The following is a 47,802-nucleotide window of genomic DNA, read 5'->3' as shown; positions in this document are numbered from 1 at the left end:
GGAACCGGGGCGCATACACTCGGAAGAGCGGTAGACATTCGATGTAACACGTCGAGGAATCGGTTCTTGGTCGTGAATGCTTTGTTGAAAGCTGGGTTCAAGCGAGTCGGGATAGCGAATACATTCGTTCACGCGGATGATTCCGAATTTCACGATCAAGAAGTTTTGTGGCTATATTAATTAAAAAGCACGGGAGAAATTTAGAAGTGTGTATGTGGTAGGATTCTCCCGTGCGAGGATCGGCGTTTGTTGAACCAAATAACTTGGTTTATGAGGCTACAAATTTACTCAATTAGTAGAAAAGTTGAAATGAAAAAAAAACTAATTATATGCTGTGTCGTTTGTTTGGCACTTGGGTTCTTTCTCGGGCGTTGGTCTACAGAAGTGAAAGAAATTATTCGTTACGTGGAGGGGAAAACAATCCGGGACACGATAACTCGATTTGTTCCGGATACGGTTTATCTAACCGGAGAATTAAAGTACAAGTATGTGTATGTTCCGGATACGATATATAGAGATGTACCCATCATCGAGCGAGAGGAAAGTATCGCAGAAACAATTCGGGACTGGAACCGGGTTAGAGAATACAATAAACTACTTTTCGACAACGAATCTGGCAAACTATCTATCGCACTCTCTGTGCAGTATAACGAATTGCAAAAACTATCCTATTCCTTTACCCCAATGCACAAGGAGAACACGATAATAAAGAAAAGAGTGTTTGAACCTTTTGTTTCGGCTTCTGTCTTGGATTTGCACACTTTTAGCGTCGGGGGTGGGTTCTTCTACCATGATATAGGTTTCAGGGCAGAATGGACATCAAATGGCTTAACTATCGGAGTCCTATATAAATTTTAGTTTTTAAATAAAATATATGCTAGTATTTTATTTATAAGTATTACACATATTTTATTATATGAGTACAAACGTATTTGTATTATATTGTTGTTATATAGAACTTTGATTGATTTATGTGTTAAATATACAACACGATGGATTTTTCTTTAAGTAAATATTAAGAAAAATAGGAACAAATGAGGAACAATTTGTTTGAATGTTTGTTTTTATTTTTGTCTAATTAAATTATTAAAATAGATATGAAAAAATTATTATTGTTGTTGGGAACGTTCTTGTTTTTTTTCTACGGGTGTGTGAATGAGCATGAGGAGATGCTTGTTGATGAAGTACAGCAGACTCTTGCGAGTGAATTATCTAGAGCTGGAGGAGACCAAGTCTATGATTTTTTAGGATATGGATATGATGCTACAGGAGAATATTTTACTGAAGGGTCAACAAGATTCCAAGTTATAGATGTAGTTTCTTTTCAGCAAGAGAATTCTGGACGTGTAGTTAGTAATACATCTAAGGTTGTCAAAGGAGAGGTTATTAGTGGAGAAAATGCAGAAGATTATACAAGAGAATTGTCTATTAGTACTAATGTAGGTATTGGAATAAGATTGTTTGGTGGGTCTGTGAAGAATTCTTTTAAACAAACAGTAGATTATTCCTCAAAATATGCAATAGCGAGTTATAATTGGATGATTCAGCATAAAAGAGTTGCATTGAATGCCGATGCGGAGTTTCTGCAAAATTATTTGACTAACGAATTTCGGGAAGATTTAGAAACTAAAGATGCTTCTTATATTATTTCGAGATATGGAACACATATCTTGACGAATATAATCCTTGGCGGAAGATTGGAAATAATGTATAGATCATCAATGGTAGATGAAAAAAGAAAATCTATTGCTTCTGCGGGGGTGACGGCTAGTTACGCAAAAATATTTAATGCGGGAACAGACATTGATTATAATATGGATTTAGCTTTAAAGAATTCGGAACAAAAGCTAACTTATCGAATGATAGGCGGGGAGCCTACAACAAGTTCTCCCGCAACTTTAGAGATAACTTCTGGTATTTATCCTCGAATTGATATATCCGAGTGGATAAACAGTTGTACGCCTCAACGAATGAATTTTATTGGTGCAGCACCTGGAAGTCTAATTCCTATATATGAATTAGTTAAAGATCAAGCCAAGAGAACAAAGCTGCAATTAGCATATAATAATTATATATCAAACAATACATTAGAAATGCCAAATCATGGAACTCCATTTTATCGATATTATCATAATGGTATTGGAGATCATTTTTATTGTAGGGCAGGATCTGGGTATAGTAGTCAAGGATATTCTTTTGAAAGAATAGAATGTTATATATATACTTATCAGGCAAATGGGACTGTTCCATTATATCGATATTATGATGGTAGAAATCACCATTACACAATTGATTGGCTAGGTACAGTTTGGGGAGGAAAGTATAAATTTGAGAGGATAGAATGTTATGTGTATCCAACACAAGTGGAAGGTACTGTACCCATCTTTCATTATTACAATGGGAAAGATCATTTTTACACAAGAGAATGGTCAGGGGAAAGTTGTCAAGGATATAATCACCAAAGAATTGAATTTTATGCATATCCTGGTGAGGCATATGGAATATATTTTGAATGATTTTGAAGTTGATGAAATATGATTGTTGAAATGCGTCTAAGGAAGTGTATAAAGGGTATTAGCAAGTTAGGGGCGGATTAGAAAATAGAAGAGTCGAGATTATTTATCCCGACTCTTGATTTTTATAAATTGTACGGATCCGGGAAATGATTCCGGATTTTATCAGATCTTTTTCCGTGGTGTTTTCTTATATAATGATATGTGCTTTCTATGTCAGAATGTCTTAGATGATCCATTAGGTCTTTGAATGTGATTCCTGCATCCAATAAGGCGCCCGCTCCGGTATGCTTAAAACTATATAGTTTGTATTCCCGACTTAATTTTAAATCATCACGAAATTTATTGAACCGGTTTCTCATAGTGTTTTTTCCTAACGATTCGAGACCGGGTATCCCATGGCGTCCAAATATATATAGGTCTTTATCAAAACTTTGTAATTGGTACATTTTTAATAAGTTGAATAATTGTTTCGGAATATCGATGACGTCTTGTCTGGAAGATTTGCTATCTAATATGTTGATCGTGATACTTCTTGCGGAAAAGTTTATGTACTTTATTTTCAAAAGACGTAATTCCGTTCCAGGACGTATTGCGCAATAATACTGAATCATACAGAACAAGTAGAGTTGTGGATCATTTTTTTGAATTGTGGAAAGTAATTTTTTCAAATCGTCTGCTTCGATTGGCCGAGGGGCATTGTCTACTTTTTTGCGCACGTTTGGAATGTCATGTACCGGATTTTTTAGAATGTAGTGTTTGGTGATCAAGAAATCAAAGAAGGCTTTTATTTTTATCTTGTAAGTATTTACCGTGACTTTATCTAAGTCTTGGTCGTTTATTATGTAGTTGAAAAAATCTAAAATGATGGTATTATTGAGCATAGTAATATCGTATTCACCATAATTTTTTTTCTCTAGCCATTGCGTGAATATACGCATTTTACTTTGGTAAGAAGAGTAGGTTTTATCCTTCAATTGGGGTTTCTTGAAAAGGAGAAATTCGGACGTTAGTTTGCGAACGCAATTATTGTTTTGTTTGATATATCCGAATCGTTCGGATTCATTTTTGTATTGTATTTGGTCTTCGTAGATGTTGTCCGGATCCGTCCATGGGGTCCAGCCGTTCTTTAATAACTCCGTGTATTCTTCTATTAACTTTTGGCCATGTTCACGCTTTTGTTCATAGGTGAGCAATTCTTTGAAGCCTCGCCGAATTTTTTGTCTTTCCATGCGACCGGTTTTAGGATTGCGCACGGAGAAGTAAACATACCATTCCTTTCCTTCGCTAAGCTTTGGTCTTTTTGCTATTATTTCTCGTTGTTTCATATTGCTTTGTTTTTAAATTCCCCAACTTAAAAATCAGAGTCTATGAATCAACTGTCCATCGTGTCCGCAATCTGTCCGTTGAAAATCGTGTAATTTACTTGAGTATAGTATTTTACGTGGATAGAGATTACAAAGAACTTTTTTAAAGAGAAAAATGTCCGTTGTAATCTCTTGATTTTCAATTCTTTTAAAGAACTTCGTGGAGCAGCGGGGAATCGAACCCCGGTCCAAACACGGAATCAATATGCTTTCTACATGCTTAGCTTTTTGTTGGTTTTCGAATATAGCCCGGAAAAAAGCACCCAAACTATACCTTAGCTTCTAAAGTTTCATCAGCGTCGCGAAGCAAGACGTTGACTAACCTCGTATTGCCTGCACCCCGGATGCTGGTTGGCACAAGGTGGGACCGCCAGCGGGATGTCCTGTCTCCACTACCTTGAGCGGAGATTAAGCCTCAATCTACTGTGATTCGATTAGGCAGCAAGAGCGTAATTTCTTTCGCCAATTAAAATTTTGCGTCCGGGATTAACGGGCCGGCTTCACTACGCCCGACATGCTTACATACCTATTCATCATGCTGTCAAATCCACGTCTGCCCCTTCGGTATGCAGGTACAAAGATAGGAAATAATTGAAAATTGAAAGTTGAAAATTGAAAATAATTTCTTTCCGACGATCACTAAATCATAAATCGTAAATCATGAATCATAAATTCCTTACTCCGTCAAGTGTTCCACGAGGATTTTGATACCGATGGCGATGAGGATGATGCCACCGAGAAGTTCGACGTTGATGCCTTTGATCTTGCCGAAACGATATCCGCAGATAACCCCAAGCAAAGAAAGGGTGAAGGTGACAAGGGCGATTATGAAAGCGGGGAAATAAATACTTGTTTTCAGGAATGCCATACTGACGCCGACAGCTAGCGCATCAATGCTGGTGGCAATGCCAAGGGTGATAAGAGTTTTGTTGGAAAAAGACGAGATGGTTGTTTCCTCTTCCTCGAATGATTCGTAAATCATTTTGCCTCCCAGAAAACCAAGCAATACAAAGGCAATCCAATGGTCGAAAGAGGTGATGTACGAGCTGAAGCTAACCCCGAGCAACCAACCGAGTAAGGTCATGCCTCCTTGAAATATTCCCATGGTGAAGGCAAGGCGTAATGATTGATTCATGCGAAACGGTTGCATAACGATCCCCCCGCTGATACTTACAGCGAGGCTATCCATTGCCAACCCTAAGGCGATCATTAATACGGAGATAATACCCATGCATGAAATTTTTGACAAAAGTATAAAAATGATGGCGAAATTAAGCGCAAAAAATGTAACTTTGTAGATAAGGAGAGTTTATTTATAATAAGAATAGATATGAATTTGCAGACGAAGGTTAATATTACGGCACCCGATTTTATGATAGATTACAGTTCCAAATTGATGATGTTGGGATCGTGTTTCGCGGAGAATATGGGAGGTAAGTTTTCATATTACAAATTTGATGTTGATGTGAATCCTTGCGGGATTGTTTATAATCCGCGATCGGTAGCTAACGTGCTCCGTTTGATCGTGGAGGGGAAGAAATTCGGGAAGGAAGATTTGATGCAGGTCGGGGATAAGTGGGTGAGTTTGTTCCACCACGGGGCTTTTTCTTCGACAGATCAAGAGGAGTGTCTGGATAAGATTAACCGTCGGTTGGCTCGTGCCACTGAAGAGATTCGCTCCGTGGATTTACTGGTGATCACGTGGGGAACGGCATGGGTATACCGACACACGGGAAAAGACGTGGTCGTATCGAATTGTCACAAGATCCCCTCGCAGGATTTCGAGCGTTATCGGTTGAACGTGGAAGAGATCGTGAAAGAGTACACGGAATTGATCGGGAGTTTGCAGAAGGTGAATCCCGGAATGCGGGTATTGTTTACCGTGAGTCCTATTCGGCACTGGAAAGATGGGGCGCATGGAAACCAGTTGAGTAAAGCAACCTTATTGTTGGCAATCGACCAATTGCGGGAAAAGCTGAATAACGTGTATTATTTCCCGGCTTACGAGATCGTGCTGGACGAGTTGAGGGACTACCGATTCTACGCGGATGATATGTTGCATATGTCCAGCCTCACGATTGACTATACTTGGGAGAGATTCCTGTATAGCTTTATCAGTCCGGAGGTGTTGGGACTGATGAACCGGATTGGAAGAATAAACAAGGCGGTAGCTCATCGACCTTTTGATCCGGCGTCAAATGATTATCAACGTTTGGTAAAGAATTTACTAACGGAAATTGTAGCGATTTCCCGTTCTTTCCCGTCAATTGATTTTAGTGAAGAAGAAAGAAAGCTGAAAGATTCGGTAAGCAAGTGATGATTATCCGTGTTTCATGGCACTTGGGTACGTGGATGGTAGCTGTGATTTAGAGAGAGGGCATTAGTTCTTGCGGTGTCAGCGGAATCGTGTCTTGTTCCACCACGGGATCGAGTTCTTTCAAATAGATCACGGTCTTCACGGGATAAGCCCCGGCATATTTCTTACGAATACGTTTTAATGCGGGGATAGTCTCGATGCGGGTACGGAAGTTGCCGACACGGATTTTAAAGTCGGGATCCGTGTATTGCAGATAGGCACGAATATCCGGAAATTCTTCCTCGAATCGTTGCGTGTAACTTTTCAACGTGTCGATGTTGGTATTATAAGAACTGACAGATAATATTTGGATACGATAGCCTTGGAAAGCCTGTTCCTTCCTGTTGACGGAAAGATTCAGTTTCATTAGCTGTTCGATTTTCGGGTCCCCGTGGAGCGTAACTTTCCCGCCCGTGATAGAGTCTGCTTGAGAGAGTTGTTTGAAAAAGTCTACATCCGGTTTCACCGCGGGTATAGTGTCTGTCTGTGCCCAAGTTTGATGGGTAATGAATAATATTAAAATAACAAGTATTGATTTCATGAATAAATGTCTATCGTGATACAACTAATTCGACTTCAATCGACAAAGATAGTATAAATTGTCTTTTTGTGGTAGAAAAATAGATAAATAACACTATTTTTGTAGCCGTGAATATGAAACATTCTACATGAATAAAATAGGAAAAGATGAATCAAGTAACAGATCAACAAATCATTGAAATATTGAGAAGAGAGGCCGTTCCGGCCTTGGGGTGTACCGAGCCAGTAGCCTGTGCTCTGGCTTGTGCAAAATGTAAAGAGGTATTGGGAGGCGTGCCCGAGCATTTGGATGTACTGGTTAGTGGCAATATTTATAAAAACGGCATGGGTGTCGGGATTCCCGGAACCGGAATGGTAGGTCTTCCTATCGCCGCTGCTTTGGGAGCGGTTTGCGGGAAGTCCGAGTACGGTCTGGAAGTATTGAAGGACGTGAACGTGGGGGATAACCTACAACGTGCCAAGGATTTGTTAAGTCATGTTACGGTTTCTCTGAAAATGGATGCCCCGGATAAATTGTACGCCGAGGCATTGGCATCCAAGGGAAATGATAAGGTGAAAGTGATTATCGCTCACACGCACACGAATATCATCCTAGTGGAAAAGAACGGCGAGGAACTTTTCAAGAGAGAATTTAAGTTAGATACGACAAAGAAAGAAGATAAAGGTCCGGAATTAAGCGTGAAACGTATTTGGGATTTCGTGCACGAGGTAGACGTGAAAGATATCGAGTTTGTTTTGCAAGGAGCCGAGATGAACAAGGCCATTTCTGCCGAGGGGTTACAATCCGAGTACGGTTTGCAAATTGGCAAGACGCTGAAAGAGAATATAGACAAAGGATTATTGGAGGACGATTTGTTGAACCGCACATTGATTCGCGCGACGGCAGCGTCGGATGCCCGTATGGATGGGTGCCCGAAACCGGTTATGACAAATTCCGGTAGCGGTAATCAGGGGATCACGGTGTATTTGCCCGTGGTGGTGGCTGCCGAAAAGTTCGGGGCTTCACGCGAGCAGTTGGCTCGCGCCTTGGCATTGAGCAACCTGATCGCGGTGCATATCCACCATTACATGGGACATCTTTCTGCTCTTTGCGGGATTTTGATTGCCGGTACGGGAGCTGCTTCGGCTATCACTTACTTGATGGGCGGTACTTACGAGAATATGGTCAACACGATCAAAACGATGTGTTCCAACTTGACCGGAATGATGTGTGACGGAGCTAAACAGGGATGTGCCTTGAAAGTTTATTCCGGGGTATCTGCTGCCGTACAGGCGGCTCTGTTATCCATGAACGGTATAAAAACAAATAATGACGGGATAGTAGAAGAGGATATCGAGCGAACCATTCGTAACGTGGGATTGATTGGAACCAAGGGAATGGAGGAGACGGATAAGACGATCCTGAACATCATGTGCAACAAGGAAACAAAATAGTTTTTGAATTTGAACCCGTACGTGAATATACACACGCATCATGTCGGTGAAGGAATCAATGTCTTGGATATTGGAGAGGGAAAAGCGTGGATTGAAGACGAGAAAAGACGGGTGATAGAAGAGGGGCAGGAAGTTTTTTACTCGGTAGGTGTTCATCCGATGAGGCTTGGGGAAATTGGAGAGGATGCTTTGACGTGTGTAAATGACATGCTTTGCACGGGGAGAGTTATCGCGATCGGAGAGTGCGGTTTGGACCGTCGCTCTCCGGTTTGTATAGAGGAACAGGAACGGGTGTTGGAAAGACAGGTTGAATTGGGCGAAAAGTTTCGGAAACCTCTGATTATTCATTGTGTAAAGGCGTATTCCGAGTTGATAGCTATTCGGAAAAAGATGAAATCTTCAATCCCGTGGATTATTCACGGGTATAATAATAACGAACAGATATTGCGACAATTGTTGGAACACGGGTTTTATATTTCCGCGGGGACGGCACTTTTAAATGACCGCTCCAACGCTTTTCATTTGCTACGACATGTTCCTTTGAACAGGTTGTTTTTGGAGAATGATGACAAGACGGTGGGGATTGATGTTATTTACAGCGCGGCATCCGGTATACTGGGACTTACCGCGGAGGAATTGAAGAGGGTGACGAGGGAAAATTTAAAGAATGTTTTTGCGATATAATTATGGATTGGCTGAGTAGAACGGAATTGCTCTTGGGGCAGGAGCGGTTGGGACAGTTGAAAAACGCACACGTGTTGGTTGCCGGGTTGGGTGGTGTAGGGGCGTATGCTGCCGAGCAATTGTGTCGGGCAGGGATAGGCGAGTTGACGATTATTGACGGTGATCGTGTAGACGTGACGAATAAAAATCGGCAGTTGCCGGCATTGGACAGTAATATCGGGAAGGCGAAAGCGGAAATCATGGCTGCCCGATTCCGGGATATCAATCCGGATATCCGGCTTCACGTGATCAATGATTTTATCAAAGACGAGCGAATGATCGAGATATTGGAGATGGCGAAGTATGATTACGTGGTAGATGCGATAGACACGTTAGCTCCCAAGATTTTCCTGATTTACCATAGTCTGCAAAAGGGATATCGTATTGTGAGTTCCATGGGTGCCGGGGGAAAAATGGACCCGACGCAGGTATGTATTGCCGATATTTCCAAATCTTATAATTGTAATCTTGCCCGTATGCTTCGCAAAAGGCTTCATAAACTGGGTGTCTACAAGGGGGTGAAGGTCGTGTTCTCGCCCGAGGAAGTTGCTCCGGAAGCTATTGTGTTGAGCGAGAGTGAGAATAAGAAATCGAACGTGGGAACGATTTCTTACATGCCGCCCGTGTTCGGGTGTTTTTGTGCTTCGGTGGTTATCCGTGATTTGGCGGAGCCTGTTTCTAGTGAAGACCTAAAGAAGAACTAGTGAAGTCCTAGGGAGATCATTCCCCGGTGGCGGTGTTTATGTGCTTTTAGCGCATACTTTCTATATCTGAGATTATAGGATCTTCACAGGATAACCGGAGCAAGAACGGAGGAAGGGTATGATTACCCTAGGACTTCGGTATTATTATAGTGGGTCTTGGGTATTAAGCCGCATAGAGGTGTGTCTGTGAATGGCGATGAAATAATCAAAATTAATAAAAATAACAATTTACTTGTAATTGATGTAATTAATGTATACGTTTGTAAGGGATGAATGCTGACTTTAAATGATGATAATAGACTGCAATCTATTTTTCAAGAACGATTTTATGGGAGGCGTGCGTTTTTAAAATGTGTTACTAAAAATTTTAACTATGAACTATCGAACTATTGGCTTGATCGCTCGTTACGAGGCGAAGGCCATCACGAGGGAATGGAGTTTCAAGGTTGTCACGGTATTGAGTGTATTGATTGTGGCCTTTCTTCACGTTATCACGCAAAGTAGTATCAAAGAACCGGAATGGATAGCGATATCCTTGCCTTCCGCGATTCCTTTTGCCAATGCTTATCTGGTAAATATCCTGCAAATCATTATCGCTATTTTCTGGGCGGGTAATTTTCTGCGGGAAGACAAATACGTGGATGCTAATTCATCTGTTTCGGCACGACCGTTTTCTAACATGGAGTTATTGCTCGGGAAAACGTTGGGTTTTATACTTGTTATTTTGTGTCTGGATATTTTGTTGGGGATCATCGCCTTGTCTATTCATTTATTGGCAAGTGATTCTCCTTTTGTTTTTTCTCCTTATGTATTTTACTTTTTAACCATAACTTGTCCGATTTTATTTTTTATCACGGGATTCACGATATGCGTGAAAGGAATAGCGCGTAATTTTGCACTGGCTTGCGTCCTGTTGCTTGCTTTTCTTTATTTTGGCGTATTTTTCGGTAAAGGAGTGCTTTACGGTGCTTTCGATATTTTAGCCTTGGGGATGCCCAATGCTTTCTCGGATGTCACGGGATTTGCCGATTCGAGTTGTTTTCTGTTGCAGCGGTTCTCGTTTCTCGCTTGGGGATGCGGGTTAATTATTCTGGGAATAACTTTTATCTGTCGAATATCCAATAGTGCCAAGGCTAATTTCGCTACCGGGAAGTTCGGAATATTATTACTTGTGGTGGGGTTCGTTGTTTCGGGCTTTTATGTGGGTAAATATGTTCAAAGGGATAAAGAACGTGAGGTTGTTCGGGATGTATTCGTGAAATACCAGAATTTACCCAAGGTTAATGTCTTGGAGCATGATATAAATTTCAAACAAGAGGGATATGCTTACCTTGCCTCCAGTAAATTGAAAGTGTATAACCCGTACGAGCGGAAAATAGACTCTGTCGTGTTGTACTTGAATCCGGGGCTGGAGGTGTTGAAACTCGCTTCGGGTAAAGAGAATTTATCTTATCGGCGGGAGAGGCAAGTGATTGTTCTCGCGATGTCGATGCAGCCGGGAGAAACGAAAGAAATCGGGGTGGATTACCGGGGTGGTATCTCTCCAGCCGTCTGTTATGCGGAGGTGGTGAATATCGATTCTCTTGCGGCACGTTCACGTGGTTACTACATGTATAACATGGGACGTGATTATTATTATCTCCGCCCGGATTACACGTTGTTGACCCCGGAATGTTTATGGTACCCGACGAGTAAACCCACGGTGAACGTGAATGCACCTTACTTCACGGAGCGGGAATTTACTCGTTTCAAGTTGACCGTGAGTGGAGAGGATAAACGAGTACCGGTAGCCCCGGGAGAAGAGAGCAGGGAAGGTGATAATATTTGTTTTACCGGTAAATTCGGGGTGTCCGGGTTGACTCTTTGTATCGGTGATTATGTGCGAAAGGGGATTCAGTATGAAGACGTGTTCTATGAAGTTTTTCTGTTGCCGGGACACGAGTATCTTCTTTTTAAGGAGTTAGACATGGCAACACTTTTTGAACAGTGGAGTTTAGTATTTATGTTTGAAAAGAATAAAGCGTATGTATATGATAAATTGAATCTTGTCGAAACTCCGGTTCATTTTTGCGCGTATAGTAGGGATTGGAAGAGTAATAGCGAATATGTACATTCGGGAATCGTGTACCGTCCGGAAAGGGAGCCTTTATTCCGGTTGCCATTTAAACCCATGCATGACGAGAGAGAGGGTTTTAACCCCTCCGAGGAGTTTTGGAGGATGTATAGGCTTTTCTTGGATAATAATGTAATGGTGGATGTTCCGTCCGGCAATATGTTTTTGGGGCGATTCGTGAAACGTGCTCCAAGGGATTTCGTGAAAAATGTAAATGACATTTCTTCTTTGTTACAAAAAGACCATTATAGTGTACTTTCTACCGAGTTCGCGGGAATTGATCTTTTGTTCCACGAAATGCAGAAGGGATTGGGAGAGAAATTTGATAATTTTGCTGATAACTTTGCAGTCAGGTGTTTCAATGATTATAGTCTTGAAGAAATATTACGGGAGTCAAGTCGGGATATAAAATTGAATCTTGCGATACATCTTAAAGGTTATAATTTTTTAAAGACTCTTTTGTGTTCTGTTCCTTACGAGGAATTTGAAAGTTTTAATACCGATTTTATAGAAAATCACGCCTTTCAATGCTTTAGTTACGAGGAGTATTGCGAGGAGGTGAAACAACGATTTGGCATTGATTTTCTTGAGTTGACCCGGCAATTGTATTGCGAGAGAGGTTTACCCGCTTTTTATTTTAGAGATGTGCGGTTAGATGCGGTGGAAACATCGAAAGGTGAAGAGGGGCATGTGTTTAGTGTTAAAGTATGGAATAAGGGGGAACTGGATGGAATAGTTTCGATAAGTAGTTACAGGGGAAAATCACGGGATTATATTGTTCCGGCAAATGCTTGCAAAGAGATTAAATATTATAATGAATTCGGGGTGAGTGAAGGGGTTAGGATAAGTACGAACTTCGCGATGAACAATCCTTCGTTATTTTCTTTTGAAGATTTTCCTCAAGGAAGTAGGATAAGTGAGCCGATTGAAGGAATTTTTGACGCGGATACGATTGTTTTTGCTCCGGAAGCGGGAGTGTATATCGTGGATAATACAGATCCGGGGTGCCGTGTTGTCGAGGATAGGCGTGTCCTTGATAAAGTGTATGCTAAGAGTGAATCTAGTTACAAGGGTACTCGTTGGCGTGAGGCGGCTATGGGTGACTCGTACGGGGAACCGGTGAAAAGTTATTTAACGAAAAGATCAGGGGATGGTGTTTCTGCGGTTGAGTGGGAAGTGAATTTACCCGAGTCAGAGAAGTATGAATTGTTTGTTTATAATGATAATAGTGTGGATGCCGGTCTTGTAAAAAGTGGATGGCTAACGGCTCCCCGGGTGCAAACGTATCGGTTTGCTCATGCCGAAGGGGAGGAAACGATAGAATTATTACCGTTGGAAGAGGCGAATGGATGGGTTTCGATGGGGGTATATCAATTTAATGCAGGTATGGCAAAGATTAACTTGTCCGGACAGGGAGCGGATCCCAATCAATCTATCGTGGCAGATGCCGTGAAGTGGGTTAAAGTAAAATAATACTAATACTATATAACTATGAAAATAAGAATTGAACATCTTGGGAAAATATATGCCGGTGGTAAAGAGGCTTTACGTGATTTGAATTTAGAAATAGAATCCGGTATGTTTGGTTTGCTGGGACCGAACGGGGCGGGTAAAACGACTTTGATGCGCATAATGACGTTATTGCAGAATCCGACTTCCGGCACGATATTTTTTGATGATTATGATTTATCGAAAGACAGGAAAGCGATTCGTTCTATGCTGGGGTATTTGCCACAGGATTTTCGTACTTTTCAAAAGTTTCGGGCTTGGGAGTTTTTAGATTATAGTGCGGGACTTGCCGGTATTGAAAAAAAGAAACGGGGGGAGCTTGTTGACGAAATGTTGAGGAAAGTGGGACTTTACGAGGAACGTGACCGTTGGGCAAATCGCTTGTCCGGGGGTATGAAACGTCGGCTAGGCATAGCGCAAGCGATTATCGGGAATCCCAAGATTATCATTGTCGATGAACCTACAACCGGACTCGACCCGGAAGAGCGTATCCGTTTCCGGAATATTCTGTCGGATATAAGTGATAAAGATGCGACGATTATATTATCGACACATATCGTGGGGGATATTTCCAGTAGTTGCAAGAATGTTGCTTTGTTAAATCACGGGCAATTAAAGTTCATGGGTACCCCGGGGGAGATGCTCGGACAGGCGAGAGGGAAAGTTTGGGAACTGTTCGTCATGCAAGACGAGTATGAAGCGATAAAAGGGAAATATCCCGTGATCATGACGGTTCCCGAAGACGGGGGACTGAGAATCCAAATTGTGGCAGAAGAAGTTGCAGAATATGCAGACGTGAAGTCAATAGAACCGAATCTGGAACACGCTTACGTTTATTATATGGATTTCGTGTTGAAAGACAAGATGGATATGCAGGCTAAGCGTTTGTAAGTAAAAAACGAGATTCATTCCGAATCTCGTTTTTTTTGGGTAAAATCACGCCCGTAATTTCTGGGCAGTAAATTTGTCGAGTTTGCTCTCGGCGTATTCTTTGGTGACCGTGATGGAGTCGCAGTGTTGCGAGGGAATCTCGAACATCAAGTCGGTCATGATGGCTTCGCAAATGGAACGTAGTCCGCGGGCTCCCAGTTTAAATTCAATAGCCTTGTCAACAATGTATTCGAAGACATCTTCGTTGAAGTTCAACGTGATATTGTCGAGTTCGAATAGTTTGATGTATTGGCGGATGATCGCGTTTTTGGGTTCCGTGAGGATGTTCCGCAGGGCTTGGCGATCCAGTGGCTCCAAGTAAGTCAATACCGGAAGACGCCCGATGATCTCGGGAATCAACCCGAAAGACTTCAAGTCTTGCGGGGCGATGTATTGCAACATGTTGTCACGGTCGAGAAGGAAAGTTTCTTTGCTTGCCGTGAATCCTACCACTTGGGTGTTCATACGTTGGGCAATCTTTTTCTCGACACCGTCGAATGCTCCGCCACAGATGAAGAGGATATTCTTGGTGTTTACCGGGATCATCTTCTGGTCAGGGTGTTTGCGTCCGCCTTGCGGGGGTACGTTCACGATAGAACCTTCCAGTAGTTTCAATAAACCTTGTTGCACGCCTTCGCCGCTGACATCACGGGTGATGGACGGGTTGTCGCCTTTGCGGGCGATCTTGTCGATCTCGTCAATAAAGACGATACCTTTTTCTGCCGCATCCACGTCGTAGTCGGCTGCTTGCAATAAGCGTGTCAGGACGGATTCGATGTCCTCGCCCACGTATCCCGCTTCCGTCAGCACGGTGGCGTCCACGATAGTGAAAGGCACGTGCAGCATTTTGGCAATCGTGCGTGCCAGCAAGGTTTTCCCCGTTCCCGTGCGACCGACCATGATGATGTTGGACTTCTCGATCTCCACGTCGTCGTTACCGGGCTTTTGTGTCAATCGTTTATAATGGTTGTAAACAGCCACGGCAAGGTGTTTTTTCGCCTCGTCCTGACCAATCACGTATTGATCCATGAATTGTTTGATCTCTATCGGTTTCTTGACCTCGATATGATCCATGTCTAAAGGGGTGGAATGGCCTCTTTGTTCCTCTTGCACGATGTCGTACGCCTGTTGGGCACACATCTCGCAAATGAAACCGTCCATCCCGGCAATCAGAAGATCCACTTCGTCACGTGATCTTCCGCAAAACGAACATTTATCTTGCATTATTTATGATTCCGAGTTAAAACAGTGTCAATCATTCCGTATTCTTTCGCTTCCACAGCAGTCATCCAATAGTCGCGGTCTGAGTCTTTTTCCACTTTTTTCAGCGGGTTACCGGAATGATCGGCGATGATTTGGTAAAGTTCTTTTTTCAATTTCATGATTTCCCGTGCCGTGATCTCGATATCGGATGCCTGACCTTGGGCACCGCCCATCGGTTGGTGTATCATGATGCGGGAGTGTTGCAGCGCGGAACGTTTTCCTTTGGTGCCTGCCGTCATCAGCACGGCACCCATGGATGCGGCCATACCGGTACAGATGGTTGCCACGTCACATTTGATGTATTGCATCGTGTCATAGATTCCGAGTCCGTCGTACACGCTACCGCCCGGGGTGTTGAAATAGATCTGCACGTCTTTGGTTGGATCGGCTGATTCCAAAAATAACAATTGCGCCATAACGATATTTGCCACGGTGTCGTCAATCGGTACCCCGAGGAATATAATACGGTCCATCATTAATCTTGAAAAAACGTCCATGCTTGCCACGTTCAATTGGCGCTCCTCGATGATCGTCGGGGATATATAGCTGGCAGTAGCTGATTCGATACGATGTAGATTCAGGCTACTGATTCCTTTATGCTTCATGGCATATTTCTTGAATTCGTCTTGTGAAAACATAAGTCCTGTTTTTTTAGTTATTCGGCTGCTAAGTTACGAAAAAAGGGTGAGAAAAGATACACTTCGTTGGTTTTATCGCCAAACAATCTCTATCACGTGGTCAATGTCCGCGGGGATTTCTTCCAGTTGGAGCAAGATGCCTTCTTTCGTTTTCTTGTATTTTACCGGGGTTTTATCTTTGAAACGTGCAATGCTTTTGACTTTTTTACCCGTGATGGGAAGTAGGAGTTCGGTTTTGTCCAGATTAAGGATGTGAACATATAATTTATTATCTTTTTGCGTGGTTACTCCCCACGGTTGATGGGGGACAATACCTGCCCGGGTGCCGTAGAGTGTTTCGCCGTAAGTTTTCATCCATTCCCCGATTTCTTTCAAACGCGTGACCGAGCCTTCGGGAAAATCTCCGCCGGGGCGGGGGCCCACGTTCAGGAGAAGGTTGGCGTTGTTGCCGGAGGCACCGACCAGCGTGTGAATAAGTTGTTTGGTCGATTTGAAGTTCCGGTCATTGATGTTGTATCCCCACGTGTTGTTCATGGTTTCGCAGCTTTCCAACGGGAGGGTGCTGATTTCGGCATCGGCGGAGTAACCTGCCTTGTTTTGCCCGGGAAGGTCACGCTCGAACATCTGGAAGTCTTCGCCCTCGAAGGGTGCTTTGTGGTGATTGTTACCGATGAGGCACCCCGGTTGCAGGCGGTGGACTAACGTGTATTGTCTTTCCAGTTGCCAGTCTGCGTCCGGTTTGTCCCACCAGCCGTCGAACCAGATACCCCCGATAGAACCGTAGTTCGTGAGCAGTTCGGTGAGTTGGGCATCCATGAATTTCAAGTAGTCTTCCCATGTTCCGGAAGGCGTGCGCCCGGTGTTGCGCCCGGTACGTCCCCACGGGTAGTAGTCGGGACGGTGCCAGTCGATATGCGAGTAATACAGGAATAGTTTCAGCCCGTGCTTTTGGCAGGCTTCGGCGAGTTCCTTGATGACGTCCCGTTTGAACGGGGTTGCTTTCACCACGTTGTAGTCCGATTGTTTGGTGTCGAACATGGAAAAGCCGTCATGGTGCCGTGACGTGAAACAGATGTATTTCATCCCGGCGTCTTTGGCAGTGCGTACCCATTCGTCGGCGTTGAATTTGGAAGGGTAGAAGCCGTCCGCCAGTTTTTGGTATTCTTCTTCATTTAGGTTTTTGTTGGTAAGCACCCATTCCCCGTCCGCCAGCATGCTGTATATTCCCCAGTGGATGAACATACCGAATTTAGCGTCCCGGAACCATTGTCTGTTTTCCAAGTTTTCTTTCGATGGGGTATACTTCTCTTGCGCGAGGCTGAATGATGATATTCCACCTAATAATAAAAGCGTGATAATGAATATTTTTCTCATGATATGGTTTTGATTAAATTTTTCACGAAAATAGTAAATGTGTGTTTATTATCAAATATTCGGGGGTAGGATAGAATTATTTTAAAATAAATACATGAAAAAGCTTGCATATCCGAATAATAGAGATACCTTTGTTCCGAATTGAGTTGATTCCTTTGTTTTAAATCACTTTCCTAACATGTATTTGTATCGTTAAGTAGACTTTTATTCAATGCACACCTCAATCACTATTAATTAATTATTAAAATTGTACTTGATGAACATTTACATTTCAAATTTAAGCTATGGCGTTGATGACGCTGATTTAAGCACATTGTTTGCAGAATACGGAGAGATTGTATCTGCTAAAGTTATTATGGACAGAGAGTCAGGAAGATCAAGAGGCTTCGGTTTCGTTGAATTGGCTGACGATACTTTGGGACAAAAAGCGATCGACGAATTGAACGGTGCTGAATATGACGGTAAAGTGATTAACGTTAATGTGGCTAAACCGAGAGAAGAAAGATCAAACGGTGGTAACCGCGGAGGTTATAACAGAGGTGGCGGTAATCGCGGAGGTTATAATTCAAACAGAAGATATTAATATATCGATATGGTACAGAAGAGAGGCTTGGTTTTCAAGCCTCTTTTTTTGTTTTAGGTATAACCGCTTTTCTTTGATGCTCCTCTAGGGCTTCGCTATGGTTTGTCTTGACTATCTACATAGCATGAACATAGCATAAACACAGCATGAACGTAGCATGAACACTGGTGGGCGTTTTTGCTGTGACTCAGCACCGAATGGGCTTGGATTATAGTAGGGGGCATCCATCGTGATACAATGGACTTTCGATAGGTCTGCACCAAATGTGGGAGTATTTTTATATATTAATGCGATTCTGTCTGCAAAAACCTTTATATTTGTCCGTATGAATGGCGAGATTGGCGTAATAGAGAAAGTTTTTGCCGCGATTAAGAGTGGTGATCAACGGGCATTTGAACAAATGTTTCGGATGTTTTATATTCCCTTGTGTGACTATGCTGTTATGATTCTAGGAGAACAAGCTGAAGCGGAGGATGTGGTACAGGATCTTTTCATGCATATTTGGAAGAGTAGAGCGAAAATGGAAGTTCAGGAATCGGTGAAATCTTATCTTTTTACATCCGTGCGTTTCCGTGCGTTGAACGTGTTGAAGCATAAAATAGTGGAGCGGAAACACGGGGCATTGTTGACGGAGTTTATTGAAAACTTGCAATGTTCCGATTATTCGGAGGAAGAGGTACAACGTATCGAGCAAATCAAGGAGGTTTTGCAAACTTTACCCTCTCAGTGTCGGGTTGTCTTCACGATGAGTTGTCTTGACGGGAAAAAGTACAAAGAGATCGCGGAAGAATTAGGTATATCGGTTAATACCGTAAAGTCGCATATTATGAAGGCTTACCGGGATATTCGTGCTCGTGTGGGTGGAGAAAGTTCTCCTTTGTTGCTTTTTATCGCTTTACAAATCAATTGATAAATAAGTTTTTGTTTTTTTTCTGAAAAAAGTTCGTTTTTGACTCACCTTTTTTTGAATGATGGTTGTCGTATGTGAAACAAGATAGAGTTATGAACGATTTTTTTATTCATAAATGGGAACAGCTTATTTCCTTGTGGCGGGGAGATGGAGAAGATAATATTGAGGTGAGTGGTGATAATGGGGAAACGGAGAGAATGTTGCGGGAGCAATTCGAGGTCAGGCAAGCGATACGTGGCTTGGAACACTGGAGTTTTGACGTGGAACAAGGATGGCGAAAGGTACGCCCGCGCTCCCTGCGTTTGCGATTAGTGCGGCTCTCAAAATACGCGGCAATGTTGGTCGTTATTTTTTCTTTAACTTATTATTTTGTGCGTCCGGGGGATGAAAAAAAGAAGAGCGAGATGGCACAATCCGACAGGATAGAGCCGGGAAAATTGCAGGCGGAGTTACAGTTGGCAACGGGGGAACGTTTGGTGCTGGATGTACATCAGGTTCTTCATAAGCAAGAAAATAACGGGATTGAGATCGTGAATGACACGGCAAACGGGAAGGTATATTATCGAACTGTCGGTGCTGCCGTCGGCGATAGTATGAAGTTTAATACTTTGGTTGTCCCTAAGGGGGGAGAGTATTCTATGGAATTGCCTGATGGGACGGTCGTGTGGATTAATTCCGAATCTTCTTTAAGGTTCCCGGAAACTTTTGCTCGGGAATGCCGGGAGGTGTATTTGAAGGGAGAGGCCTATTTCGAGGTGAAAAAAGATAAAGACAAGCCTTTTCACGTGTATACGGAATCGGGAGATGTTCGGGTGTTGGGTACAAGTTTTAACGTGAGTGCTTATCCGGGTAACAAGTCATGGCAGACGACATTGGTCGAGGGGGCAGTGATGATTGTCCGGGGGCAGGAAAAGGTCTTGATGAAACCAAACGAACAATATGAGATTGACGAGAGAACGGGAGTGGGGGTGTTGAAGCGGGTTAGCCCGGAACTTTACACTTCGTGGCGGGATGGAAAATTTTATTTCAAGGCATATACTTTCGAAGAGTTGGTCGAACGATTGGAACGATGGTATGATTTCAAAATGTTTTACATGAATGAGAATATTAAATCACGTCGTTTCTCGGGTGTGGTGAATAAACATCAGCCGTTGCAAGAGATGTTAAAGTTTCTTGAGATGACTTCGGATGTGCGTTTTAGCGTGAAAGGGAACGTGGTGACGGCAAGTTTGGATATAAATAAGGAGAACTGATACGGGTAAAAAAGAACGAGAGATTGCGGCTCCCGTTCAGTCTTTAACCCGTGAGGATTAAATAAATAATAATGTAATTACAAATCTATGAAAAAAAATGATGATGTCGGTTTATTCTATTGGAAAAGTAGGATAAAAAAAATGTTATTGCCTATGAAGCTGATTTGTTTTTGGATTTTAGTCGGGTTGTTGCAAGTGCAGGCAACGACTTACGGACAAGCGGAAAGTGTGTCGTTCGAGAAGAAGCAATTGACGATAGATCAAGTGTTCAACACGATAATGACACAGTTGAAGTACGATATTTTTTACAGTGACGACGAGATCGACGTGACGAGGGTGGTGGAGATTCCGGCGTTAAGCGTGAACGTGGAGGAGGTTTTGCGGGTAGTGCTTGGAGAACGTTTCACGTATCGGTTTATTGGTAAAACGATCGTGATTTCTCCCAAAGCAGCGACGCCACAGGTCAAGGAAAGTGTTCGTGTCAAAGGATGGGTGTATGACGAGAAAAAGGAGGCTATGCCGGGAGTGACGGTGAAGGTTGCCGGAATACCTTTGGGGACTTCGACGAATGAGAAAGGATGGTTCGCGATCGATTTGCCGATGCAAGAGGGAAAGCTGGAATTTTCTTTCGTGGGGTATAAGACGAAGCAGATAGATTTCACGGCAAAAACGGACACGTTGCGAATCGTGATGGAGGAAGAGCAGCAACAAGTGGATGAGGTGATTGTAAACGGGTATTTTACCCAAAACAAAAATTCCTATACCGGGTCGGTAACTTCGGTAAAAGGAGAAGAGTTGTTGAAGGTGTCTTCCACGAATATTCTTAAGGCATTGGCTTTTACTGTTCCGGGTTTGCATTTGGTAGAAAATAACGAGCAGGGATCGAATCCCAATGCTATTCCTGAAATCATTATCCGGGGAACAACGGCTTTGGCGGTGAACGGGGAGTACGGGTTGAATACTCCGTTGATTATTCTCGACGGGGTAGAGATTTCGTTGGAGAATTTGTACGATTTGGATATGCAGGATATTGATAATGTCGATGTTTTGAAAGATGCTTCTGCCAAAGCGATATACGGGGATAAGGCAGCTAACGGTGTGATCGTTATTACCCGTAAACGGGTGACAGATTCGAAATTGCGGGTTCGGTATAATTTCATGCCGGATGTGCAGTTTCCGGACGTGTCTTCGTTCGATTTGTGTAACGGTTTGGAGAAGTTGGAACTTGAACGGTTGTGTGGAATATATGATTCCCCGAATGGAGAGTATGACGAGTTGTACTGGCAGCGCAGGAATGCGGTGGAACGGGGTGTACTTACCGATTGGAAATCTATTCCCTTGCGTAATAGTTGGTCGTTCGATCATTCCGTTAATATTTCCGGTCGGGGAAGTGGAGTGGATTATAATGTATCTCTTCGTTACGGGGATACCCGAGGTGTCATGAAAGGGGACTTCCGGCAACGCTACGGGATAGGTATTAATCTGGCTTATTATTATAAAGATTTTCTAACGGTTTCTTATCGTTTGGATATTAGTAAGACGGATACCAAGGATTCTCCTTACGGTACTTTTTCAGATTGGGTAATACGTAATCCTTACGAGATGCCGAAAGATGAATACGGGGATTGGGTTAAGAGTTATAATGCCAAGTTAGACCGTAATCCGTTGTATGAAGCGTCGTTGGAAAGTTTCCGGAAGTCGAAAAGTAAAACGATCACGAATAGTTTAAATATGCGGGTGGATATATTGAAAAGACTTTACGCTAGTGGTAATTTCAATTATTCATTAGGTGATGAACAGTCGGATGATTTTGTTTCTCCCGAGTCTTTCCATTTTTTGGGTAGAGATGCAGATCAGAAAGGTAGCTATACCATTGCGGGGAGAGAACGTAACAGTTGGTCGGGAAATTTGACACTTTCTTATAACTGGACTATTGATGATCAAGGTTCTTTATTAAGTTTGAATGTCGGGGGAACCATGAATAAAGACAAGTCGTACAACTTTAGTTTTGCGGGTATCGGATTTTTGAAACCTATTCTGAATGATATGGGGTTTGCTGCCGGATACGATTCAGGGGCTCCTTCCGGGGCAGAAGCAGTCAGTACCGGTGTCGGGATATATGGGAACTTGAATTTTATTTACCGGAACCGCTATTTCGCGGACGCTTCTTACCGGAGTTCTGCCAGTTCCAGCATGAGTAAGGATAATCGTTGGGCGCCCTATTGGGCAGTGGGAGCGGGTTGGAATGTCCATAATGAAAAGTTCCTCGAAGGGTCCTTTGTTAATATGTTGCGGCTAAAAGCCAGTTATGGGCTTACCGGTAGCAATACGTTGTCAACTTGGGAAACCCGTACTACTTACCGTTATATGAAGGAAAATCAGTTTATTACCGGAATCGGAGCCAAGCCTATAACGATGGCTAATGAATTTCTGAAAGCCTCGAGAACGTACGAGTGGAACATGGGTGTACAGTTTTCTCTTTTTGATGACCGCTTACAATTGGATATGAATTTCTATAATAAGAAAACCAAGGATATGCTTTTAGCGATTTCTTATCCGCCTTCCGTCGGAGTCCAAACTTTGAATAGTAATTTGGGAGAACAGGTAAACAAAGGATATGATTGGAGTTTGTCCGGTGCGATTTTGAAAACTAAAGATTTGCAATGGCGGTTAACCCTGAACGGTCAACACAATCGGGATAAAATCAAGAAAATCAGTAATTCACTGAAATACCGGAATGATGAGAATCGAGAGCAGATGGTGGATCAAGATTTGGTGAATAAAGGAATAGTCAGGGGAATGGCTCCCAAAGTTCAGTTCGAGGAGGGGGAATCATCCACCGCTATTTATGTTGTACGTTCATTGGGTATTGATCCGGCAACCGGTAAGGAGATTTTGGTAAAAAAAGACGGAACACTGACTTTTGATTATGATCCTGCCGATAAGGTGGCGATGGGAAACACGATTCCCGATTTGGAGTTGTCGTTGAGTACTTCTTTTAGCTGGAGAGGTTTTTCCGTGTTTGCCGGAATGAGTATTACTTGCGGCGGTTGGATATATAACGGGACTCGAGCATCAAAGGTTGAGCAGATTGATCCCACTCATAATGTCGATCGTCGGGCTTTTTATGAACGTTGGCATAATCCGGGTGATGTAGTGCATTATATCGGGTACGATCCCATGAGTTTTGTTTATGCCCAAAGTGAGCGGTTTTTAGAAAAAAGAAATGAGTTTTACTTGTCTTCCCTCGGAATTTATTACGAATTTAAACCGGAATGGGTAAAGCATATTTATTTGAAGCGGTTGCGTATAGGAGTGAATTTCTCGGATGTTTTGCGGCTCTCCACCGTGAAGTTTGAACGAGGAACTTCTTATCCTTATATGCGAGGATTTAATTTTACGATCAGTCCGACTTTTTAATTTGACAAGTTATGAAAAAGTATATGTTTCTGTTTATCATCGTGTTCGGGATCAGTTCGTGTAACAGTTTTCTGGATGTAAAACCCAAGAGTGAAATTTTAGGTGATAAGTTGTTTGAAACCCCGGAAGGTTTTGAAGATGCTTTGTACGGGGTGTATACAGGTTTGACACAAGATGCTCTGTACGGGAAAATATTGTCATGGTATTTGCCGGACTTGCTTGCCGGGTATTATATCAAGGAAAATGCAGGTCAACAGTGGGAATTGTTATTGTTTAGTTTTAACTACACGGGAATTTCAGATCGGGGTATGTTTGATAATATCTGGACTAAAATGTACGAGAATATTAATTACGTGAATAGCATTATTCAGAATGTTGATGAGCATAAAGGATTTAAATATTACAAGTTTTATAAAGGGGAAGCTTTGGCTTTACGTGCTTTTATGCATTTTGACTTGTGTAATTGTTTTGCCCCGGCATATCGGGAAGATACCCGTAATTCTCCGGCTATTCCGTTTTATGAAACCTATGAGCCATTAGTATACCCGTTCCGTACTGTGGAGACGATTTATAGGAAAGTGATAGATGATTTGAAAATGGCAGAGGCTTTGCTGGAAGATGAACCGAATTATTTGGCACGGGACAGGAAAGGAATCCCGGGGATCAATGCTTTTATGACCGAACGGCAGTATCACATGAATCTGTATGCCGTACAAGGATTGTTGGCAAGAGTGTATCAGATGCGGAACGATTTGGACAGTGCTATGCTCTACGCCGAGAAAGTAATCCGTTCTGAAAAATTTGACTTTGCCGATAAAACTAATATGGCTTACGAGTATGCTTCTTGTATTTCCAAGGACGAAACGCTCTGGGGGATTTACCCGTTGGCAGAATATGTTGTGCAATTGCAGGAGAATTTCGATTATCCGGATGATGATGTTAATGTTTCGTTATTGCCTTTGAACGGTTTTTGGCTTTATCCCGATTATTACCCTGAAGGGATGGGAGCGGTAGATTATGGTTTTCAAATGCTTTACAAGGTACCGACTTCCGACGGACGACAGGATTACCGGTATAATGGCTGGTTCCGGCAACGTAAAGGCGTGACCGGAAAGCACAGGCGGTTTTATAAAATCTACAATGATACGGGTAAAACTTCCAAGCAAAGGGGAATCAGTATGATGCGGATTTCCGAAATGTATCTGATTATGGCTGAAGGTTTATTAAAGAAGGGGCAAATCACGGAAGCGAGAAAATATTTTGATACTTATACCAGTGCTCGCGGGTTTGTCTTTAAAGAGGGTGAAGCGACATTTGACATGGACCTGATCAATAAAGAGTACCGTAAGGAATTTTTTGGAGAGGGACGGGAATGGTTTAATCGTAAACGACAGAATCTACCCATTTATTCTGCTTATATGAGTTTGGGACAGCCATTCCCGGCTTCAGATGAGAAATATACTTGGCCTATACCTGAAGATGAGTTCGAATACAGGGATGGAGGGAAAGAGGGGGTATATCCATCTGAAACAGATGAACAACAAAATAATTAATAGTAAAGGTTATGAATAAGATAAGATTATTATTATTCGGGATAATAGGTTTCGGGAGTTTGCTATCGTCTTGCGATACCGACTATATGAAGTATGAAGAGGTTAAAGACCGGGTATATTTTTCCAAGTTTTCAGGAGTGGGAACGTCATATAGTAGCTTTCCTTATTGGGAACAAAGTAATCAGTTGTCTAGTACCAGTTGGCTGTTTGTAATGGGGTATCCCATTGATAAAGACCGGGAAGTCCGGATTGAGATTGTTGATAGCCTCACGACAGCTATAGAGGGAGAAGATTTTATATTTCCTGAAAAGTTTGTTATTCCGGCAGGGAAAGTTTCTGTTTATTTACCCGTAATTACTTGGAATCGACGGAAAGAAGGTGATACTCGTTCGGATACATTGAGCGTGGGGATTGCTATTATTGAAAATGAGAATTTTATACCCACGATGGGAGATACATTGAAATTATGTTACGTGCATGGTGAAATAAGTAAACCTCGTTTTTGGTTTGATCAATATTTCGGACCTTTTTCTCCGGGATTGATGTATAAATTTCTTGACCAGTATCATTCCTTGAAAGAAACGAATCCGGAAGCGTATGAATTGCTCTATGCTTATGTCGGGGAATATTGGGATATCAGTGTTTGGCCGAGTCCTGTCGAGTATTTGATTTCAAAATATATTATGACTCCGTTGTATTACTATTACGAGGAACATCCTGAACCCGGTGTTGTTATTCCGCCCATGTATAAATAATTAGAGAGATAGTTATGAAAAAGATAGTTTTATATATTTGGATAGTATTGATGGCATGGTTGGTGCCCGGTGCTTGTATAGACGATAAAACTTCCGGTTTTAAAACGGATGGATCGCCTATCGTGATTTCGGTACAAGATACGGTGGTGTATCAGGATTTCGGTTTTCCTTTAGTGATAGAGCCTGAAATTACCCAATTGCTTCCCGATTTACCCTTGAAATACGAGTGGAGATGGATGGCAATGGACGGAGGAGAGGGAAGTGATTCTTTGAGATTCATTAGTGGAGAGAAAGTCTTTGAGCATGAATTTTCTCGAGCCGGTGTTTTTAAAATTCGATTAAGGGTTGAAAATCAGTATGGAAGTAGTTTTAAGTATTTCACGGCTAATATTCGGGCTCCTTTTGAACGGGGGCTTCTTATCCTGAGTAATGACGAAGAGGATAACGGGCGGCTCTCTTTTGTCCGTTTGAAAGAGGAAAACGAGTTGCTGGATAAGGAGAACACGGATTTTAATTCGAATGCTTTCGGGCAAGCAAATCCCGAAATCATTTTGTGGGGAGCTAGAGATGTAATCTTTGTACGCACTGGGAAGGATTATCCGTATAGTTATGTATTGGCAATCTCTTCCGAACCGGAACAGAAGATTTATTTTCTTAACGGGCGATATTTTTTGATGGAAAATATCGTGGATGTGAAAAAATTCTACCCGGAAGCCTATCCCACGGTATTATGTGGTAATGGAGATAATGCTGCCCGTAAGATGATGTTCGGTACTAACGACCGGATGGGACATCCGGGGGATTGCGGATTTGTACATATGGAAAGTTTTCTCGCCTATCCCGGTGAAACCTCCGGAACGTATGATAAAATAATTGTTGGAGAATATAAAGATGAGGATTGGGGATTGACGACTTATCTTGGATGGTTTATTGATAATATTCATTCAAATGTATGGGGTATCGAGTATGGAAATAGTACATTTACCAGTGGAGAACGATTTACTGGTAAACAGGTCATTAATGGTGCATATATTGATAAATCAGGAAAAATAGTATTGGTGGCTGTCGAGAAAGATGATCCGCGAAAAGTCAGTATTCATAAAAGTGATTTCTATAGTTGGGATTGGGATACCCGGGAAATTGTGTTTGAATCTGATCCTTATATTTACACCGTAGACGGTGATTTGAACTTGACTGCCGATAGCCGGATGGTTTCTAACGGGAAATATCAATACATTTACTATTATCAAGGTAATAAGATTTATCGTTGGGTATATATGGCGCAAGAGCCTGAATTGCCTACTAAGCCCGAACTTATTTTAGATGATCCCGATGATGAAATCACTTGTATGGAGATGAGTCCGAACCGGGAACACATGTGGGTATGCGTGTATAACAAGAATGCGGATACTGAATTGAAAGGAAAATTGTTAATAGTTAATCCGGCTACTATGACGGTAGAGAAAACTATCAAGGGTATTTCAGACCGGGCAATTAAAGTGATGTGGAAACCCGTGGAATTTAATGAAAAGTAGTATGTTTTGTAAAAAGGTACACGTGTTAGGCTTTCTTTTTGTATTTCTATTCGGTTTATTGCTGGTTGGAAATCCTGTTTTTCCGAAGATGATTTCCGGAATAGAGATACAAAAAGAGCGTTTGAAAGCGGGGTGTCCCGCTCTTAATTTCCGCTATAAGGATAATAAAGGACGTTGGGTGGGGTTAAAGGATTTTAAAGGGAAGTATGTTTACATTGATATATGGGCCACGTGGTGTGGTCCATGTAAAGCGGAGATTCCTTATTTGAAACAACTGGAAAAGGAAATGAAGGGTAAAAAAATAGTGTTCGTGAGTATGTCTTGTGATGAGGATAAAGCGGTGTGGGAAAAGTACGTGAAAGAAGAACGTTTAAGTGGAGTACAGTTGTGGATGGGGAAGGGGAAAGATATGAAAGATTTCTATCAAATTCAATCCGTACCCCGGTTTATCCTGTTGGATAAAAAGGGTGATATCGTGGATGCATTCATGACTCGCCCTTCTGATGAAAAAACAAAAGAAACGTTGATAAAATTGAAAGGTATATGATGAACGGTAATTTGAAATGTTGTCGGGTTTTATTATTCATGATAGGATTGTTGCTTTGCGCGGGTGGAAAAGTCGGGGGAACGGAATACGTCGTGTTGGTGGGGAAGAATGTGCAAGCTGACCGGGAGTGGAAAAAAGTGGTAGATAAATTGGTCGAAATTCATCAAGCTCAAGTTGTGGAATACGGGGAGTTCACCTCGGAGGCTTTATCCCGGTTGAAAGAACTGGCTCCTCGGTACGTGGCGATAGTAGAGAAGCCGGAACGGATAAATCGTCAATTCGTTATAGACTTGAACCAAATGAGCCGAAAGGTGGACGATGACATTTATACTGATTTCTTGTGGGGAATAATTACCGGTTATGATGCAGATGCCGCTTTGGCACTTGTGGAAAGGGCTCGGACACCCAAAGAGGTGAGATCTGCATGGTGTTTGAGGAACGATGATTTTCGTGATGGGAAGTATTTTGAAAAGATGGGACTTTGTGATCAAGGTGGCGTGTGGTATGAAAAAAATGGAGAAGGTGATACCGTGAGTCGTCATGTCTTTGAAGAGCAAGCTGGTATGAGTGAACGGATGGTGCGTTGGGTGGAAACTGCGCAACCGGATCTGATCGTTTATCAAGTAGAAGAGTTGGGTAATCGGATGCCTTTGTTACAAGGAACCGAGAATGAAGGGGAGATTGTGGTTCCCCGGGAAGGTAAATTGTGGTTGGGTGACCGACGTCTAAAACCGGGCGGGCAATCCCGAGTCTATTTCGCGCAAATGAGCGGGGGGCGAACTCACGCTACTCGTGAGAGTATTCCTGTTGCTTGGATGAATGACGGGAGCGTGACAGCATTTGTCGGTTCCACAACTTTTTCTTTTCATGGACGCGGTACGTGGGGAACTTTGAAGTATTGGTTGACGGATGCCGGACGGTTTACGTTGGCGGAAGCCTATTTTTTGAATCAACAGGATGTCTTGTGGCACCTGAATGAATGGGAGCCGGAATTACTTTATAAGCCTTGCCAATATAGTGATGATCGGATAAAAATGGTACGGCTTTGTTACGGGGCTTATAGTGAACTGCAGGAAAAAGAACCGAACAATCCGGCTTTGATAGATAAATTCGGTTATTGGTACGAACGGGATATTTGGGTCTATTACGGAGATCCGCTTTGGGATGTGCGAGTGAAGGATCTCTCCCATGACCGCCCTTACACGATAACCTCTCGTACAAGAGGGAAAAAGTGTGTTGTAACGATTAAGGTGTCGGCGGATTATACATGGGATAGGCTATGTGGAGAGCTTTTTTCAACTTATGGTATGGGGGATTTGCATTGTGCGGTGGGGAATCTGCCGATTTGTTATTTCTTCCCCGAGCGACTTAGAAATCCCCGGGTAGCAATCTCGCGAGAGATGAATTGGGAGATTAGTGTAAATAAGGACTTTCTTTTTATTCGGGATGCGTTTTTAGAACCGGGAAAGACTTATCGGATTGAATTGGACGTGGATAAATAGAGCGGAAAGAACAAGAGATTGACCGTCCAACTCTTGAATGTTGTGTGGAGTATAGCGAAGGATCTCGTGAAAAACGCCATTGGCGGGAGATTCTTCGCTTCGTTTTGAGTGGAAACGATAGAAAAAAGTCGTTGCTATGAGTTTTTATTTTTTTGAGAGAGGTGCGTTTTGGGCAGAATTATTTTAATTTTGCTGTCCGATTAAACAAATTAAAAACAGAAGAAATGATAGCAAATTGGTTTGAAGCGAAGGTGAAATACGTGAAAGTGGGTGAGGACGGGAAAGAGAAGAAAATGTCCGAGTCGTATTTGTTGGATGCCATGTCTTACACGGAGGCGGAGAGCAGGATCACGGAGTGTTTGAGAGAGATGATTCAGGGGGATTTTTATATTGCCGCGTTGAAGAAGTCGAACGTGACGGAGTTGGTGGAGTCGAATGACGGGAATGACGACAAGTGGTACAAGGCGAAGGTGAACATTATTGATGCCGACCAGATTAGCGGAAAAGAGAAGAAGTCCGGTCAGTATTTCCTGATCGCGGGGTCAGATTTGGAGAGAGCTTTGGTTAATTTGCAAAAGAGTCTGTCTACTTACGTGGTTCCTTTCGAGATCGCTTCTATTGCCGACACGACAATCATGGACGTGTTCCCTTATTTCTCGGATGACGCGGAGGAGAGGATTCCTTCGAATCTGAAACCTCTCGGTGAGATGGAGGCGAATACCGAAGAATTCGAATAGGGAAAAACTGCCGTAATCATATGGTAATCCTTGGGTTATACTACCTCTTCTTTCTTACAGCTATGATATAGAATGCTTGTAGCAACGATTTTTATCGGGGATACAAGTGTTTGCTAGGGGTGTTGTGAGCGGGAAGAGGTAGTTTTACGATAGGATTACTTGGGGAAAACCCGAATGAGGGCTTACTCTAAAATATTGTCCAATATTTTGTACTGTGCGTTGAAAAACAGCCTTCTCTCGAAACGTCCGCTTTGGGAGAGTAGGGTGGAGATGTTGCAAAAGGAGTTTATCCATTCTTTCACCTTGGTGAAGTCTTCCTCGGAATTCTCTATCATGGAGAAACTGAAGTTGCTTTGAAACGTGGCAAAGTGTCTGTTACCGGATTGATAATAGTTGCTTGTAAAGCCGATATTGACGGAGGAAACATAGAAGGTCGTTTCCGGCGGATATGGGATTGCGGGTACACGGGTACCATTTAATGTCATTTCGATATTTGATAAGAGCTCGTGAAGTTCTTCCTTTATATCTTCTTTTTCTCGTGTCGTGATAATGTTCATTTTGTAGAAATTGTCAATTTCTCTGGCTAATATCCAGATTAATGAATTATCCCAGACGTAGAAAACTTCTCGAAAGTTGTATGTGTCAATGTATTCTCCTGCAAGGGTAGATAATTTGTGGGGAAGTTCCCATGAAGAAAAATGATTGAATTCTTCCGACCGGATGAAGTAATTTCCCCATTTGAAGAACATGAATTTCATAATCATGGGAAAATGGATGAAAAATTCCAGCGGTAGGACGTGGTAAACATTTCCCATTTGTCCGGGAATGTCCCGGTTGATGTATTCGATTCGTTGGATGTTTTGCTCTATCATGTCACACAAGCAATCCATGGAATGAAATTTCAAGGGGATTTCCAGCACGACGGGATGCCATTGATGGTTTTCTGCTTTGTAAAGTAGTCTGTCGATAGAGATATTCAGTTCTTTTGCCAATATTCCCATTTCCCGGATAGAGAAATTCACTTTTCTTGCCAATCTCCTGTAAATGGATTCCTTTTCTAATTTTAGAATGTCGGATACCAAATTTATCAGATCTGCCCTTTTGGGGATTTTCTTGTATAATTCATCAATGAATTCGTCATGGAGATCCTTCTTTTTCATCATGGTTTGTATTTATTTGAAGATGGAATATGTTAAATTCAATATCAAAAATAACTATAAATACGGAGTTTTTTGATAAATATTAGCTTAAAATGCGTTTAAGTATAATATTCGAGTGTCATGTTTTTCTTTTCTCCGTTTAGGAGAAATTTTCCGGTATTTTTCCTCTGTTTAGGAGGAAGTTACTGAATGGTTTCCTATCATTGAGCGGGATAGAAAAATTGTTCGCCCGAAACTTCTCCGGGATGTTCAATTCCGGTGGTAGGAGTTGGATAAAGTTGTCTTTTTCAAGCGATAACAATGGTTTACATTTGCATTAAGAAAATTAAATCTGTATGCAAAGTAAAAGATTTATATTATTAATCATGGTGATTTCGTTCTGCACGTTAGCCCGTGCTCAAAAAATCGCATTGAAAAATAACCTGCTGATGGACGGTATGGCATCTCCGAATCTGGGTGTGGAATTCAAGGTCGGGGTGCGTACCACGTTGGATGTTCCCGTCAGTTGGAATTTGTGGAGTTTCAGCAATGATAAGAAGTTTAAGCATTTTGCCGTGCAGCCGGAATTACGGTGGTGGAAATGTCAACCGTTCACGGGACATTTCTTGGGTGTTCACGCTCATTACGCTTCTTATAACGCGGGAGGTATCGGACCTTTCAGAACGATAAAGGATAACCGGTACGAGGGATGGTTGGCGGGTGTCGGCGTGAGCTACGGTTATAACTGGATATTCGCGCCCCGCTGGTCGCTGGAAGCTACTGTCGGGGCAGGATATGCTTATATGTCGCACGATAAATTCCCGTGTGGCAAGTGTAAACCCAAGATCGGGCACAAGACCGCACATTATTTCGGGTTGACGAAACTCGGGTTAACTCTTGTGTTTCTGATAAAATAATACAGACTATGAAAATCAATGGTAAGATGAGGTTTAAAATGGTGGCTCTGGCTGGGCTCGTGTTGCTTTTTATAGCTCCTGTCGCTTTAGTTGCCCAACAGAAAGTGTCAGACGTGCGAGTGGTGGTGCGTGACGTGCGGCAGGAGCGTGACAGTATACGTGTTGTGCTTGATATTGAGGCTATCGGGGTTTCTGTCCCTGCCCGAGGTCAGATGTACCTTTTCCCGGTGATTCGTTCCGGGATGAACGAGAGGAAGCTGCTGCCTGTCGTTATCAGCGGCAGGATTCAACAGGCGGTGGTGAACAGGGTTGAAAGGCTTTCGGGGCGTGTCGAACCCGTGTACGCGTCTTTCTCCGCGAGGGAGCAAAAGTTTTTTCACGAGAGGATAAGTTACAGTGCGACGATTCCTCTCGAAAGTTGGATGAGGGATGCGAATGTTGCCATGGCACAGGAACGGCGCAATTGCAGGGGTGAGTTTCATCACCTTTCCATGGAGGTTATCGCTGATAGAATCCGTTTTGCGGAAAGGCCGACACGTGTAATTTACGAGCTCCCCGTGGAACTTCCCGTCCCGCCGCGGGAGGAGATAAAGATCAGAACGGAGTCCGGCGAGGCACAGATTATCTATACGGTAGGCAACGCGGAGATTAAACCCATGTTAGCCAATAACCGGAACGAGTTGGATAAGATTCGGCAGAGTATTGAAAAGGTGAGAAAAGTACAAGGAGTGAAAATTAACTCCGTTACGATTTCTTCTTACGCGTCACCCGAGGGGACGTGGGAGTATAACCTTAAACTGTCGGAACGGCGGGCGGCTTCGCTCACGGGGTGGCTTCGCGGGAATTATGATCTCGCGGGAATCGCTCTTTCTTCGCAAGGTTACGGGGAGGATTGGGAAGGACTTGAAAAATTAGTTCGGGAAGATCCGGGCATGCCCGAGGGCGAAAAAGGACGAGTGCTTGAAATTATCGGGAATACGGATGTATTTGACGGGCGCGAGAGGCTGTTGATGCAGTATAATGAAGGACGGACTTATCGTTATATGCTTGCCAATCTTTTTCCCATGCTTCGCCGGAGTGCCTATCGGATTACTTTCACGGTTCCCGAATACTCGATCGAAACCATAAAGGAAGTGTTCAAATCTTACCCGAGTATGTTGTCTTTGTACGAGTTTTACCTGCTTGCCAATCAATATGAACCCGGTAGCACTCAATTCAAGGAGGTTATCGTGCAGGCGGCAAGGATATTCCCGGAGGAAAAAAGCAGCCGCATCACGATGGGCGTGTTTAGTTACTTGTCAAATGATGTGTCGGCGGCGTTGAAGTTCTTGCAGGGACTGGAGGATGAGCCCGAAGCATGGATCTATTTCTCTGCGTTCCATGCCCGCAATAATGAGTTGGACAAAGCGGAATATTATGCGAAGAAGGCGGCGGCTACCGGTAATACCGATGCGGCAGCACATCTTAGATTGATTGAACGATACAAGGCAGATGAAAATGTTTATCAGGAGAAATTGAAAGATTGGGAAATGTATGGAATGGATTGATTCCACGATGATTGAAAATATAATTATTGTCCATTAAAAACACGACTAAATGAAGATGAAAATGATTCTAATGTCAATGTTGGCGATAGCGGCATTGACCGGTTGCAGTAAAAGTGATAGCGATAATGATCCGCCGATAATAAGTGATGCGGATGTTGCTTATCTTTCCATTAAAATTGCAACGCAAAATACATCAGCCCGTTCTTCGGGCGAGGAAAGCGGAACGAACGAGAGTGACTTGAAAAACCTTTATCTGTTGTTCTTCGATGAGGCGGAAAATATAGTGGGAATCCCGGGTACGACGGATTACCTCGTGAAGATTCCGAATGCTTCTTCAAGCCCGTCAGCCGTTAAGGTCTCTGCGGCGGCGACCAAACTTTTGGTGATAGCCAATCCCGGCGACAAGTTGGAGGGAATGTTGAACGATATTAACGTAACGACGACTTTTAGCACGGTTAACACGGCAATCAAAGAGGCTACCCGAGAGGAGATCACGGATGTCGTTCTGCCTATTGCCAAAGGTTTTACCATGATTAATAGTGGCGATGAAACCGGGAAAGATGCCGGGGATAAGATTTCCGATCCTTTGATTGACATCAGCGGTAAAATTCAGAAAGTGACGAAGGACGTGGATGACGACGAGGCAAAGGAGGCTGCCGAGAAAATAGGTAACAGGGTGCAGGTGAAGATCGAACGTCTGGCTTCCAAACTGGAACTCAGTCTTAAAGGTAATATAGAGGTAAAACCTGACGGGGCAACATTTGTTTTCGGTAACTGGACTTTGGATGCCGTGAACAGTACGTTCTATCCTTTCGCGGAGAAGGCGCTACTTTCGGTTACTCATTCGAATGATGGAAGTTATACCAGTAATTTCTACACGGTTGACCCGAATTACACGAATGATGTCGGTATCGTGAATGCCACGGTAAATAGTAGTACTTATAATCCGGTATTGGTGTCGCCGTACACGTGGATGGCTACCGCGGATAAGACTTATTGTATCGAGAATACGATGTCTGCCGCCGAACAGAAGTTCGAGAATGCTACCCGTCTGGTGATTAAAGGCACGTATTATCCACCGGGACGCGCTAGTGGGGGCGACTGGTTTAATTTTGCCGGGAGTAATTTCACTGATTTTGCGGCATTGAAAGCTGCTTACAATGCTGTCGATGTCGGACCGAATTTGAAGGCTGCCTGCGAGAAAATGTACACTAAAATAAAGGAGTACGCGGATGCGCACAGCGAGGTGACTCTTACCGGTACTTCGTTCGCCACTCTTTTGGAAACGGATTTGTCACAAATCCCGAATGGCGGAGAGGTTATCAAGGATGGTAAGAATCCTGTTATCCGTTGGTACCAGAACGGGCTTTGTTATTACTATTACGAGATACGTCATGATAATGAAACAACGCAGGAGATGGCTTTTGCCAAATACGGCGTCGTTCGTAATAACTGGTATAAATTGACCTTGGGTTCCGTGAAAGGTGCGGGAACTCCTTGGTATCCGGATATAGACAACCCGGGACCCGGTGATCCGGACCCGAAAGATCCGATTGACGGGACGGTAGGATATATCGGTATCACGGTTGAGGTAGCACCGTGGATCGTTTGGGAAAACGAAATAGGGATTTAGGGATTTTTGATTCGGTGATTCCTTGATTTAGTGATTGACGATTCAGTGATTTATGAAATACGGTTTGTATGGTTGGAATCATTTAGCATGATAAAATCTATAATGAATGAATGGTATGAACGTGAATAATGTACATCGAGACAGGTTCCGGTTGCTTCCGATTGTTATCTTGTCGCTTTTCTTCGTGTCGTGCGAAAGTATCAAGGACGATATGGATGATTGCGGGATATATCTGGAATTTGTCTACGATTACAATATGGAGTATGTTGACTCTTTCGAACTGCAAGTGGAGACGGTCGATGTATTCGTGTTTGACGGGAAAGGGCTGTATCTTTTCAACAGACACGTCGGGCGTAAGGAACTTGTCGGGGGGAAACGGATGTTTTTCGGGAATGATTTCCGTCCGGGGGAATACAAGATACTGGCGGTAGGAGGGTTGACAGAGCATTTTAAGGTTGCTGACAAGGACGGTAATTCTTTATCCCCCGGGCAGACTATGCTGGAAGATGTCCGGATAACGCTGAACCGGACTTCCGGGACGGTATCTCACGGATTCTCGCCTTTATGGGTGGGACAGACCATTGATATTCAGAATAAGTCCGATTTGTCGGTGTTTCCGGTGCATCTTGTCAAGAATACCAATCGTTTTACGTTGTTGCTGGATAAATCTGAAAAATATGCTGGAGCAAGAAGTGGGGCGGCTGCGTATACTTTTGAAATAGAAACCCCGGAAGGGGCGGTGTACGGTCATGATAATATGCCAAGGCTAAGGGAAAACGTGAGGTACATTCCATACGAACTGACAACGGGGAGCGAGCCGGGAGTGTTGTCCGCGGGACGTCTTAACACGGTCAGACTGGTATACGGTGAAGATTATAATTATAAACTTACCGTGCGTGATGCGCGAAGCGGAAGCGTGTTGTGGAATTACGATCTGATGTCTTTATTGGAAGAGATAAAACCAGCGAAAGGGTTGGACGGTAATGACTTGTCCATGCAGGGATTTCTTGATCGACAGAGCGAATGGCATCTGGTGCTTCTGTATAAAGAGGGAAGTGGGCCCGATGGTTTTGTTGCCGTGGGAATCAAGATCAATAACTGGATAATATGGTTTAATGATATAGGTGTCTGATTTTATATTGAAGTGTTTATGAAAAATAATATCTTACATATTGTCTTTACGCTGGTTTTTCTCGTTTCCTGTATCTCAGAACGATCGGAAAAGAATGAAGATATGGCGGGCGGTACGCGGGGAATGATGTCAATAGAGGTTCTTGTGGATGGAGCTGACGAACATGATTACGTTCATACAGCCCGTTTTATCACGTTCGATGACGCTTCGGTTTTCCCTGTTATCGATATCAACGAGGTCGTTGCTTTTGACACGAAAGAGCAGGACGCCAAGAAGTTCGGTACGACGTTGGAAGTCAGTTCGAACCCGGATAAAATGCTTGTCGTGGTCGTGAATGAGCCGGGGACAATGACTGCCGCGTTGGAAGCGGTGACTTCCCCGTCCGAGTTGGAGGATTTGATTTTTCGGATGGGGGACGCATTTAATTTTAACCATACGCTCCCTGCTTCTTCGGGACTCCCGATGACCGGGGTAAAACGGAAAATTGCAGTAATCGAGGGGAACACGACACGGGAAAAGATCAATATAGAAAGGGGGGTGGCACGGGTAGAGCTTTGGTTGAAAAAAGAGGATGCCGTTGCTTTTGCCCGACTGACCAATTCTTTTCGGGTGCTGTTGGAGAACACCTACACGGGAGGATATCTGATAGCAGGGACAGAGGCCGACGGCACTCGTTTTCAAACGGGTACGGACGTGGAAAATAATTTTGGGCGGATGTTGATTCCTGCCAGTGATTACGAGTATGTCGGTTGGTTTTACGGGGCAAGTAATTCTTTGGAGTTAGATGATACCAAGCAATTGATATGCGCGTTTTACACTCCCGAAAGAACTTGCTCTGCCCCGGGAGATGTTGATAAGCTGGTATTGGATATCATAGGATTAAGTACTCCCGACGGGTTGAGGGATACCCGTACGATCCTGTCTGAATTTTCCCCGGAAGGAGGGGGGAATGTGCAAGCACTCACGGAGATCAGGCGGAATAACGTGTACTGTATCGTGGGTGTCGTGAAGGAGAAAACCGTGCAGTTCGAGCATACCGTCATTCCGTGGTCGGATGCGGGGCAGGGGATTATTATTGATCCCCAGTACTTTTTGCGGGTAAGTCGGGATAATCTTTATATCAGTAGTGACGGGAAGTCGGTTATAATTACAACCGAGACCAATTACGACAGGACTGACCGCGGGTTCCCGAAAGGGATACAACTGGGAACGGTAAGTTATTACGATAAAAATGGCGATCTACTTGCACCTTCTCATGTTCAGAGTGATTGGTTACAAGTCGTGATGTCGGAAGTTGCCGGAAGTTTGTTTCAAAAGTTGACATTTACGGTTTCTGGGAATCTAGGTAGTGTTGATATAGGATGTTATGCCGTTGTAGAAATCAAGGCGGGAAATCTGACCAAGGAGGTACGGGTAACTCGTTCATAGTATAATAAATATGTGATAAATGAAGCGATTTAAAGTATTATCGAAACTGTTTTACCCGGCTGTTTTATTACTGCTTGGTGTGGCGGGGTGTGTATCGGAGAAACTGGATGCACCTGCCGGAGTATCGGGTGAGGTGGTGGCCATGGAAATGATTATTCCGGGTTTTGATGTGCCTGTAACCCGCTCGTTAGAAGGTTCCAAAGGGGAGGCCGCGGTGGAGACGATAGACGTTTTGATTTTCGATCAATCGACTCCTGCCGCGAAATTGCTCCAAAATATCAAAGTGAGTAATTTTACGCAGGAACCGTCGGGTTCGGATTATAAGATAAAGTATAATTTGGCGTTACCGAAAGACGAGAATGCCGCTTTGATTGTAATTGTCACGAACGCTTCGGATGAGGTGGATAAGGCATTGACAGATTATCCGGTCAATTCGGAAAAACAAGACGTGTTAGGAGCGTTGAAATTTATCACGCGACCGAATACCGACGGTTCCTATAAATGGAATGTATCGACACCGGGTTATACCCCGATACCGATGTACGGGGAAGTTCCCGTCAACGGGATTGCACCGGGAAAGACAGTCAGCATATCGTTGACTCGTATGCTTGCCCGTATTGACGTCGAGAACGAGGTTAAGGGGAGCATTTTCAGACTTGAGGAAATATACGTGGTGAATTACAATACTTCGGGTTATATTGCCCCGGCGTGGAACGCATCCAACGGTAATATCATAGCGGATTATTACACGAATAATAATAATCCTATGGTGCCGAATCCAGCGGGCAAGCAGCCCGGAACCTTGGATGATGCGATGATGTATGAATATAAGCAGGTTGGCGATGTTGCCGGACCTTTGTTGGCGGGGGAGATCTACGCCTATGAAGCCGCGAGGAACTCGGAAGCCGATCAAGTGAACGGAACTTGTCTGATTATCAAAGGAAAGTATTTTGGGAAGGATTACTATTATCGCGTTGATTTCACTCGTGAGTCGGTGGCGTCTACTGCCGCGGACTATATGCCCCTGTACCGCAACTACAAGTATATTGTCACGATAACGGCGGCAGAGGGAATCGGCTACGAATCATTCGATCAGGCGCTTCGCTCGAAAAGTGTGTTGTCAAATCTGAAAACTTCTATTCTGGTCGTGGATATGTCCGGGATAAAGCACATTGTTTATGACGGACAGTTCTTTATGGGTGTGGAAACACGGGTAATTGATATGCCATACGGCGTGAGCAGGCAATTGAAACACCGGGTGAGTTCCGATTATCACGGGGATTGGAATGCTGTCGTGTTGGAACCGAACGCGCACACGTGGCTCCGGCTTGCCGACAATAAGCCCTCGACGAATGGGGCTGACATTAACCAGACAGGGGTGGAAATCAATGTTATGGCGATTACCCCGCCGGGTAATCCCGAGGATTACGTGAGCGGTAAAATCGTGTTTACTGCCGGGAGGCTTATCGACACGCTGACGGTCCGGAGAGTTCCGGTCGCCGAATTGTTTGCCCGTAGTAACGTGGTTCTAAGTTCCGGGGTATTGACTTTTGCCATTACGGAACAGGATAACCGGACGATTCCGGCTTGGTCGCAGGGGCTATTTTTTAAATGGGGATCGCTTGTCGCGCTGGCACCGGGAGGGAATCCCTATGATCCGACGGTACAAGTCGTGTATGCCCCGTCGGGGTTGAATCCGTCAGACTGGAAAGGCGGGCTTGGCGGTTGGGATAAAATACCATACGGTCACCCGAATTTCGGCTTTACCTCGTCTTCCGCGGCGGATGATTCTTTTAAAGAGTTTTTTAATAACACGGGTTTCGACGAGGCAACGGGCATAGGGGATATATGTCGTTATATTTCCAGTGGAAAGGATGGAAAAGGTTGGGTGGAAGGAAAATGGCGTATGCCTACTTCTGCCGAATTGGAAGCATTGTATAATGAAACGGGGGTAAAAACAGCGAATAGAGGTAGTTTTAAAGATGTCACGTTAAACTTGAATGCCAATTCCGGCAGTTATTTGAATGGATCGTTTGATCCGGAAAGTGGTTGGTTTCTGGGGGCGAACGTGTCGGTTTCTACTTCAACGCCTGCCAACGCGGGGACACCGCCAGCCGGAACTGTTTTTCTGCCTGCCGCGGGACACCGCTATCCCAACGGGGACGGTAACGTGGTACAAGTCGGGGCTTACGGGTATTATTGGTCGGCGACGCCTTACACGATTAATAGCCGGTACACGGTGAACTATCTTTTCATGGAAAAAGACGGGATGCTGTTTTACGATGCCGACTTGTCGTATGCTTTTCCGATTCGTTGTATCAGAGATTATTGATGGATAAATATATATGATATGGAAACACCGAAGTATATGATGAAAAAGATATTCTTTCTTTTGTTGGTATTGTTGGGAATGAGGGACGGTGTATCGGCACAATCCTCTCATCTTATGCCTTTTTTCCGGTCGTTTTTGGACGGGGATATGGAGAATGTGAAACTTTTTGAGCCGAATCAGATCGAAGCCTCGGGAAGAAAAGCCGATAACACGTACAAGAGAGCAAATCAGGCGAAGCCGGTGAAAAACTTGGGATTGCGACTCACGCAAGGAAAAGAAGAGGTCGGGGCTTTTTATTTGCCCGATTATATTTTCTCCACGAAAGACGGTTTACTGATTGAGTTCGAGTATATCATGATGTACACGAATCCGTCGGAAAAGGGTTTGACGGACGGTATTTGTATGTTTCTTGTCGATGCGACTACCAATCAATATATTGGGGATAATCTGAAATACGGAGCGGAGGGGGCGGGGTTTGGTTATACTCACAGGTCGTCGGTTCACCAGAGCATAAGTAAGGGGGTATTGCCGATAACCGGCATGAAAGGCGGGTATCTCGCCGTGGCGCTGGATCAGGGTAATTTTAAGAATTGGCGTATGGAAGACTACGAGATGAGAAACGGGATTCCTTATAATGATAATTTGACTACAATAGCTAATGCGCAACTTCTAAAGTATAACACCAGAAGTAATGTAACCATTCGGGGGGCTGCCGGTCGAGGAAAAAAAACGATAACAACTAAACAGAATACGCATGAAATACCGGAAGGCAGTTGGGGATTTCCGGTACTTATCACCCGACACACGGGATGGAGTATTACCGGAGGGCTTGAAGATGAACATTCGAACGGATTGAGAAATGAAGCCGGATTCGAGTTGAACACAATGAGCGGGCAGTATGAACGGCATGTTACTCCCCGGATTGATAAACCGTTCAATATTTCAGGCGGAGGTGTGTTCTCTCATTCAGATGAAAGTACATACCGTAAAGCAATTATCGCGTTGGAACCCAATGATAACGGGGGTGGTTTTAAGATTACGGTGACGATACAACACGGGACAGACAAGACGGTCGTGATAGAGAATTACACGTACCCGTCTTCTTTGAGTTATACTGAAAATAGTTTACCAATCCGGATTGCGGGCGGCAGTCCGCCTAAACCGATATGGTATACCACCCCACCGGTAACAGACCTAACCCTGATTACGCCACAGAGATTATGTATCGGGTTTATGGCATCGACCGGACAGCTTACGGCACATACCAATATTATTAAGAATTTGCGGATTACTCCTCTCTATGGGGCACGCGCAGAAGATGATATTTACGAGCATCGTCGAGGACCTGCCACTGTGAGACCATTGGATAATGACGTGGCGTACAGGGGTGAAGGCAGTACTCCGAATCCCGGTAAAGATAATTTGGACCCGAGGAGTTTCAGAATATGGAAAAATGATAAGGAATGTCTTGGGAGTGAGGTATTCGTGTACGAAGCTCTTAACGAGGGCAAATGGGTATATAATCCGGATCTGGCTGAAATGATGTTTTTTCCGGTCAAGGGTTTCAAGGGCGAGGCCTCGATCATGTATGACGTTAAGGGAAAGTACGCGCCTTATGACGATGAGTTGTTTCGTTCTTCTCTGGCGAAAATCGTGATTAATATAGATGATAATCAACCTTGAGTTCGCCTTCGGCGAGTTGCAGGTTACAGGTTGCATTTGCCTTCGGCGAGTTACAGGTTGCTTCTCTAGCGTTAGTAATTTGTAACTCGCCGAAGGCGAACCCTACTCCCCAATCTTTTGTTTGTTTTTTCGGAAACGTTTGTAAAAAAGCCTTTTTCTGCACTTTAATTTGTTAAATTTTATTTGATTATATTGATATTCAATGTTATAACACTTGTAAAGTTACGTGTAAATTCTTGTCTAAAATTTGGCTTTATACTATTAACTTTTATACCTTTGCCGGATTAATTTTCTCCGGGTCGTTTTGTATGAGCGAGGGACATTTAGTGAGTTTTTGACGATCGGGTGAAACTTGAAAGAGATTCAAACGTATTTGGAAATAATTAATCTATAAGAATTATGAAGACAAGAATTGAACATGATTTACTCGGCAACAAAGAGGTGCCAATGGATGCTTATTATGGTGTTCAGACTTTGAGAGCAATCGAGAACTTCGCTGGGATTAGCGGTTACACGATCGGAATGTTCCCGAACTACGTGAAGGCTTTAGCGATGGTAAAATGGGCGGCTGCAAAGGCTAACTATGAATTAGGCTTGATTCCTTCCGATATAACGAATGCTATTACGGCAGCTTGCGAGGAGATCATTGACGGTAAATTGGCCGACCAATTCCCCGTGGATATGGTACAAGGTGGTGCCGGAACTTCCACGAACATGAATATCAACGAGGTTGTAGCTAACCGTGCGTTGGAATTATTGGGACATCAAAAAGGTGAGTACGACTATTGTCACCCGAACAACCACGTGAATCTTTCTCAATCCACGAATGACGCTTACCCGACATCTTTCCACTTGGCTATAATTTTGACCAATAAAGAAGTTGTGGCAGAGATCAAATTGTTGGTTGATTCTTTCCGTAGAAAAGCGAAAGAGTTCGAGCACGTGTTGAAAATGGGACGTACTCAGTTGCAGGATGCCGTGCCGATGACTTTAGGTCAGGAGTTCGAGGCTTATGCTTATACTTTGGAAGAGAATATCGAGCGTCTGAACGAGGCTGCTAAATTGTTCTTGGTCGAGAACATGGGTGCCACGGCTATTGGTACGGGTATCAATTCAGAACCGGAATATGCTGAAATCTGTGCTCGTGAATTGCGTATTATCAGTGGTGAAGAGTTCGTGTTAGCACCGAACCTGATTGCCGCTACGCCTGATACCGGGGCTTGTGTATCCTATTCTTCCGAATTGAAACGTTTCTGCGTTCAATTGTCCAAGGTATGTAACGATTTGCGCTTGTTGTCCAGCGGTCCGAGATGCGGATTGAACGAGATTAACTTGCCGCCGATGCAACCGGGATCTTCTATCATGCCGGGTAAAGTAAATCCGGTTATCCCTGAAGTGGTAAACCAAGTTTGTTTCCGTGTAATCGGTAACGATACGACCGTGATGATGGCTGCTGAAGCCGGTCAGTTGGAATTGAACGTGATGGAACCGGTGATCGTGTACGCTATATTCAACTCTATGCAGATGTTGATTAAAGTTATGGATCGTTTGAGAGTTTTGTGCGTTGACGGAATCACTGCTAACGCTGAACGTTGCAAGGATATGGTAATGAACAGTATCGGAATCGTTACCGCGTTGAATCCGACGCTGGGATATGAAAATTCTTCTCGTATTGCCAAGAGAGCTTTAGCCGAGAACAGAAGTGTTTACGATTTGGTACTGGAAGAAAAGTTGTTGACTAAGGAAGAGCTAGATAACGTTTTACGTCCGGAATTAATGATTGCACCGAAAAAATTTTATAAGAAAAAGTAACCTAACATGTTTAATTTCGTAAATATTGCTGTATCTTAGCAAAACTAAATTTTAAATATAAGGTTATGAAGAAAAGTTTTAATCGGTTTGTTGCAGTTGCTTTAATCGCTGCTTCATCAGTTGCTTTGAGCGGATGTTTCGGCTCTTTCGCATTGACATCCAAATTACACAATTGGAACGGTAGCGTTTCTGATTCTAAATTCGTGAACGAGTTGGTATTTTTGGGATTATGCATCCTTCCGGCATACGAATTGTGCTGCTTGGGTGATGCTTTGATCTTCAACTCTATCGAATTCTGGGGTGGTAACAATCCTGTTGCCATGAAAGCCGGAGATATCGAGAAAGATCAAGTGATGTTTGCAGGTAAATCTTACACTGTAACCAAAACTATGAACAAAATGGAGATCTCTAGCGAAGAATCTGACGCTGTTGCTGAATTCCAATATTATCCGGAAGAGGATGCTTGGTATCTGATGAACGGTCAAGAAAAACAAAAATTGATGAAAAACACGAAGAAGATGATGAAAGCAGTTGTTGCTCTTCACTAATTTTTCGGAATATAGAGAATAAAAAAAGGACGTCGAAAGGCGTCCTTTTTTATTTTTTGTTGCATACTATTTTCTAATGAATCTAAAAATAAAGGGATAAATTCTTGCGAACATGTTGCTGTTTTGTTATCTTTACACAATTACTAATTTAAAATGCAATTAACATGAAAAAGATGATTTTTTTAGTTTGTGCGTTATTCTTCGTGTTGACAGGATTCAATCAACAGGAAAGAATTGTGGAACAAGGTAATGTGGAAATTCTTGGGGGTGTTTCTGCTGTAGGGTATAAGCCCGAAATAACGCAAGAACTCATGAATGTGAGGGTTAATGAAGGAGGTATTGCTGTATTTCTTGCTCAATTTGTACCAATTGACGATCCGACTCTCCGAATTGAATGGTATTGTGATGGTGTGCCAGTTAAGCTCGGTACTCGGATTAAAGCCTATAAGGACGATGGAACTGCGACATTAGTAATAAATAAAGTCGAGCCAGAAGATGCTGGAATATACGAGATTAAAGTATCTAATGCCTTGGGAGAGGCTCTTTCTAGTGCGAGGTTAACCGTCACAGAATAAAGTTGGAAGCAGGATAACATATTTAATTTATTGTCGTTACCCGGTAAAAATCACGCCAAGAGTACTTTGTTGTGTATTTTAGCGTGATTTTAATGATTGTTGATGTGTGTTCTGCGAGGAAATCCGTATATTTGAGTTTAGGTGTTAATAATAAAGGATAAGCGTGATGAATAGTAATCATATTTTTACCGAAGCTTTATATGGGTACAAGCGTTCCCGTCGGAATGTGATTTTTAGGATATTTGTTCTTCTCGGGATCGTGGGGATTACCCTTTACGTGTTCACGCCACTATCCGGTTTAGGTTCCGCTAGAAGTTTCGAGAAACTGTTTCGAGGTCCGGCGATGGATTGGTTTTCCCGGTCGCTATCCTCGTCCATTCCTTTCAAATGTGCTTACTTGTTCAACATACTGCAACTGCTTTTCGCGGTAGTTCTCGTGAGCAACGATAGCAGGCGGTTCCGTTTGGATTCCACGGTAGCGTTGAGCGTTCACGCCCAAGGGAATTCGGAGATTACAACGGGGAACGTCATCGGTAAAATTCTTGCTTTCACGCTGGTCAACGTGTCGTTCCTTGCCTTTTGTGCCCTTTTGAACCTTCTTTTCTATCCCGAGGTGTTCAACGTGGGGTATTACCTCTTTTATTGGTTGACGCTGAACCTCCCGACCACGGTCTTCTGTATTGGTCTTTCCACCTGTGTGATGAGGCTGACGGGCAATCAAGGGTTGGGTATGCTACTCCTTGTGGTTATTTTCGGTGTGTTGATCCTCCCGGGTTCTGTTTGGCTAAACGGGTTATTTGATCCTTTGGCTACGGGCATTCCCAACATGTTTTCCGATTTCACGGGACACGTGAATCCCGGGAATTACTTGCTACAACGGGTGTTTATCCTATTCTCCGGGGTTGGGTTGGCAATCCTGTCGGTAATCCATTATCCTAGAATTCATAATAATCCGCGGGCACCCTTTCGGTTGGTCTGTACGGCACTGTTTCCCTTGCTCTTTGCCGGCAGCTTAGCGGTCGTGTATACTTGCGGCATTCAAACTGTTTCCCAAAAGCGGGAAGCCTTTCGTGATGCTTACGCGAAGTACGATCGGGAGAAGCCGCTCAAAATAGTTGCGAACTATCTCCAGTTGAAAGAAAACGAGAACGGTGGTATCTCCGTGATGAGTAGAATGACGGTTGCGAACAGGGATAGTGTTGTCCTCCCGTTGGTACTCTACCTGAATCCCGGGCTTGTTGTTGCCTCGATCACTGTGGATGGAAAAACGGTCTCTTTCCAACGAGAGCAACAGGTGATTCTCGCGGACGAAACGGTGGCATCCGGCAAGACGAGCGAGGTTGTCGTGAAATACGAGGGGAAAATCGACAATAGTTTCTGTTTCCTCGATACCCCGGAAGAGAAATACGCTTCCCCGGAAGTGAACACGATAGGTATTTACCGCTTCGGTTATTCCCCCGCTTTCTGCGAGAAGGAGTACAAGTTGCTTTCCCCGGAATGCGCCTGGTATCCCGTCAGCATGCCTCTTTACCACCCGTTGGGGTTCCGGGAAGAGATGTTCACCCACTACACGTTGGAGGTGGAGCATGCTCCACACCTTGTGGCGATATCCCAGGGAAAGGCAGATAGAGAAATTGCTGGGAAGACAAAGTTCAGTTTCGAGCATAATATACCCGGGATTAGCCTCTGTATAGGCAATTACAAGAAACGGGAGATGTTGATTTGCATTGATACGGTAGGGCTTAGAATCGCTCCGGGAGTAACCATTGAGTCCGTGGAAGACGACCATCCGGTAAGCGTGGAGCTTTTCTACTTGCCCGAGCATGAGTTTATGCTTGATTGTTACGATGTCGTTACTAAATTGAAGTTGCTGGAAACTATCGAGGGCGCTAAAAATTCGGTGCATTTTTATAGCTATTATTCTAATTATGAACCTAAACGGCTCGAGAATAAAATTGCTTATGATCCCACGTTACAATACCCTTACAGTTGGCTCACCCTCGTGGAAGTTCCTTGTAATTTTCACGCGTTTGCGGGAAGGTCGTTGCAGACAGGAGAGCGCGTGCAGGGGGGGATGGTGTTCCTGCCGGAAAAGAGATACTCGGTAGATGAATCTTCCTATTCTCATGAAGATAAGGAAGAGGAGGCCTGTGGGCGTTTGGTTCATGAATTGGATTTGTTCTCGGAGGGTAGTTGTGATCTGAAGCCGAGTTGCGTGGGTAACACGAGTTTTATCCAGTCTGACGAGTATCCTTTGATAAACGACGTGTTGAAGTTGATCTTTAGTTCCCCGTATCGCGGAATATTTGGAGAGGATATTGAGTATCTTATCGTGGATTATTTGAAAGATCATAGCCTGGAGGATGCCTTGCGGGATTCCTCGCTCTCCCCGGGATTGCTTGATAATATTATCCGTAAAAAGCGTGATGAGTTGTTAGCCCTTTTGGAGATTCGAATTGGTAAGAACGAATTTCTGGAGGCTTATCACGATTTTCTCAAACGACACCTTTTCGAAGAAAAAAACTTTGAAGAGTTTTCACGGGAACTCTCCGCCCGTTTCGGGGTCGGCTTGGATACTATTGTCGAGAACTGGTACCGGAGCGACAGGTTGCCCGTTTTTCAGGTAGCTGGGCATGGAGTGTCTGTTGGATATGATATAATTTTTGATTTCGATGTGTTTAATAGGGGTGAAGTTCCGGGTATTATCACGTTGAGTGATGGAAAGCCGGGGTGGATTATCCCCCCGGGAGAGGGAAGAAGTATAAGGAAATACATAAAAAGCATTGGTAATTTTAAC

At 43.5% G+C, this 47,802-nt stretch carries 37 protein-coding genes and 1 other RNA gene; 30 read left to right on the top strand and 8 right to left on the bottom strand.

Annotation, left to right across the window (positions count from 1 at the left end):
* The 3 genes from Q5866_RS16325 to Q5866_RS16315 form a co-directional block, all read left to right on the top strand.
* Positions 1 to 180 (top strand): hypothetical protein (locus Q5866_RS16325; protein WP_303181348.1); only part of this gene is annotated, 180 nt, incomplete at its 5' end.
* 129 nt (positions 181 to 309) lie between these two features.
* The gene (locus tag Q5866_RS16320; RefSeq protein WP_303181347.1) at positions 310 to 858 is read left to right on the top strand and encodes a hypothetical protein; all 549 of its coding nucleotides are present in this window, start codon (positions 310 to 312) and stop codon (positions 856 to 858) included.
* A gap of 239 nt (positions 859 to 1,097) precedes the next feature.
* Positions 1,098 to 2,516: an MAC/perforin domain-containing protein gene (locus Q5866_RS16315; protein WP_303181346.1), complete on the top strand. Its 1,419-nt coding sequence runs from the start codon at positions 1,098 to 1,100 to the stop codon at positions 2,514 to 2,516.
* A gap of 122 nt (positions 2,517 to 2,638) precedes the next feature.
* On the opposite strand, the gene Q5866_RS16310 is transcribed toward Q5866_RS16315, so the two are convergent.
* The 3 genes from Q5866_RS16310 to Q5866_RS16300 all read right to left on the bottom strand — a co-directional run bounded on the left by Q5866_RS16310 (position 2,639) and on the right by Q5866_RS16300 (position 5,111).
* Positions 2,639 to 3,841: a site-specific integrase gene (locus tag Q5866_RS16310; protein ID WP_303181344.1), complete on the bottom strand. Its 1,203-nt coding sequence runs from the start codon at positions 3,839 to 3,841 to the stop codon at positions 2,639 to 2,641.
* 197 nt (positions 3,842 to 4,038) lie between these two features.
* Positions 4,039 to 4,440: a transfer-messenger RNA gene (gene ssrA / locus Q5866_RS16305) on the bottom strand.
* 116 nt (positions 4,441 to 4,556) lie between these two features.
* A complete protein-coding gene (locus Q5866_RS16300) occupies positions 4,557 to 5,111 on the bottom strand; it encodes a manganese efflux pump MntP family protein (protein WP_186977281.1) in 555 nt (184 codons plus the stop codon).
* 99 nt (positions 5,112 to 5,210) lie between these two features.
* Here Q5866_RS16300 and Q5866_RS16295 point away from each other — a divergent pair, with 99 nt between their 5' ends.
* A complete protein-coding gene (locus Q5866_RS16295; RefSeq protein ID WP_186977279.1) occupies positions 5,211 to 6,197 on the top strand; it encodes a GSCFA domain-containing protein in 987 nt (328 codons plus the stop codon).
* Positions 6,198 to 6,246: 49 nt separating this feature from the next.
* Here Q5866_RS16295 and Q5866_RS16290 read toward each other — a convergent pair whose 3' ends face one another.
* Positions 6,247 to 6,777, bottom strand: coding sequence for an SPOR domain-containing protein (locus tag Q5866_RS16290; RefSeq protein WP_303181340.1), 531 nt, complete (start codon positions 6,775 to 6,777; stop codon positions 6,247 to 6,249).
* A 146-nt stretch (positions 6,778 to 6,923) separates the two neighbouring features.
* Here Q5866_RS16290 and Q5866_RS16285 point away from each other — a divergent pair, with 146 nt between their 5' ends.
* From Q5866_RS16285 to Q5866_RS16265, 5 genes are all read left to right on the top strand, one after another.
* On the top strand, positions 6,924 to 8,210 hold the full coding sequence (locus Q5866_RS16285) for a serine dehydratase subunit alpha family protein (protein WP_227217209.1): 1,287 nt from the start codon (positions 6,924 to 6,926) through the stop codon (positions 8,208 to 8,210).
* Between the two features lie 3 nt (positions 8,211 to 8,213).
* The gene (locus Q5866_RS16280) at positions 8,214 to 8,894 is read left to right on the top strand and encodes a TatD family hydrolase (protein WP_227217210.1); all 681 of its coding nucleotides are present in this window, start codon (positions 8,214 to 8,216) and stop codon (positions 8,892 to 8,894) included.
* Positions 8,894 to 9,637, top strand: coding sequence for a tRNA threonylcarbamoyladenosine dehydratase (locus Q5866_RS16275; protein ID WP_303181349.1), 744 nt, complete (start codon positions 8,894 to 8,896; stop codon positions 9,635 to 9,637). Before Q5866_RS16280 ends, Q5866_RS16275 begins: the two co-directional genes overlap by 1 nt.
* Before the next feature lie 373 nt (positions 9,638 to 10,010).
* Complete coding sequence (locus tag Q5866_RS16270) at positions 10,011 to 13,223, top strand: hypothetical protein (RefSeq protein WP_303181338.1); 3,213 nt, start codon at positions 10,011 to 10,013, stop codon at positions 13,221 to 13,223.
* Between the two features lie 18 nt (positions 13,224 to 13,241).
* Positions 13,242 to 14,150, top strand: a complete 909-nt coding sequence (locus tag Q5866_RS16265) for an ABC transporter ATP-binding protein (RefSeq protein ID WP_186977269.1) — start codon at positions 13,242 to 13,244, stop codon at positions 14,148 to 14,150.
* Between the two features lie 45 nt (positions 14,151 to 14,195).
* Here the strand turns inward: Q5866_RS16265 and clpX are convergent, their stop codons facing one another.
* The 3 genes from clpX to Q5866_RS16250 all read right to left on the bottom strand — a co-directional run bounded on the left by clpX (position 14,196) and on the right by Q5866_RS16250 (position 17,464).
* Positions 14,196 to 15,413, bottom strand: coding sequence for an ATP-dependent Clp protease ATP-binding subunit ClpX (gene clpX / locus Q5866_RS16260; RefSeq protein WP_099289977.1), 1,218 nt, complete (start codon positions 15,411 to 15,413; stop codon positions 14,196 to 14,198).
* Positions 15,413 to 16,090 (bottom strand): ATP-dependent Clp endopeptidase proteolytic subunit ClpP, encoded by a 678-nt coding sequence (clpP, locus tag Q5866_RS16255; RefSeq protein ID WP_099289978.1) that lies wholly within the window; start codon positions 16,088 to 16,090, stop codon positions 15,413 to 15,415. Before clpP ends, clpX begins: the two co-directional genes overlap by 1 nt.
* A 72-nt stretch (positions 16,091 to 16,162) precedes the next feature.
* Positions 16,163 to 17,464, bottom strand: coding sequence for an alpha-L-fucosidase (locus Q5866_RS16250; protein ID WP_186977267.1), 1,302 nt, complete (start codon positions 17,462 to 17,464; stop codon positions 16,163 to 16,165).
* Positions 17,465 to 17,720: 256 nt separating this feature from the next.
* On the opposite strand from Q5866_RS16250, the gene Q5866_RS16245 reads away from it, so the two are divergent.
* The 10 genes from Q5866_RS16245 (at position 17,721) to Q5866_RS16200 (ending at position 30,259) form a co-directional block, all read left to right on the top strand.
* A complete protein-coding gene (locus Q5866_RS16245) occupies positions 17,721 to 18,047 on the top strand; it encodes an RNA-binding protein (protein ID WP_099289980.1) in 327 nt (108 codons plus the stop codon).
* Positions 18,048 to 18,372: 325 nt separating this feature from the next.
* Positions 18,373 to 18,957 (top strand): RNA polymerase sigma-70 factor, encoded by a 585-nt coding sequence (locus tag Q5866_RS16240; RefSeq protein WP_186977265.1) that lies wholly within the window; start codon positions 18,373 to 18,375, stop codon positions 18,955 to 18,957.
* 92 nt (positions 18,958 to 19,049) lie between these two features.
* Entirely contained in the window at positions 19,050 to 20,210 is a 1,161-nt protein-coding gene (locus Q5866_RS16235) for a FecR family protein (protein ID WP_186977263.1), read from the top strand.
* 153 nt (positions 20,211 to 20,363) lie between these two features.
* Positions 20,364 to 23,630: a SusC/RagA family TonB-linked outer membrane protein gene (locus Q5866_RS16230; protein WP_227217214.1), complete on the top strand. Its 3,267-nt coding sequence runs from the start codon at positions 20,364 to 20,366 to the stop codon at positions 23,628 to 23,630.
* An 11-nt stretch (positions 23,631 to 23,641) separates the two neighbouring features.
* Positions 23,642 to 25,183 (top strand): RagB/SusD family nutrient uptake outer membrane protein, encoded by a 1,542-nt coding sequence (locus tag Q5866_RS16225; protein ID WP_186977261.1) that lies wholly within the window; start codon positions 23,642 to 23,644, stop codon positions 25,181 to 25,183.
* Positions 25,184 to 25,194: 11 nt separating this feature from the next.
* Positions 25,195 to 25,938: a DUF4843 domain-containing protein gene (locus Q5866_RS16220; protein WP_186977260.1), complete on the top strand. Its 744-nt coding sequence runs from the start codon at positions 25,195 to 25,197 to the stop codon at positions 25,936 to 25,938.
* A gap of 14 nt (positions 25,939 to 25,952) precedes the next feature.
* Positions 25,953 to 27,473 (top strand): hypothetical protein, encoded by a 1,521-nt coding sequence (locus Q5866_RS16215; protein ID WP_303181332.1) that lies wholly within the window; start codon positions 25,953 to 25,955, stop codon positions 27,471 to 27,473.
* Between the two features lies 1 nt (position 27,474).
* Positions 27,475 to 28,020 carry a TlpA disulfide reductase family protein gene (locus Q5866_RS16210; RefSeq protein WP_303181331.1) on the top strand — a complete coding sequence of 182 codons (546 nt, stop codon included), beginning with the start codon at positions 27,475 to 27,477 and terminating at the stop codon, positions 28,018 to 28,020.
* Positions 28,017 to 29,522: a hypothetical protein gene (locus Q5866_RS16205; protein WP_227217215.1), complete on the top strand. Its 1,506-nt coding sequence runs from the start codon at positions 28,017 to 28,019 to the stop codon at positions 29,520 to 29,522. The genes Q5866_RS16210 and Q5866_RS16205 overlap by 4 nt, the downstream gene beginning before the upstream one ends.
* Positions 29,523 to 29,746: 224 nt before the next feature.
* Positions 29,747 to 30,259 carry a DUF4494 domain-containing protein gene (locus Q5866_RS16200; RefSeq protein ID WP_186977256.1) on the top strand — a complete coding sequence of 171 codons (513 nt, stop codon included), beginning with the start codon at positions 29,747 to 29,749 and terminating at the stop codon, positions 30,257 to 30,259.
* Between the two features lie 182 nt (positions 30,260 to 30,441).
* Here Q5866_RS16200 and Q5866_RS16195 read toward each other — a convergent pair whose 3' ends face one another.
* Complete coding sequence (locus Q5866_RS16195; RefSeq protein ID WP_227217216.1) at positions 30,442 to 31,422, bottom strand: hypothetical protein; 981 nt, start codon at positions 31,420 to 31,422, stop codon at positions 30,442 to 30,444.
* Between the two features lie 332 nt (positions 31,423 to 31,754).
* Here Q5866_RS16195 and Q5866_RS16190 point away from each other — a divergent pair, with 332 nt between their 5' ends.
* The 11 genes from Q5866_RS16190 to Q5866_RS16140 all read left to right on the top strand — a co-directional run.
* On the top strand, positions 31,755 to 32,315 hold the full coding sequence (locus Q5866_RS16190; RefSeq protein ID WP_099289983.1) for a DUF3575 domain-containing protein: 561 nt from the start codon (positions 31,755 to 31,757) through the stop codon (positions 32,313 to 32,315).
* An 8-nt stretch (positions 32,316 to 32,323) separates the two neighbouring features.
* Positions 32,324 to 33,862 (top strand): hypothetical protein, encoded by a 1,539-nt coding sequence (locus Q5866_RS16185; RefSeq protein WP_303181330.1) that lies wholly within the window; start codon positions 32,324 to 32,326, stop codon positions 33,860 to 33,862.
* A gap of 49 nt (positions 33,863 to 33,911) precedes the next feature.
* Complete coding sequence (locus Q5866_RS16180; protein WP_303181329.1) at positions 33,912 to 35,495, top strand: Mfa1 family fimbria major subunit; 1,584 nt, start codon at positions 33,912 to 33,914, stop codon at positions 35,493 to 35,495.
* A 106-nt stretch (positions 35,496 to 35,601) separates the two neighbouring features.
* The gene (locus Q5866_RS16175; protein WP_099289986.1) at positions 35,602 to 36,627 is read left to right on the top strand and encodes a FimB/Mfa2 family fimbrial subunit; all 1,026 of its coding nucleotides are present in this window, start codon (positions 35,602 to 35,604) and stop codon (positions 36,625 to 36,627) included.
* Positions 36,628 to 36,645: 18 nt separating this feature from the next.
* On the top strand, positions 36,646 to 38,055 hold the full coding sequence (locus Q5866_RS16170) for a hypothetical protein (RefSeq protein ID WP_303181326.1): 1,410 nt from the start codon (positions 36,646 to 36,648) through the stop codon (positions 38,053 to 38,055).
* 19 nt (positions 38,056 to 38,074) lie between these two features.
* Complete coding sequence (locus Q5866_RS16165) at positions 38,075 to 40,387, top strand: hypothetical protein (RefSeq protein ID WP_303181324.1); 2,313 nt, start codon at positions 38,075 to 38,077, stop codon at positions 40,385 to 40,387.
* A gap of 18 nt (positions 40,388 to 40,405) precedes the next feature.
* Positions 40,406 to 42,070, top strand: coding sequence for a hypothetical protein (locus Q5866_RS16160; RefSeq protein ID WP_099289989.1), 1,665 nt, complete (start codon positions 40,406 to 40,408; stop codon positions 42,068 to 42,070).
* A 399-nt stretch (positions 42,071 to 42,469) separates the two neighbouring features.
* Positions 42,470 to 43,882 carry an aspartate ammonia-lyase gene (gene aspA, locus Q5866_RS16155; RefSeq protein ID WP_099289991.1) on the top strand — a complete coding sequence of 471 codons (1,413 nt, stop codon included), beginning with the start codon at positions 42,470 to 42,472 and terminating at the stop codon, positions 43,880 to 43,882.
* 65 nt (positions 43,883 to 43,947) lie between these two features.
* Positions 43,948 to 44,430 (top strand): DUF3332 domain-containing protein, encoded by a 483-nt coding sequence (locus Q5866_RS16150; RefSeq protein WP_186977236.1) that lies wholly within the window; start codon positions 43,948 to 43,950, stop codon positions 44,428 to 44,430.
* A gap of 164 nt (positions 44,431 to 44,594) precedes the next feature.
* Entirely contained in the window at positions 44,595 to 45,005 is a 411-nt protein-coding gene (locus Q5866_RS16145) for an immunoglobulin domain-containing protein (protein WP_292269729.1), read from the top strand.
* Positions 45,006 to 45,171: 166 nt separating this feature from the next.
* Positions 45,172 to 47,802: hypothetical protein (locus tag Q5866_RS16140; protein WP_303181321.1), on the top strand; the 2,631-nt coding region annotated here is incomplete at its 3' end.

The sequence above is a fragment of the uncultured Butyricimonas sp. genome (assembly GCF_959596855.1).
Lineage (GTDB): Bacteria > Bacteroidota > Bacteroidia > Bacteroidales > Marinifilaceae > Butyricimonas > Butyricimonas muris.
The sequence above is the reverse complement of the archived record's forward strand: the minus strand, read 5'-3'. Positions and strand labels throughout refer to the sequence as shown.

Excerpts from the sequence above, each read along its gene's own strand:
- clpX (WP_099289977.1), bottom strand. The coding sequence starts at position 15,413 with ATGCAAGATAAATGTTCGTTTTGCGGAAGATCACGTGACGAAGTGGAT.
- Q5866_RS16295 (WP_186977279.1), top strand. The coding sequence starts at position 5,211 with ATGAATTTGCAGACGAAGGTTAATATTACGGCACCCGATTTTATGATA.
- Q5866_RS16220 (WP_186977260.1), top strand. The coding sequence starts at position 25,195 with ATGAATAAGATAAGATTATTATTATTCGGGATAATAGGTTTCGGGAGT.
- Q5866_RS16285 (WP_227217209.1), top strand. The coding sequence starts at position 6,924 with ATGAATCAAGTAACAGATCAACAAATCATTGAAATATTGAGAAGAGAG.
- Q5866_RS16270 (WP_303181338.1), top strand. The coding sequence starts at position 10,011 with ATGAACTATCGAACTATTGGCTTGATCGCTCGTTACGAGGCGAAGGCC.
- Q5866_RS16210 (WP_303181331.1), top strand. The coding sequence starts at position 27,475 with ATGTTTTGTAAAAAGGTACACGTGTTAGGCTTTCTTTTTGTATTTCTA.
- Q5866_RS16165 (WP_303181324.1), top strand. The coding sequence starts at position 38,075 with ATGAAGCGATTTAAAGTATTATCGAAACTGTTTTACCCGGCTGTTTTA.
- Q5866_RS16200 (WP_186977256.1), top strand. The coding sequence starts at position 29,747 with ATGATAGCAAATTGGTTTGAAGCGAAGGTGAAATACGTGAAAGTGGGT.
- Q5866_RS16300 (WP_186977281.1), bottom strand. The coding sequence starts at position 5,111 with ATGGGTATTATCTCCGTATTAATGATCGCCTTAGGGTTGGCAATGGAT.
- Q5866_RS16290 (WP_303181340.1), bottom strand. The coding sequence starts at position 6,777 with ATGAAATCAATACTTGTTATTTTAATATTATTCATTACCCATCAAACT.
- Q5866_RS16320 (WP_303181347.1), top strand. The coding sequence starts at position 310 with ATGAAAAAAAAACTAATTATATGCTGTGTCGTTTGTTTGGCACTTGGG.
- Q5866_RS16230 (WP_227217214.1), top strand. The coding sequence starts at position 20,364 with ATGAAGCTGATTTGTTTTTGGATTTTAGTCGGGTTGTTGCAAGTGCAG.
- Q5866_RS16245 (WP_099289980.1), top strand. The coding sequence starts at position 17,721 with ATGAACATTTACATTTCAAATTTAAGCTATGGCGTTGATGACGCTGAT.
- Q5866_RS16180 (WP_303181329.1), top strand. The coding sequence starts at position 33,912 with ATGAAGATGAAAATGATTCTAATGTCAATGTTGGCGATAGCGGCATTG.
- Q5866_RS16310 (WP_303181344.1), bottom strand. The coding sequence starts at position 3,841 with ATGAAACAACGAGAAATAATAGCAAAAAGACCAAAGCTTAGCGAAGGA.
- Q5866_RS16215 (WP_303181332.1), top strand. The coding sequence starts at position 25,953 with ATGAAAAAGATAGTTTTATATATTTGGATAGTATTGATGGCATGGTTG.
- Q5866_RS16190 (WP_099289983.1), top strand. The coding sequence starts at position 31,755 with ATGCAAAGTAAAAGATTTATATTATTAATCATGGTGATTTCGTTCTGC.
- Q5866_RS16160 (WP_099289989.1), top strand. The coding sequence starts at position 40,406 with ATGGAAACACCGAAGTATATGATGAAAAAGATATTCTTTCTTTTGTTG.
- Q5866_RS16225 (WP_186977261.1), top strand. The coding sequence starts at position 23,642 with ATGAAAAAGTATATGTTTCTGTTTATCATCGTGTTCGGGATCAGTTCG.
- Q5866_RS16150 (WP_186977236.1), top strand. The coding sequence starts at position 43,948 with ATGAAGAAAAGTTTTAATCGGTTTGTTGCAGTTGCTTTAATCGCTGCT.
- Q5866_RS16240 (WP_186977265.1), top strand. The coding sequence starts at position 18,373 with ATGAATGGCGAGATTGGCGTAATAGAGAAAGTTTTTGCCGCGATTAAG.
- Q5866_RS16235 (WP_186977263.1), top strand. The coding sequence starts at position 19,050 with ATGAACGATTTTTTTATTCATAAATGGGAACAGCTTATTTCCTTGTGG.
- Q5866_RS16195 (WP_227217216.1), bottom strand. The coding sequence starts at position 31,422 with ATGATGAAAAAGAAGGATCTCCATGACGAATTCATTGATGAATTATAC.
- Q5866_RS16250 (WP_186977267.1), bottom strand. The coding sequence starts at position 17,464 with ATGAGAAAAATATTCATTATCACGCTTTTATTATTAGGTGGAATATCA.
- Q5866_RS16315 (WP_303181346.1), top strand. The coding sequence starts at position 1,098 with ATGAAAAAATTATTATTGTTGTTGGGAACGTTCTTGTTTTTTTTCTAC.
- Q5866_RS16265 (WP_186977269.1), top strand. The coding sequence starts at position 13,242 with ATGAAAATAAGAATTGAACATCTTGGGAAAATATATGCCGGTGGTAAA.
- aspA (WP_099289991.1), top strand. The coding sequence starts at position 42,470 with ATGAAGACAAGAATTGAACATGATTTACTCGGCAACAAAGAGGTGCCA.
- clpP (WP_099289978.1), bottom strand. The coding sequence starts at position 16,090 with ATGTTTTCACAAGACGAATTCAAGAAATATGCCATGAAGCATAAAGGA.
- Q5866_RS16185 (WP_303181330.1), top strand. The coding sequence starts at position 32,324 with ATGAAAATCAATGGTAAGATGAGGTTTAAAATGGTGGCTCTGGCTGGG.
- Q5866_RS16175 (WP_099289986.1), top strand. The coding sequence starts at position 35,602 with ATGAATGGTATGAACGTGAATAATGTACATCGAGACAGGTTCCGGTTG.
- Q5866_RS16170 (WP_303181326.1), top strand. The coding sequence starts at position 36,646 with ATGAAAAATAATATCTTACATATTGTCTTTACGCTGGTTTTTCTCGTT.
- Q5866_RS16145 (WP_292269729.1), top strand. The coding sequence starts at position 44,595 with ATGAAAAAGATGATTTTTTTAGTTTGTGCGTTATTCTTCGTGTTGACA.
- Q5866_RS16205 (WP_227217215.1), top strand. The coding sequence starts at position 28,017 with ATGATGAACGGTAATTTGAAATGTTGTCGGGTTTTATTATTCATGATA.